Below are 57,075 nucleotides of genomic sequence, written 5' to 3'. Positions count from 1 at the left end.
CAAAGCCTGTCCGATATCGCGCGCCTGGACACCATGGTGACGGTGGTCGACGCGTTCAACTTCCTCAAGGACTATAGCTCTGCCGACAGCCTGCAAACACGGGGTGAATCGATGGGTGACGAAGACACGCGTACGGTCGTCGACCTGCTGGTCGAGCAGGTCGAGTTCTGCGATGTAATCGTTTTGAACAAGGTGGACCTTGTCAGCGAAGCGGACCGCAGACGCCTGATGACGATCTTGAAAGGGCTGAATCCACGGGCGAGGATCGAAATTGCGGAGTTCGGCAAGCTCGGTCTGGACAAGGTCCTGGATACACGCCTGTTCGATTTCGAGGAAGCGTCCAAGGCGCCCGGCTGGCTGAAGGAATTGCGAGGTGAACACACACCCGAGACGGAGGAATACGGCATCACCCATTTCGTTTATCGAGCGCGGCGGCCGTTTCACCCCGAGCGGTTCTGGCAATTGATCGCGAGTCAATGGCCGGACGTGGTGCGCTCGAAAGGTTTCTTCTGGCTGGCTAGCCGGCCGACCTATGTAGGATCCTGGTCGCAGGCGGGCGGCGTATGCCGGCACGGCGGGATCGGCTTATGGTGGGCCGCCGTGCCGAAAGCCTGGTGGCCGGAAGATGCTGAATCGCTGAGATCGATTGATGACGATTGGGACCCGCAAGTCGGCGACGCGAGGCAAGAGTTGGTGTTGATCGGCATCGATATGGATGAAGGGGCCTTACGCGCACGCCTGAACGCGTGCTTGCTCAATGACGCGGAAATGGCGCAAGGCCCGCAGGCATGGCAGCGATTCGCTGACCCGTTTCCTGCGTGGGATAACGACGCTCAGAACGCGGAATAAACCGCGCTCCAGGTCAGGGCGTTGGAGCATCAGCCGCCGCACGAGGGCAGTTCGGCCACTTGCAATACTTCCCCCGTCGCTCCGCGCTCGACGAACGCCACCACGCCTTCGTGGCCATCAGCCGATACATAGTCGCCGCTAATTAACGCGCGGCCGTCGACTATCCGGACCGGTCCAATCCATCGACGGACCACGCGGTCGTGATGCAACGTAACGCCGCTGTTTTCGCCGCCTTTCACCGCACTGACGAGCTGGTTTTCATACACGGCGGCGTAAGCTACCGCGTCGTCGGGAAGGTTCTTGCGGGCGGTAAATGCAGCGTCGAATACAACGCGGCCGGGTGCGGAAGCATGGCCGTCGATGTGGATATCGGCGAGCGGGGTTTCGCTATTTAACTGCTGAATACGCGACTCGAAGCTTGCGTCGTTCGACCAACTGCGCAACTCGCGTCCCCCTACGAAAATCTCCGGCGTGTACACCACATGCCCGCCGCCCGTGGAGGTCAGTTGTTGCTGTCGCGTGGTGAATGCGGACTGCGCAAAGCGATCTTTCCACGCCCAGCTATCCCAGTAGTCCACGTGCAGCGCAAGCGGTACGATGGTGCTGGTCTTGCGGGCATGATCGAGTTCGCTCAACCAGTTGTCGGCGGGCGGGCAACTGTTGCAACCCTCGCTCGTATAGAGTTCGACAAGCGCGGCGCGATGCTCCGGGCTTGTTGCGCTGCAAGCGTTCGCGGAGGCGGCGCTGGCAGTGGCGGCGGAGAAGGCAACGAGCAACGCGGCAAGAGACAGGATTAATGAAGCACGCATGACGGACTCCGAAGGAATCAGGAAGAATGGCCGTTGACCGGGAGGCGGTTGGGCATGAAAGCGCTGCAAGTCGGGCTGGCGAACGCCCGATCAAGAAGTCGCGGGGCCTGATAGTTATTTCGGTGATTCATAAAGACCGGTTACAGCCAGCGTGAAATTGTCCGGGTTCGCATGTCCGTGTAACCGCATCGAAGGATTAACCGAACTACTAACACTACCTTTGCCGCCAGTCGTTCCGCGCGCGATGATTCAGCCCGCGCAACGAAGCTTGAATCATCCGAAAAGCATCAGGAGAGCGCCATGACCCCGGACATCGCAGCGCCTATTGAAGCCGGGCAGTTGTTGCCGTTCCGCGAGTCGGTACTGGCGATGCTCGGTGTATCGTTTGTTGCGATGCTGGTCGCCCTTGATCAGACGATTGTGGGGACAGCGTTGCCGCGTATCGTCGCCGATCTCAAGGGGTTCGACCTGTATGCGTGGGTGGCCACGTCATACATGCTGACATCGGTTATCACGATCCCGATCTTCGGACGATTAGGCGACTTGTTTGGCCGCAAGCCGTTTTTAATGGCCGCGATAATTCTCTTCACCATCGCGTCGGTCATGTGCGGCATGGCGGCCAACATGCTGTTCCTCGTGATCGCGCGCGGCCTGCAAGGGATTGGCGGCGGCATCCTGGTGGGCACGATGTTCGCCACTGTCGCCGATCTTTTCCCAGACCCAAAGCTTCGCCTGCGATGGCTCGTGTTTGTCAGTTCGGCATTTGCATTGGCGAACATCGTTGGCCCAACGCTAGGCGGCGTGCTGACCCAGTACGGTGGATGGCGGCTCGTGTTTTTCGTCAACCTGCCGGTGGGCATCGTCTCGTTGCTGTTCGTGCGCGCCTTCCTGCCGCATCTCCGGCGGCCACGTTCGGCCGCTCCCGTGAAACTCGATTGGGTCGGCGCGCTGGTACTGGCGTCAACATTTGGCGGGTTGCAACTGTTGATCGAATGGGTCCCCAATGAAGGCATCACGCTTGTGACCTGCGTGTTGGCTCTGCTTACCTTGGGCGGCGCCGTCGTGCTGCTGTTTTGGGAAAAGCGCATGGCTTTTCCGATCGTTCCAATCGACATGCTGATGGACCGGAAGTTGGCGGCGTTGTTCGCCATGTCCGTACTCGGTGGTTTCTCGCTGTTCTCGCTGGTCTTCTACGTGCCTCTGCTTTTTCAAGGCGGTTTTGCGATGTCGCCGCATGACTCCGGCATGCTGATTACGCCATTGCTGCTGGGTACGACCGTGGGCAGCGTGGTGAACAACCGGATCGTCACGCGCATCAAGCAAGCGAACGGCGTGATGTATATCGGTTTCGCGCTGTTCGCTTGCGCCGCGCTTTGTCTTGTCGCGATCACGGGAACTGTGCCTCATCTTGTGTGGATGGCTTGCATGGGATTCAGCGGTGTCGGGCTCGGTCTGGTCGCGTCGAATCTCACGCTCTTTTCGCAACAACTTGTTGCTCGCGATCATCTTGGCGCGGCTACTGCGCTGCTTCAATCGCTGCGGATGTTCGGCGGCATGCTTGGCACCGCGATGACAGGCGCGTTGCTTGGCCGCCTCTATACGAGCGGCGTGCACCGGTCGCTGGATACGTATCAGGCGACGGAGTGGTTCAAGTCATTCGCGAGCCCCGAGTTGCTGGTCGATCGTGCGGAGCAGGCGGCGCTGATCGGTCGCCTGATCATGGCGGGTCATGCCGGCGACGCGATGATGCAGTCAGCGCGCGGCGCGTTGATCGAATCGATACACGTGGGGCTTGGAGTGGCCGCTGCCGCGGCGATCGCGGGGCTTTGTCTCGCGTGGTTCGTGCCGCCGGTGCGGGTTGATCGGCTGGATACGGGGAAGCATAGTCGTTGAAGCTGTGGCATCGGTTTTCGTTTCACCACCGCAGCACCCTTGGTCCAAGCAATGCGCCAAGTATCGTCGGCACCGCCATGCCCAGCACGTACCATACGCCCCAGAACGGCACGGTCATCTCGACGCAATAGAGCGTATAAACGAGCACCGCTTGCGCCCCGCTTAGCAGGCCGGCTGCCGCGCCCGCGATAACCGGCTGCGTCGGCGCCAACCCTTTCATCGCCCAGAACACGGCGATAAACGTAGGCGCTGACAGGATCACGATGTTCATCGCGCAGACCTGCCAGGTCTTCCCAAGTACAAGCTGAAGCCGCAGCGACGGCGGAGCCGCAACAATCACGACCAGCGCCGTCATCCAGATCAGCACGAGTGGAATGGCAAGCGTCACCCAGGCCATCGCCGTGTTCGCACCAGGACGTGACAGCCGCATCGCGACGAACAGCGACGCGCCTACGACCGCGAGCGGGAATGCAACCTTCAACCAGAAGAGGGGAGTAGTCAGCATTTGCGGCATGTCACCGCGCACGCCGTAGATGGCGACAACCATGCAGGCGGCGCCGGTCAATCCGAAAAACAGGGCCGTTGCAAAGCGTCGCGCGATGACATGCGGATGGGTCGGGACGATGCCCGTTGCAAGCATCGATACGAACTCGCTGGTTTTCATGACCACTCCGCTGATAAGAAACGACACGCGCTAACGCATGATTTCTATTCGCGTCGAGGAGTGGCCGGGTTACGCCCGCGTCATAATTTATATACTTAACGCGACTTACCAGCGCAAGAAACGCGGCCCGAGCGATGCGCCGATCAGCGTCGCAAGCGTCATGCCGAGCAGGTACCAGACGGCCCAGAACGCGACGCTCATCTCTGGGCAGTGGAAGCAATAGGCCATCGTCGCGAGCGTTCCCGCGAGCATGCCGCCTGCGCCGCCAGCGAGCCTTAGCCGGGTTGGCGCAAGCCCCCTGATTGCCCAGAACACGGCGACAAACGCCGGCACCGACAACAACAAAATATTGAATGGGCACGTACGCCACGTGTGGCCCATGACAAGCGGTATGCGTGCGTCGGGCGAGGTGAGACACAAGAGCGCCACTGCGGCGCTCCACACAACGAGCACCGGCACCGCAGGCATTGCCCAAAATTTGCCGATGGTCGTCCCGGGCCGCGAGAGCCTCAGCGCGAGGAACAATGCCGTTGCGGCAAGCGATGCCGGAAACGCGAACCTGGCCCAGAAAAGCGGCGTGCGCGAAACGACGGCGATGTCAGGCCGAACGCCAAACGTCACCGCCATCAGCACGAGCGCGCCGAGCCCGCCCAATACGACTGCACGTCCGAAGCGCCTTGCGGACACTCGTGGGTCGACTGGCGCTACGCCAGTCGATAGAAGCGAAATCAGGTCCTCGGTTTTCATACGGTGCCTCGAATCTTTGCTGCCAGCGCTTTCAGTCCACGGTGAATGCCCACTTTAACCGCCGACTCCGACATCCCCGTGAGCGCCGCGGTTTCGGTCACGGAGAGCCCTTGCAGTTTCACGTGAACGATCGGCAGCCGATGACGGTCCGGCAATTGTTCAAGCAGCTTGCCGACATCGCGTTTGGCATCAGCGGGTTCTTCATCCGAGGTCGCGAAGATCTCGAGCGCGTCGTCCAGCGGATCGTTCAATGCTTCGCGCCGCGATCTCGCGCGGAAAAAATCCATTAGCTTATAACGGGCGATCCCATGTACCCAGGCAGTCAACGGCTCGTCCGGGCGATACGTGTGGCGGCTGTTATGCACGGCGAGCAGGATTTCCTGCACGACATCCTCGATGTCATCCTGCAGGTAATAAATGCGCTTTCTCAGGAAACCGCGCAGGTGTCCCGTCAGGTCGTCGAGGAAGTTTCGATACGCTGCCGCGTCGCCATTCAACCCGCGAACGAACAGGGCTCTCAACCGTTCTTCGACATTAGGCACAGAGCCACTTTGATTTATTCGCTTCATCGCGGAATCGGGTTACAGCGGGCTTCAAATAAATTGCGACGGCCTGGCCGACGGAGGTCGACGTTCCCGTCGGCGGGAATGGAGTCGGAATAGGTTCTGAGGCGGGAGACTACCCGATTTTAATGTCGGGGTCGGTATTAACTGCGCTGCCGTCGCGCGCCGGGCGCGAAAATCTTCGGTCCAGGCGAGCTGCTGCTCAGGGCGTGGCCTCAGGATAATTCGACGGAAACATCGCGCGCCGGGTCTCCTCGTCCACCTCGCGCTTGAACGTAAATTCGCGGCCGACCGCTCGCGCGCGGGCAACGGCAGGGCGTGTGCAGATGGCGTCGAAGAAGCGGCTCAGATTAGGGAAGGCGGCAAGCGGCGCATCGGTCGCCAGCACGCGCGACGCACGCTCCAGCCAGCCCCAGGCGGACATATCGACGATTGAATACGCGTCGCCCACTATGTATTCGCGTCCTGCCAAACGCTCGTCAAGCACGCGATAGTGACGCTCGATCTCCCGCCGATACCGGTTGATCGCGTACGGAATCTTCTCGGGCGCGCCGTGCTGGAAGTGCACCGCCTGGCCGGAGAAGGGGCCAACGCCGGAGCTGATAAAGAAGAGCCATGACAGCAATTCGGGGCGGTCCGAAGGCTTGCCCGCGAAACGCTGGGTCTTCTCGGCGAGATACAAGAGGATCGCGCTGGAATCAAACACCCGTGCTTCGGTTCCGCCGGGACCGTCCGTATCGATGATGGCGGGCACCTTGCCGTTCGGATTGATGCTCCTGAAGGCCGGCAGATGCTGCTCGCCCTTGCTGGTATCGACGGGAAACACTTTGTACTCGAGGCCTGCCTCTTCGAGAAAGAGCGCAACTTTCGCGGGATTGGGTGTCGGATGGAAGTAGAAACGAATCATGTCGTCCTTGGGGGGTGGAGTGGGCCGCATTGGAAACGCAGGCGCGCGGCCATGAAATGTATTTGTAAGACTTGCCCGCGTAATGCCGTCTTTGCCGCCGGACGCGCGTTGTGATTTATATTTTAGATCGATCGATTTAGAATATCGTATCGAAAATGGAATGGCAATCTCGCCGGGTTCAAGGAAATAAACGGGGTAAAGGACTGCATGCCAAGGCCAAGGGAGTTCGACGAAGCCGCCGTGCTCGACGCCGCGGTCCTGTGTTTCTGGAACCGTGGCTACGAAGCCACCTCGGTTCGCGAGCTGGCAGACAGCATGGGCATCACGGGCGCGAGCCTCTACAACGCATTTGGCGACAAACACGCGTTGTATGGAAAGGCGCTCGCCCATTACGTGTCGAGAAGCGTGGAAGATCGTATCCGGCGATTCGAAGGGGCGCTGTCGCCGCTTCAATCGATCAAATCCTTCTTCGATGAGATCGTCCACCGCACGCTCAGTGACAAGGACCGCAAAGGCTGCATGCTGGTGAACTCGGCACTGGAAATGGCTCCGCACGATCCCGAGTTCCGGCGAGTCGTGGCTGGCGTGCTCGTCAAGCTCGAAGCTTATTTCGGCCGCTGCGTGGCCGCGGGTCAGCAAACGGGCGAGATCTCATCCGCGCAACCTGCTGAAGATTTCGCGCGTCTTTTGCTGGCAGTCTTGCTGGGCATCCGAGTCCTGGCGCGTAGCCGGCCGGAACCGGCATTGCTGGAAGGACTTTTGCGACCGGTAATCGCGTCGCTCGATGGCCGAACTGTTGCCGGATAACTGAGCGGCCGCCCTGCCATCACTCTTCTCTTCATTACCTCGCTGACCTTTTCAAGGGTCACACAATCACTGCATCTGGTCGATCGCAGTAAAAAAATTAACTCGCTGTAACCGGCCGGCCTTCCTCGACGAACTAACTTACATAAGCGCACGGCTTGACAGCTTTCGCGCTCTTAAAAGATTTCGTCGAGCGATGTAACCGGGTTGGTAACCGGAACGAATTAACTAGCAACGAACGACACGTTTTGAGCGTCTCTCGCGGATGAAAAAAGAGCGCATCGCTTTTTAGCGAAAGTCTAATCTGCCGCCAACGAAACAAAGTCATGGAGGGAAGCCCAAATGAACGCAACACCAGAAGCCGCGCGCATAAGCACTTCCATGCGGACTATTCAGCCTGTCTGGGTACGGATTACGCACTGGCTGAATGCACTGGCAGCGATCCTGATGATGCTGTCGGGATGGCGGATCTATGACGCTTCGCCCGTATTCAAGGGTTTCATGATCCCGCCGGGCATCACGTTAGGCGGATGGCTCGGCGGCGCACTGCAATGGCACTTCGCCGCCATGTGGCTGCTGTTCTTCAACGGCCTTTTCTATCTCACGATGAACATTGTGACGGGGCGCATCAAGCGCAAGTTTTTTCCGCTCTCGCCACGCGCAATCTTGCATGACTTGGGTGAAGCGCTTAAGGGCCATTTGTCGCATGCGGACCCGAGCAAGTACAACGCAGTGCAGAAGTTCGCATACCTGTTCGTGATGCTCGATATTGCAGTGCTGATCCTGTCCGGCCTTGCCATCTGGAAGTCGGTGCAGTTTCCGCTGCTGCGCGAGCTGATGGGCGGTTATGACTTTGCGCGCGTCGTGCACTTCTCGGCCATGTCGTTGCTGGCGGCCTTCATTGTCGTGCATCTCGTGATGGTGTCGCTGGTGCCGCGCTCGCTGCTCACCATGATCCGCGGCCGCTAATTCAGCCGCACGCTAACCCGCTAAAGTAACTTAAGGATTCGAGGAATCTCGATCATGAAACCCGTGAAGCCAAACCGCGTGAGCGTAGACCGCGAGTCGCTGATCATTGACGTTCGCCGCGAACTGGACATGCCTTCCCGGCGCCTCTTCGGCAAACGCATTGTGACGCTCGGCGGCCTTGCAATGCTGGCCGGCTGCAGCATCTCGGACGATAAATCCGTCGAGACTTTCCTCAGCCGCGTCTCTCGACTTAACGATACCGTGCAAGGCTGGCTCTTCGATCCGAACCGTCTCGCGCCAACTTACACGGAAGCGCAGATCACGCGGCCGTTCCCATTCAACGCGTTCTACGGGGTAGATGATGCTCCTGTGGTCGATGGCTCCGACTTTCGCCTGAAAGTAAGCGGGCTGGTGCAGAACACGAAGACGTGGACCTTGCCCGAGCTTTATGCGTTGCCGAAAGCCGAGCAGATCACGCGGCATATCTGCGTCGAAGGATGGAGTGCGATCGGACGATGGGGAGGCACGCCGTTTTCGGAGTTCCTGAAGCGGGTAGGGGCGGACACATCGGCGAAATACGTTGGTTTCAAGTGTGCGGACGACTATTACGAAAGCATCGACATGCCGACTGCCTTGCATTCGCAGACGCTGCTGACGTTCACCTTCGACGGGCAGCAATTGCCGCCGAAATATGGTTACCCGATGAAACTAAGGATGCCTACGAAATTAGGCTATAAAAATCCGAAGCACATCATGGAGATTTTCGTCACGAATAAATTCCCTGGCGGCTATTGGGTCGACCAGGGCTACAACTGGTTCGGAGGTTCCTGACGTCACGAAAAAATCGAGACATCGCGGCGTCAGGTACTTCGATTTACCCCGGCACGACCGGATACTTTTAATCAAAAAGAGGTTGATATGAAACTGTTCATCACTGCAGCACTCGCGGCAACGTTGGCCCTGAGCGGCTCCATGGCATTCGCCCAGGCAAGCGACGCAATGGCGCACGATTCGATGGCGAAGGACAGCATGTCCAAGGACTCGATGTCGAAAGACACCATGTCGAAAGACTCGATGTCCAAGGACTCGATGAAGAAGGGCGACAAGATGAAAAAGCAAGACGCAATGGGCATGAGCCACGCCGCTTCGGGCGCGATGGCGCAGTAATTTCGCGCGGTAAATCCTTACAAGCATCGGAAGTGGTTCTGCGGGTGTGGTCGAACCGCTTTCGATTGCGCTTTCACCTTCCGCTGATGCTTCCGGCGTCGGCTAAGACATTGCCCACTTCAGGGCGACCATCCTCCCAGTCAAGCGTCGCTTGGCGCGCCGCTATTCCCGTCCATACCGTCTTCCAATTCCACCCCCTGATTTTTGGCGGGGTTTAATCCAGAGTCGCGTGATACCGGCACAGGCGCGAATGCGGCATTTGTCCGCCGAGTGCGGCATGTCCGCCACATTCGCCCCCAAACCGGTCATTTTGATAAACAATAACGGCACCGCACGAACTCGTGAGCCTCGAAACCAACGCCGCTGATGCCCGATCACCGTTTGCTGAGAATCTGTCCTGAAACCCACCGCGTCGCGATCGACCTGGTCTACGCAACCGATCGCAACCTGACGGGCAAGCCGATCTACAAGACGGCACATTGCTTGCTCCTCGCTCCCGCCGAAGCCGCCCTGAGAAAAGCCGTTGAGCTGGCAGGCAACATTGGCATGACGCTGAAAATATTCGATGCGTATCGTCCGCCGCAAGCCCAGCAGGTGCTCTGGGACTTCCTTCCCGACCCGACCTACATAGCAGACCTTCAGCGTGGCTCGAACCATAGCCGCGGCACGGCGGTCGACTTGACACTGGTCGACGCGCAAGGCCAGGACCTCGATATGGGCACCGGTTTCGACGAGATGTCGATCGCCTCTGAACATTTCCATCCGGGATTGCCGGAGCATGTGCAACGCAACCGCACGTTGCTACTTGGCGTGATGCACGGTGCTGGTTTCACCCATATTCCCAGCGAGTGGTGGCACTACGAATTGCCGGGCTCGCGCGAACTCCCAGTGATCGACAACGCCGAGAGCGGTCCCTTACGCCTCATGTAGCCGGAGCAAACCGTCGCACGCAACACGCAGAACATCTCATCAACACCTCTCACGGAGCGAGTATGAAACGGGTATTGTGCAACGCGCTGGTAGCCATCGCGGCGGCGTCTACTCTGATGCTTGCCGACACGCGAATCGCTGAAGCGGCCACGCCAAAGGACATGCTGGTCATGGCCACTTTACTCGACGAATTCACCACGCTCGACCCGGGCGAGATCTACGAACTGGTGCCGCAGGAATACGTCGCAAACACTTACGACCGCCTGATCCGCGTCGATCTGAAAGATCCAGCCCGCTTCAATGGCGACGTTGCTCAATCCTGGGCCGTGAGCCAGGACGGGCTCACGTTCACCTTCAAGATTCGCCCGGGCCTCAAGTTCCACTCGGGTAATCCGCTGACCGCCGACGACGTCGCCTGGTCGATCCAGCGCACCGCATTACTCGACAAAGGCGCGGCTGCTGTGCTGGCAGGTATTGGATTGACGAAGGAAAACGCGCTGCAGAACGTGAAGAAAATCGACGACAGTACAGTGTCGATCACCACCGACCAGAAGTACGCGCCCACGTTCGTGCTGAATGTGCTGGGCTCGTGGCCGGCATCGGTACTCGACAGAAAGCTACTTGAATCGCACGCGAAGGGCAACGATTTCGGCAACGAGTGGCTGAAGACAAACGAGGCGGGATCGGGTGCCTACAAACTGGTGAAGTGGACCGCGAATGACAGCATTGTGCTGCAGCGTTTCGATGGTTATCGCGTGCCGCTTGCAATGAAACGGATCGTGCTGCGGCATGTGCCGGAAGCATCGAGCCAGCGCCTGATGATCGAAAACGGCGACATAGATATCGCGCGCGACCTGAGTTCCGATGACCTCGCGACGCTGACGAAGAAGGGCGCGATCCGTGTGACGTCCGTGCCGCAAGCCACGCTGATGTACCTTGGCCTGAACAACAAGAACCCGAATCTGGCGAAGCCGGATGTGCAGGAAGCCATGAAATGGCTGATCGACTACAACGGCATTCAGCAGAACATCGTGCGGACTACGTACAAGGTGCACGAGACCTTTCTGCCCGAGGGTTTCCTCGGGGCGTTGAACGTCAATCCGTACCATCAGGACGTAGCGAAGGCGAAAGCGCTGCTGGCAAAAGCGGGCGTGCCGAATGGCTTCTCAGTGAAGATGGATGTGCGCAACGACTCCCCATACGGTGAGATTGCACAGGCGGTGCAGGCGAATCTGGCGCAAGGCGGAATCAAGGTCGAGCTGATTTCAAGCGATAACAAGCAGACCCTCGGCAAGTATCGCGCGCGCCAGCATGATATTTATATTGGCGAGTGGTCGGCGGACTACATCGATCCGCATAGCAACGCGCAGGGCTTCGCGTGGAATCCGGACAACTCCGACAAATCGTCGTTCAAGATGCTCGCGTGGCGCAATGCGTGGGACATTCCGCAATTGACGAAGGAGACTCAGGCAGCACTGGAGGAATCGTCGACGGCAAAACGCGCTCAACGCTATGAGGCGATGCAGAAGGAATTTCTCGCGAACTCGCCGTTCGTGATCATGTTCCAGAAGGTCTCGCAAGTCGCGGCGCGACCGGGCGTGACGGGTCTGGAAGTTGGCCCGATCTTCGACCTCGTGTCGTATCGTGACGTGAAGAAACAGTAAGCGTGGCCGCGCAACTCACCGCGTTCCAGCGGCTGCAGCTAGCGCTCACGCGCCACGCCGGCGTGCGCCGGGCTTGGTTGTTAGTACGCTGGCTGCTGATGCTCGCCGTGACCTTCATCGGGCTGCTCGGGGTGACGTTTTTTATCGGCAGGAAGATTCCGATCGATCCGTTGCTCGCGATGCTGGGCGAGCGCGCGTCGGCGCAGGCGTATGCAACTGCGCGCTTGGCGCTGGGGCTCGACAAGCCCTTGATCGTCCAGTTCCTGATCTACGTACGCGATGTTCTGCACGGCGACCTGGGCATGTCGCTGCTGACGTCGAACCCGGTCATAGACGACATCAAGCGCGTCTTCCCCGCCACGCTTGAACTCGCCACGCTCTCCACGTTCATTGGCATCGTGATTGGCGTGCCGCTGGGCGTGGCGGCTGCAGTGAGACATAACCGCTGGATCGATCACGTGGCACGTTTCATCGGACTGGCAGGCAGCTCGTTGCCGGTCTTCTGGCTCGCGCTGATGGGCTTGCTGCTGTTCTATGCCAAATTGCATTGGGTATCCGGCCCGGGCCGCATAGACCCGCTATACGACGGTCTGGTCGATACCCGCACGGGCAGCCTGCTCGTCGATTCCATTTTGGCGGGCGAGTGGGACGTGTTCAAGAACGCGCTCTCTCACATTGTGTTGCCCGCGGCCATTCTCGCGTTCTATTCCATCGCTTACCTGAGCCGCATGACGCGCTCGTTCATGCTCGAACAGCTGAGTCAGGAATACATCGTGACCGCGCGAGCGATGGGCCTGAGCGAGCGCCGCGTGATCTGGCGTCATGCGTTTGGCAACATCGCCGTACCGCTTCTGACGGTGATTGCGCTTGCATACAGCTATCTGCTGGAAGGTTCCGTGTTGACCGAGATCGTATTCGCGTGGCCGGGCATTGGCTCCTATCTCACCGGTGCGTTACTCAACGCCGACATGAATGCGGTTTTGGGCAGTACGCTCGTAATCGGCGCCACGTTCATCACGCTCAACCTGCTGACCGACGCGCTGTATCGCGTGTTTGATCCGCGTGCCCGATGATTGCCAAAGGCTCATGACGTGCTTCCATCCACCGACAATTCCACTCACGCAATGAAGCCACAGAGCAAAGAGTGGCGTGCGTGGCTTCTCACCGATACCCCCGCGTCGCGCAAGCAGGCGGCATTGGGTTTGGCGTACCGTCGCTGGCGGCGTTTCGCGAGCAACCCGCTGAGCGTATTCGGGCTGGTGATCCTGATACTGATGATCGTGTTCGCCGCGATCGGCCCGTTATTGCCGCTGCATGATCCGTTGCGGCAAGTGCTTGGCGACCGGCTGTTGCCGCCCGGTTCTCCATCGCACTGGTTCGGCACCGACCAACTCGGCCGCGACATCCTCGCGCGGCTCGTGATCGGCTCGCGTCTCACCTTGAGCATCGCAATCCTGGTCGTGGTGCTGGTCGTGCCAGTGGGTTTGCTGATCGGCACAACAGCGGGTTTCTGCGGCGGTTTCGTCGATACCGTCCTGATGCGCCTGACCGATATCGCACTCGCGTTTCCGAAGATCGTACTGGCGCTCGCGTTCGCGGCGGCGCTCGGGCCGGGCGTGATCAATGCGGTGATTGCGATCTCGATCACCGCATGGCCGCCGTATGCGCGCCTTGCGCGCGCCGAGACACTGCGGCTCGTACAGGCCGATTTCATCCACGTGGCGCGCTTGCAAGGGGCGTCGTCCATGCGGATCTTGTTGCGCTACATCGTGCCGTTGTGTTCGTCGTCGGTGATCGTGCGCGCGACGCTCGACATGGCGGGCATTATCCTGACCGTCGCGGGACTTGGCTTTCTCGGGCTCGGCGCGCAGCCGCCGAGTCCGGAGTGGGGGTTCATGGTGGCGTCCGGGCGCGGCGTGTTGCTTGACGCGTGGTGGGTGGCAACCATTCCCGGCATGGCCATCCTGCTCGTGAGCCTTGCGTTCAACCTGCTCGGCGATGGTCTGCGCGATGTATTCGATCCCCGTCAAGGAGGCTGACATGCAAGCCGATACCCTCTGTGAGATCGATAACCTGCGCATTGCATTCGAAGGTCACGACGGCACGCTGACCGAAGCGGTGCGCGGCATTTCGCTGACCCTCGCGAGGGGAGAGCGGTTGGGTATCGTGGGCGAATCCGGGTCGGGGAAATCGCTGACCGGACGCGCACTGCTCGGGTTGCTGCCCGCATCGGCACACTGGTCAGCCGACGCCATGCGCCTCGATAACCACGACCTGCTCGCGATGCGCCCGAAGGAGCGGCGACGCCTTTGCGGCACGCAGATGAGCATGATCTTGCAGGACCCGAAGTATTCGCTGAACCCGGTGATGACGGTCGCGCAGCAGATGCGCGAGGCGTTCGGGCGACAGTCGCCGAAGTTGAATTCAAAGGCCATGCGCGAACGGATTGTTGCCGCGCTGGAGGCCGTGCATATTCGCGATCCGCAGCGAGTTGCCGACGCTTACCCGCACGAGTTATCGGGCGGCATGGGACAGCGCGTGATGATTGCCATGATGGTTTCATCGGGCCCGCAGTTGCTGATCGCCGACGAACCGACCAGTGCGCTCGATGTGCTCGTTTCCATGCAGGTGTTGTCGGTGCTCGACGAGATGATTGCGAAGCACAACACGGGGCTGATCTTCATCAGCCACGACTTGCCGCTGGTGATGTCGTTTTGCGACCGCGTGCTGGTGATGGTCGGCGGACGGGTGGTCGAGACATGCGCGGCGCGCGATCTTGCCCACGCGCAGCATCCGTACACGCGTGGTTTGCTGGCGGCGAGTCCGCCACTGCGCAATCCACCAGACGAATTGCCGGTACTGCAACGCGATCCCGCATGGTTCGCCGAGGTCGCGCCATGATCGAAGTAAACGGGGTACAGGTACGCTTCAAAACGAAAACCGGTTTCGCCGATGCAGTTCGCTCAGCGACGTTTCATGTCGATGAGGGCGAGGTATTCGGGCTCGTCGGAGAATCAGGTTCCGGCAAATCCACCGTGCTGCGCGCACTGACCGGGCTCGTACCTATCGCCAATGGGTCGATGCGGATTGGCCGCCATACGCTTGGCAAACATATCGATCGCGCCTTCAGGCGCGAGGTGCAGATGGTGTTCCAGGACCCGTACGGATCACTTTATCCGCGTTTCACCGTGGACCAGACGTTGCGCGAGCCGCTTACCATCAACGGCATGGACCGCCACGATGCGCGCATTCTCGACGCATTGCGCGAAGTCGGCCTCGGCCCCGCGTTCCGGTTTCGCTATGCGCATCAATTGTCGGGCGGACAGCGCCAGCGCGTGGCGATTGCCCGGGCGTTGATCGTGGAGCCGCGCGTGCTGCTGCTCGATGAACCAACGTCCGCGCTCGATGTATCCGTGCAGGCGGAGATCCTGAACCTGCTGCGGCGCTTGCATCGCGAACGTCGTCTCACGATGATCCTCGTCAGTCACAACATGGCGGTGGTCGGATTTTTATGTCAGCGAGTCGCGGTGATGCGCGATGGCGAGATCGTTGAGCAGCTTCCTATTGAAGCCGTCCGCGAGCAGAACGTGGCGCACGAATACACACGAAGCCTGTTGCTCGCGACCGAAGGTTATCGACGCAAGGCCGTGGATCCGGCTTAAGTCCAGTTTTGTAATGTGCTCTGTCCGGCGCGAACCGTTCCCACGGCGGGCCGCCTGATAGAATAGCGACCTGGTAGTAGGCATCCCCGTAGCGCATTGCGCCGGGATCGCTCACGCGGCTTCCCACGCAGCCGGCGGCCCATTGAGTGTGAATGACGCCGCGAAGCGCAACCCTCAAAACGTGACAGTCCGGCTTGATCTCGCTGCTCGATAACGTTCTCGTCAAACGTTCGACATGCCGGTCGCCGGCACCTAAAACGCCGATGAAACTGCTAGATGCCCTGGTTGAACAGCGAATTTCGGCCGCCGCAGCGCGCGGCGAGTTCGACAACCTGCCCGGTACGGGCGAGCCTCTCGAGTTTGACGACGACGCCCTGGTCCCCGAAGAAGTCCGCGTTGCAAACCGCATTATGAAAAATGCCGGTTTTGTGCCGCCTGCCGTCGAACATTTGCGCGCACTTCGCGATCTGCAAAGCGAAGCCTGCAGCAGCGAAGATCCGGCGACACGCCGCAAACTCCAGGCGAAAATGCTGGCGCTCGACATGGCGCTGGAATCCTTGCGTGGCAGCAGTACTGTTGTGCCGCTTGAGTATCGGCGGCGTATTGCCGAGCGGTTGTCCGAGCGTCTCTCGGACAACGACAGGAGCGCCAGGTCCGAGGCGACGGAAAAATGACTCTGCTCCCCCCAACCGATCTTGCCTTGGCAGCTGCCGCTGAACGCGACCGTCGTTTCATGGCGCTCGCGCAAGCCGCCGCGGAGCAAGCGCGCGTGTTGGGCGAAGTGCCGGTCGGCGCGGTCCTGGTGCGTGGAGAAGAGCTCATTGCAACCGGCTTCAATCATCCGATCGGCGCCCATGATCCGTCCGCGCACGCCGAAATGGCCGCGTTGCGCGCGGGGTCCCTGGCGCTCGAAAACTACCGGTTGCCGGGTTGCGAACTCTACGTCACGCTCGAACCCTGCATCATGTGCGCCGGTGCGATCATGCACGCGAGGGTTGCACGCGTGGTGTTCGGCGCGCACGATCCGAAGACGGGCGCGTGCGGCAGCGTTGTCGATGCCTTCGCCATCGGCAATCTGAACCACCACACAAGCGTTACCGGCGGCGTGCTCGGCGATGAATGCGCTAACGCGCTGCGCAGTTTTTTTGCCGAACGCCGGCGCGCCGTGCGTGAAGCGCGCGATGCTCGCAACGCCGCGCTACCTGATTCCACCGATCCACTTTCCATTCGCTCATGATCCACCCGGCACGCACCATCGATCTCGTTGCACCTTCGGGTTACCCCGACTCTGAAGTCGCTGGGCGCGCGATAGAGCGCCTGCGCGCACAGGGGCATCGGCTGGAGAATGTGTCGGCGGCACACCGTCGTTACGAACGATTTGGCGGCACCGACGGCGAACGTGCCGCAGACCTGAACCGGCTCGCGGATCCAGCGCGGTCGTTGCCTGACATCGTGTTGGCGGTACGCGGGGGTTACGGCGCTACACGCATTCTTCATGGCCTGGATTACGAAGGTTTGCAGCGCCGCTTGCAAGACCGGCCTATCGCAATCGTCGGCCATAGCGACTTCACCGCGATCCAGATGGCGCTGTACGCGCTGGCTGGCGTGAAGACCTTCGGCGGCCCAATGCTCGCGGCTGATTTCGGCGCGGAAGAGCCAAGCGCGTTCATGCTGGAACATTTCTGGAACGCGATCACGCATGCGTCGTTCAAGGTGACGAGCCACGTGCCCCAGGTCCATTCCGTCGATGTCACCGGCATGTTGTGGGGCGGTAATCTGGCGATGATTGCGTCGCTGATCGGCACCCGGTACATGCCGCCGGTGGAGGGGGGAATTCTGTTCATCGAAGACGTGAACGAGCATCCTTATCGCGTTGAACGCATGATTTATCAATTGCATCAGGCGGGGATTCTCGCGCGCCAGCAGGCGCTGGTGCTGGGCGAATTCACGGGCGGGAAGCTCTCTGAGTACGACAACGGTTATACCTTCGAGACGATGCTCGAACACGTCAGGTCAGTGATCCGGATTCCGGTGGTGACGGGATTGCAGTTCGGGCATGTCCCCGACTTGCTGACGTTGCCGTTCGGCGCGACCGCGCACCTTGTGGCAAGGTCGCACGGTTTTGAAATGAAACTTTCCGATTATCCGTACCTTGCGTAGCGGGTTTCATGCGAAGGTTTCACGTGATTCGAACGAACGCCCGCAAGGGCGTTTTTTTCGTTCGGCGCACCGCTTCTGAGCGGGTACGCACGAATATCGTGCATTAGATTGTCAACAAAATGGCTCATCAATTTATTTATAAATGCTTAGAGAGTTCTTTTTAACCCCTATAGAACGGGAGTCTCATGATTTGACAGAGAAGGTGAGCCCATCGCGATGAAAAATCTTTTCCGAAATTGTTGACAGTTTTTATGTCCGTCATAAGATGTATCACATAGAGCGAAGACGATCATGTCCGAAACGAAACTGAAAGATTTGTCGAAGGTGAGCGTCATCGGTACTGCGGCTTCGGTCGCGGCCGCGACGGCGGAATCGATTGCGGCGAATATTCGCGACGCTATTCTCGAACACCGTCTTGCTCCGGGCGCGAAGCTGACAGAAGCACAGTTGTGCGAAGTATTCGATGTAAAGCGCGGGACCGTGCGTCTGGCGCTGGCGCAGCTTGGCGCAGAGCGCCTGGTGGATCTTGAACCGAATCGTGGCGCGTTCGTCGCAAGCCCTTCGGTGCAGGAAGTGCACGAAGTGTTCGAGATGCGGAGGATCATCGAAATGGCGGTGGTCGAGCGGATCTGCACCGGACACGGCACGCGCCGGCTCAAGTCGATCAGCGCGACGATCGGACGTGAACGCAAGGCTTATGAGAATCACGATTTCTCATCCTGGATACGGCTGTCCGGCGAGTTTCACAAGGAGCTTGCGCAGCTTACCGGCAACACCGTGCTGTGCGATTGCTTGTCGGGACTGGTGGCGCGCTCCACGCTGATATCGGCGTTGTATGAGTCGCTTGGCAAGAGCTCGTGCAGCTTTGAAGATCACGAACAGATCCTTCGCGCACTCGATGCCGGCGACGGACCGAGGGCCGCGGAACTCATGGCGCGGCACTTGCAGGAAGTCGAACTGAAGATGCTGGACCGGCCCGCACGCGGCGCGGTCGATCTGCGTGAAGTCTTTTCGAAGCCGAAGGGCAGTGAGCGCGATAAAAGCGCCTGATTATCGGGCTTGATTTATCAGTTTGATCTGCAGCAACACCGCGCGACCATTCTCCGGGCGCGACGTAATACCCGTATCGCCAACATTATAGACATCTGAAAATCGAACGAATTTGAAGACTCCGCATTCAATGAATGCGCGGACTTTCACCAAGCCTTTTCCGTGGACGCACGCGCGTTAGTGCGCGTGCTGAGTGGATGAATTGCGTCCGGTCGCGGGATTACCCGTGGCTGCCGGACGGCTTAGCCCATACCGACAAGAAAGCGCTGCGCGTTGACCACGCGACGGTGCGTATTGCTATACGCAAGCTATACGAAGTCGACTATTCGCGGCTTGATTGCCGAGCTCATTCAAGGAGAAGTCATGGTTCAGTTCAGTGCGACCCCGGGTAGTGCTGCAATACCGTCATACGGTGACGATTCAGGTAGCAATCCTGATCATCCTGCCGGATATAGTGACCGGCTCTATAACGATGACCTCGCGCCGCTCAAACATCAGACCTGGAGCGCGTACAACATCTTTGCGTTCTGGATGTCCGACGTGCATAGCGTGGGCGGTTACGTATTCGCCGGGAGCTTGTTTGCGTTGGGACTGACGAGCTGGCAGGTGCTGGTTTCATTGCTCATCGGGATCGGTATTGTGAACCTGCTGTGCAACCTTATCGCCAAGCCGAGCCAGCAGGCGGGCGTTCCGTATCCCGTTGCGTGCCGCGTGACCTTTGGCGTGTTGGGGGCGAATCTTCCGGCTGTCATCCGTGGCTTGATCGCGGTAGCTTGGTATGGAATCCAGACCTTCTTGGCATCGAGCGCGCTGGTGATCGTGGTGCTCAAATTCATGCCTCAATGGATGCCTTACGCCGATGTCCATAAATACGGTTTCGCCGGGTTGTCGGCAGTGGGCTGGGCCGGGTTCATGTTGTTGTGGGTGTTGCAGGCCGTAGTGTTCTGGCGCGGGATGGAGATGATCAAGAAGTTCATCGACTTCGCGGGTCCGGCGGTCTACGTGGTGATGTTCATCTTGGCGGGTTACATGGTGTGGCGTGCGGGCTGGCGCAACATTGGCCTGAACCTGGGCGGCGTGAAATATCACGGTCTGGAAGTCGTGCCGGTCATGATCACGGCCATCTCCCTGGTGGTCTCGTATTTCTCGGGTCCCATGTTGAACTTCGGTGACTTTTCGCGTTACTGCAAGAGTTTCAAGAGCGTAAAGCGGGGCAACTTCTGGGGCTTGCCGGTCAACTTCCTGGCGTTTTCGCTGGTCACCGTTGTGACGACCGCCGCTACGTTGCCCGTCTTTGGCCAGTTGATCACGGATCCTGTAGAAACCGTGGGGCGTATCGATCAACCGACGGCCGTGATCCTCGGTGCGTTGACGTTCACGATCGCGACCATTGGTATCAACATCGTGGCGAATTTCGTGTCGCCGGCGTTCGATTTTTCCAACGTCGCACCGCGGCTGATCAGCTGGCGGATGGGTGGGATGATGGCCGCGGTGGCATCGATCTTCATCACGCCGTGGAACCTCTTCAACAACCCTGCGGTAATCCACTACACGCTCGACGTACTCGGCAGTTTTATCGGACCGTTGTACGGCGTTCTCATCGTGGATTTCTACTTGCTGAAGCGTGGCAAGTTCAAGGTGGAGGAGTTGTATACGACGTCGGAAACCGGGCGCTACTGGTATAGCAATGGTGTGAACTGGCGCGCGGTGGCGGCGTTGCTGCCCGCAGCGGCAATCGCGGTGGCCTGCGTGATGATCCCGTCGCTGGAAGGTGCCGGAAACTTCTCGTGGTTCATAGGAGCAGGGTTGGGCGCGCTGTTCTACAGGATCATCGCGGACAGGAACTCGGTATCGAATTTCGCTTAAGAAGTAATGTACGGAGACAGGCAGGCCATCGCGTCAGGCGTTCCAGGGATGCGATAGTGCCTGCGAGCAACAATGCAAGTAAGGAATGCACGAATATTATGTATTCCGAATGAAAACGATGCTTGCAGAAACTGAAAGAGGAATCAAATGCGCATCAAGCTGATTAACCCGAATACAACGGAACGCATGACACTGGCGATGGACCGTTGTGCCCGGGAAATAGCGTCAAAAGGGACGGAGATAATTTCCGTCAGCGCTTCGATGGGACCGCCCTCCATCGAGGGTTACTACGACGAAGCGCTTGCATCGCTAGCCTTGTTGCAGGAGATTGAGAAGGGCGAGAAAGAGGGCATGGACGGTTATGTCATAGCCTGCTTTGGTGACCCCGCGTTATATGCCGCCAGGGAATTGTCCAGAGGTCCGGTCATCGGCATAGCGGAAGCAGCGATGCATGCAGCAAGCGTCATCGCGCCGAGTTTTAGCGTAGTGACAACCTTGAAACGCACTTGCACGATGTCCTGGCACTTGGCGGAGCGATACGGCATGAAGCGTTTCTGCAAGAACGTCCGTGCAACTGACGTAGCGGTCCTGGACCTTGATATCCCCGGTTCAACAGCGCGCTCGATCATCATCGAAGAGTGCCGAAAGGCCTTGGCGGAAGACGATGCCGAGTCGATTGTCCTGGGCTGCGCAGGCATGGCCGAGTTTTGCCACGAGATTGAAGATGCGATTGGCGCGCCGGTCATCGAAGGCGTGACAACCGCGGTGAAATGGGCGGAAGCATTGATTGCGCTTAAGCTGCGAACATCGAAACGCGGCGACTATGCCCGGCCCTTGGCGAAGCAGTATGACGGCGCGCTAGCGCCTTTTAGTCCAGGGAAACCCCAATAAAACGCCTGGACCATACACCTCGCCTGACCTGCAATATCTGCGTATGAATATGGGCGCGACGATGTGTTTTCGCTAAACTGACCCATCGTCGCGCGGGTCTTTCCTTTCTTTAACCGTGTGCGGCCCCATCGACTTCCACGCACTCATCCAGCTATGTCGAATGAATCGAAATATCCACGCGACCTGATCGGCTACGGCCGGTACCCGGTGCAACCGAATTGGCCCGGCAATGCACGCATTGCCGTGCAATTCGTGCTGAATTATGAGGAAGGCGGGGAAAACTGCGTACTTCATGGCGATCCGGCATCGGAACAGTTCCTGTCGGAGATCGTGGGCGCGGCGGCGTATCCGTCCCGTCACATGAGTATGGAATCCATCTACGAATACGGCTCGCGCGCCGGCGTCTGGCGCATCCTTCGCGAGTTCGAAAAACGGGACTTGCCGCTGACGGTATTTGGCGTCGGCATGGCGATCGAACGTCACCCGGACCTGGGCCGCGCATTCGTCGAATTAGGGCACGAGATTGCGTGTCATGGGTATCGATGGATCCATTATCAGGACATGTCGCCCGAAAAAGAAGCGGAGCATATGCGGCTTGGCATGGAGGCCATTGAACGCGTCACGGGCGTGCGGCCGCTCGGCTGGTACACAGGGCGCGACAGTCCGAACACGCACCGGCTGGTCGCGGAGCATGGCGGCTTTCTGTACGACTCGGATTATTACGGCGACGACCTGCCGTTCTGGATGGACGTGGAGGTCAGCGGTGGTGCGAAGGCGCCGCAACTCATCGTGCCTTACACGCTCGACACCAACGACATGCGTTTTGCGACGCCGCAAGGTTTCAATACGGCGGAGCAGTTTTTCGTCTATCTGCGCGACGCCTTCGACGTGCTCTACGAAGAAGGCAGCGAAGCGCCGAAAATGTTGTCCATCGGCATGCATTGCCGGTTGCTGGGCCGCCCGGGACGCTTCCGTGCGTTGCAGCGTTTCCTGGATCACATTGAACAATTCGATCGTGTGTGGGTCACGCGGCGAGTTGATATTGCGCGGCATTGGCGCGAGCATCATCCGTATGAAGGCACGGTGGGGGCGAGCAAGTCATGAGTGTCGCGCGGATCACTTTGGCCCAACTCAATGCGCTGCCTGCTGGCGCTTTTATTAGCACGCTTTGCGGTATTTTTGAACACTCTCCGTGGGTGCCGGAAGCAGCGCTTTCGAAGCGGCCATTCACGAGCATCGACCAGCTTCACGACGTCATGACGACGATCGTCGACCAGGCGGGCGAAACGCGTCAACTTGCCTTAATTAACGCTCACCCTGAGCTTGCGGGCAAGGCGGCGGTGCGGGGGGAGCTCACGGACGAATCCACGCGTGAGCAAAGCGGCGCCGGTCTCAATCTGTGCACGCAGGAAGAATTCGACAGATTGCAGACGCTTAACGCCGCGTATCGCGAGAAGTTCGGATTTCCTTTTATCTTGGCTGTACGCGGGTTTGACCGCCACGGCATTATCGCGAATTTCGAGGCCCGTTTGCATCACGGTCGCGACATCGAGTTACGCGAAAGTCTTCAACAGATTTACCGGATAGCGCGCTTCAGGCTCGACGATTTGCTTGGTTAATCGATGTTCCTCAATCCACGTTGATCAAGCTTGAATATCCTGATTCCTGAACGCAGCGCATCACCTTCAAAATCCTATAAGGAAACATCATGGCCGCTCCTACACTCGATCCCAACGCGCCCGAATTCACTCGCCGTTACGTGAACCTCGCGGACCCGCGGTTGGGCGCGCAGGCGCTCGATGCCAGCGACGAATTTTTCGCACCGAAAGAGCGGATGCTTAATCCAGAGCCGGCTGTGTTTATCGTGGGCAAATACGACGATAACGGCAAGTGGATGGACGGTTGGGAAACACGACGCAAGCGGGTGAGCGGGTCCGACTGGTGTGTGGTCAAGCTGGCGCGTCCGGGTGTGATCAAAGGTTTCGATATCGATACGAGCCACTTCACGGGCAATTTTCCGCCGGCGGCGTCTATCGAGGGCGCGCACGTGGTGAATGGCGCGCCCACTCTAGCGACGCAATGGACGGAAGTCGTGCCGTCCATGACGTTGCAGGGGAACACGCATCACTACGTTGACGTTACTAGCGAACAGCCCTTCACGCATTTGCGCGTGAACATTTACCCGGATGGCGGCATTGCACGCTTGCGTGTGTATGGACAGCCGCAGCTTGACTGGAGCAGCGCTAGCCGCACTGAGCTATTCGATCTCGCCGCCATGGAAAATGGCGCGTATGTTGTTGGCGCGAACAACCAGCATTTCGGGCCGGCGTCGACTTTGCTGATGCCGGGACGCGGCGCAAATATGGGTGATGGCTGGGAGACGCGTCGCCGTCGTGAGCCGGGGAACGACTGGTGCATCGTGGCGCTTGCGCAGCCGGGCGTGATCAAGAAGATCGAAGTGGATACGGCGCATTTCAAGGGCAATTACCCGGACCGGTGCTCATTGCAGGCTGCGTATGTGAAGGGTGGCACGGACAGTTCGCTTGTCACGCAGGCGATGTTCTGGCCGGTGTTGCTGGGCGAGCAGAAGTTGCAGATGGACAAGCAGCATGTGTTCGAGTCGGAGTTGGCCGCGTTGGGTCCCGTCACGCATGTTCGATTCAACATTTATCCGGACGGCGGTGTATCGCGGTTGCGGTTGTTTGGCACGCTTGTTTGATGCGCTCGCATGACATGGGTTTTACGATGAAAAAACTGGCGATTGAACCGTTGACCCGGGCGGCCTTTGAGCCGTTCGGCGATGTCATTGAGCTTGAGGGTGCGAAGCAGGTTCCGATCAACCTTGGGACGACGATTCGTTTCCACGATCTTGCCCGAATTGATGTGGAAGATGAGGGCGGCAGGGCACTTGTGAATTTGTTTCGCGGGCAACCGCGGGTGTTGCCGTTTGAGGTTTCGATGCTCGAACGGCATCCGTTGGGGAGTCAGGCGTTTTTGCCGCTTAACGACCGGCCGTATCTGGTTGTTGTGGCGCCGGCGGGGGAGCTTGATGAAGGGGCAATTCGTGGGTTTGTTACTAGCGGATGGCAAGGGGTGAATTATGCCAAGGGCGTCTGGCATCATCCGTTGATCGCACTTGGCGAAGTGAGCGACTTTATTGTTGTGGATCGTGGGGGGGATGGTTGTAATCTTAACGAGCTTCAGCTTCGTGAGTCGGTTTGGTTGATGGGTTGAGTTTTTGCTCGCGCTTGCGGATTGGTTCTGGGTGTTGGTTGGGTGCTGGATTTTTAAGGTTAGTGGTTGGGGTCAGTGCCGGGTCGCACCGGTTCTGCGTTAGCGGTCGGGGTCAATGCCAGGTTGCTGCTTTCCAGGTCTTCGCGGGTTCAGTATTAGCTGATTTCTTTTGCGCTATTAGCCACTGCGCGTGGCGGCGCGTCATTTCTTGGTCCTTAGCGACAAAGAAAACGAAGCAAAGAAAGCGCTTTCACCTCTCTAAAAATTAAGTGTCCACAGCGTGCAGTTCCAATTCATTGGTACCCCAAAAGCACGGTGCTCGCCAGAGCCACGGATGTGTGAACCCCTCTTTCTCCGAACACGGATACCCCACGCTTCGCCACCAGTGATTGAACCTGCCCAAGGGGCACCCTGCGCTATCAGCCTAGAACCTACCACTGAATTTGGACGTACGTCGAATCACGTCGCCAACCCACCAAGAAACGACTTCACCAAAATGTGTCAGGCCGCGACCAACGAAAATGACCGTCGGTCGCATAGCCAATTCACCAGAAATTGAAACGGTGAATACGCATCCGGCTGTGATCCGCGAATATGCCGCGCGGACCAGCCAATTAGCCCCCGAATACCGAAACAGTAAATGTGCGTGAAGTCGCACACGTCCTCGGCAAATCATGCTTACCCGAGAGCGCGGGCGGTGACGCGACTTCGTATGGGAGCGTGAGCGGAAAAGCGCGTGAGGCCGTGCCGGTTCGTGGGGCAAGGGTGCTTGCCCGAGAGCGTACGGGGCGAAGCGTGTTAATGTCAGGATTCGCGAGAAAGAGGGTTTCACACATCCGTGGCTCTGGCGAGCACCGTGCTTTTGGGGCACCCATGAAATTAAACTGCACGCTGTGGACACTTAGGGTAGAGCGGTGAAAGCGTTTTCTTTGCTTCGTTTCTTTGTCGCTTTGGACAAAGAAATGACGCGCCGCCACGCGCAGTGGCTAATAGTGATAAAGAGAACACCTAACTGAAGCAGACCAAAACCCTAAAAAGCAGCAACCCGGCATAGACCCAAAACCGCTAACCCAGAACCCTGGCATAAACCCACTTGCCAACCATTCGCACCGCCCAAAACCCAACCGCGCCAGCAGACCTCCTCGTCCACTGGCGCGAGAGAAAACCTACTTCAAAGCTCCACCCTGAAACCACGCAGCAATCTTCGACCGTTCGCCATCGGTCATCTGCGTGACATTCCCGAGCGGCATCGCCTTCAACACCACGGCCTGCTGATAAACCCGCTGTGCATTTAACGAAATCGACTCCGGCGTATCCAGCAAAACACCCGCCGGCGCAGCTCCCATCATCGTGGGATGAGCTGCATGACACGTCGCGCACCGCTGCGTCAGGATCGGCTCAATATCGGCCACACGAATCGCAGGCGCCCCGGCCACCGGCGCGACCGTCGGCACCCCCTTCGGCATGGTCCACGCAAAAGCACCAAACATCAGCAACACGCCAATCACCGGCAAATACCACAACACCTGCCCACGATGACGCATCACAAAGAATTGTCGAATCAGCGCACCCGCCAACATGATGATCAGCAACACAGCCCAGTTATAAGGATGCGTATAAGTCATCGCGTAGTGATTCGACAACATCACGAACACCACCGGCAACGTGAAATACGTGTTGTGCACTGAACGCTGCTTGCCACGCTTGCCATAAATGGCATTGGGCACCTCGCCCTTGAGCATGGCAGCGACCATCTTGCGTTGACCAGGAATGATCACGAAAAATACGTTCGCCGACATGATCGTCGCCAACGTCGCGCCCGTAATCAAATACGCAGCACGCCCGGCAAACACATGGCATGCAAGCCACGCCGCGATGATCACGTAAGCGCCCACGCAAATCCCGAGCAAACCGTCGCGATTGCCCAGGAATCGGCACAGCGAGTCATACACAATCCAGCCCGCCAGCAGGAAACCCAGCGCCGATGAAACCGCAACGACAGGTCCCATATCGAGCACGTTCTTATCGATAAGATAAGTGCTCGGCGAGAACAGGTACAACACCATGAACAGGCCAAAGCCGGACATCCACGTGGTGTACGAAGGCCACTTCGACCAGTGCAGATCGTCAGGCATGTTCGGCGGCGCAACCGTGTACTTCTGCATGTTATAAAAGCCGCCGCCATGCACGTGCCACAACTCGCCAAACACCCCGCGTTTGGTCGCCGCGGGATCCTTCGGCGGCTTCAGGCTGTTGTCGAGCGCCACGAAATAAAACGACTCGCCAATCCACGCAATTGCCACCACCACGTGCAGCCAGCGCAAAGCAAGATTCAGCCAGTCAACAATAAAGCCTTGCATGAAACATCTCCACTACAAATTTTGTTATCGATTCATCTGACCGACGCGAGAGGAACACGCGTCAGCCAACACACTGAGCATCGGATAAAGGATAAAACCTCAGCTACCGCGATACGTGCTGTATGCCCAAGGCGATACAAGCAGCGGCACGTGATAGTGCGATGTCGCGTCGGCAATACCAAAGCGCAACACCACCCGGTCCACGAAGCGCGGCGCAGGAAGGTCCACGCCGCACGCCGCGAAATAATCGCCGGCGTGAAACACGAGTTCGTATTCGCCGGCGACAAACGCGTCGTCTTGCAGCAACGGCGCATCGCAACGGCCATCGGAGTTGGTGTGCGTGGTGAGCAGCGCGCGCCGGGCGTCGCCGGTCAGCACGAAAAGTTCGACCTTGATACCGTCGCCGGGGCGGCCGTGCGCAGTATCGAGTACGTGGGTTGTGAGCTTGCCCATTCGCGTTGTCCTTATAGTGTGCGAGGAGCGGCTGCGCATCGAACCGTCTGAGTTCTCGTCTATGTTTCGACAATCAGCGGCGGATCGAGGCTCCACAAGCGTGGCTACATACCCGTCGGCGTGAGAGGATGCGCGCCGTGTACAGCATTGTAAAAAGTTGCGGTGATCATAACGTGCGCGATATGCAAGATAATCGCCAGCACATATCGCCTGCCCGCTTATTGCGCTTTCGTAAAGAAAACGTCAGGGTTTCAGCCCGGGTCTCAGTCCTTTTTCACCGCTTCCCGGCGATGCTACGCGAGCCAAAATTCGCGATCATATCGAGTCTGTGAAGACAACTATGGCAGTGTCAGCATTGTCAGAGGCTTTTTGGCTACGGACAGTAGCGTCTTGCACAGCGGCCACGGCGGCCTTACACAGCGCGGGTCGCTGGGCATCCCGAAGACGGCGATCGACGCTGGGTAACCGGGTAACAGGCGCGGATTCAAGCGGTGCTTCTATGCTTTTGCGCCCTCGGTAAAACAGAAATAGCGGAGATCGGCATGCAACAAACACCCCGGACATTGCTGGTGAAGAACGCGCGTGTGCTCGTCACCATGGATGAGACGCGACGCGAGATTCTCAACGGCGGTTTGTTTATAGAAGGCAACCGGATCACACAGGTAGGCGCAACCAGCGACTTGCCGCAAGAAGCGGACGAGGTGCTGGACCTGTCAGGCCACTTGGTGATTCCCGGCCTGGTCAACACACATCACCACATGTACCAGAGCCTCACGCGGGCTGTTCCGGCCGCGCAGAACGCGGAGTTGTTCGGCTGGCTGACCAGCCTGTACAAAATCTGGGCGAACCTGACGCCCGAGATGATCGAGGTGTCGACGCTAACGGCCATGGCCGAATTGCTGCTCTCGGGCTGCACGACGTCGAGCGACCATCTCTACATTTATCCGAACGGCGCGCGCCTGGACGACAGCATTGCGTCGGCGCAGCAGATCGGCATGCGTTTTCATGCGGCGCGCGGCAGCATGAGTGTCGGGCAGAAAGACGGCGGATTGCCGCCCGATTCAGTGGTCGAGAAAGAAGACGCCATCCTGAAGGACACGCAGCGCCTGATCGAAACGTATAACGACGAAGGTCGTTACGCGATGCTGCGTGTCGTCGTGGCGCCGTGCTCGCCGTTCTCGGTCAGCCGTGAACTGATGCGCGATTCAGCGCTGCTGGCGCGGGAATACGGGGTATCGATGCATACGCATCTCGCCGAGAACGTGAACGATGTCACGTACAGCCGCGAGAAGTTCGGCATGTCGCCGGCTGAGTATGCGGAGGATTTAGGCTGGGTCGGACCGGATGTCTGGCACGCGCATTGTGTGCAGCTGGACCGCGCGGGTATCGAGTTATTTGGGCGCACGGGGACAGGCGTCGCGCATTGCCCGTGTTCGAACATGCGGCTGGCGTCGGGCATTGCGCCCATCCGGGCGATGCGCGACGCGGGCGTGACGGTTGGCATTGGTGTAGACGGATCGGCATCGAACGACGGCGCGCAGATGGTGGCGGAAGTTCGGCAAGCGTTGTTGTTGCAGCGCGTGGGTTTCGGTCCCGACGCCATGAGCGCACGCGAAGCGCTCGAAATCGCGACGCTGGGAGGCGCGAAGGTGCTGGGCCGGGACGATATCGGCGCGTTGGCGCCCGGCATGGCGGCAGATTTCGTTTCCTTCGATCTGAGCCAGCACGGTTTTGCCGGCGCGCTGCACGATCCCGTCGCGGCGCTGGTGTTCTGCGCGCCATCGCAGGTATCGACGAGTGTTATCGACGGGAAGGTCGTCGTGCGCCACGGTCAGTTGACGACGGTCGATCTTGGACCGATCGTCGAACGGCACAACCGGCTGGCGGGTCAGTTGATCGCGATGGCCAACTAATTAACCAAGGCTAGGGCGTTTCGATCAGCGAGCGGGTGGCGTCGGCGACGAGGTGGCGGAGCCACCTCACTTCATCGGAGTAATGGCAGCGCTCGTGCCACAACTGGTAGTACTGCATCGGCGGGAAATCGAGCGGGGCCGGCACCACGGTCAGCGGCAAGAATTTGGCGTAGTGATCGGCGAACAAACGGGTCGTGGTGAACACGAGATCCGACTTGATCAGCACGTACGGCGCGAGATTGAAGTAGGGCAGCGTAACGACGACATGTCGCTTGAGGCGTTCGCGCGCCAGATGCACATCGATCGCGCCGCGCTGGCCCACGGAATAGGGCGTAGGCGCGAGGTGCGGCGCGTTGAGATATTGATCGAGCGTAAGCGCGCCGCGGCGGGCAAACGGGTGATTCGAACTGACGAGACAAACAATCTTGTCGACAAAAAGATTCGAGAGATGCAGTTGTTCAGGCGGCTCGGGCCAGTTGCCCACCACGATATCGAGCTTGCCTTCTTCCAGCGCGAGTTCGTAATCGAAAGCGGGGCCGAGCGAATGGAATTCGAGCGTGGCATTGGGCGCGGCTATCCGAAAGCGCTCCACCACGGTCGGCACGAACAGCACGTTCAGATAATCCGGGCAGCCAATGCGATAACACCGCACGGACGTCGAGGGCTCGAAGTTGTGCTGCTGAACCTTGATGCGTTCGATTTCGCGCAGCGCGTTTTGCGTGGGTTCGAGCAGGCGCAGGCCGTATTCGGTCGGCACCATGCCTGCTTTCCCGCGCACGAGCAGCGGATCGCCGGTGATGTCGCGCAGGCGCCTGAGCGCTGCGCTGATTGCAGGTTGTGACTGATTGAGCTTGACGGCCGCGCGCGTGACGCTGCGCTCCATCAAGAGGGTATGAAGGACGCGTAACAGGTAAGTGTCGATCGCTTCGCGTTGCTGACTCATCTTCTCTCCAATATACGGTCAGGCTGATCGACCAAGGTGCAGAACATATTGTTTTTAATATGACACATTGTTTCCGTCAAGCTGGGCATACCCGCAAGCACATTCGTTGCACGCTGTGCAACACCGTGCTGTTGCTAATTGCGCGCACTATTTTGAGCAATCGACGGCTCGCACTGTTTTGGGTATCTTTTACTCGCAGATTGCATGTTTCCGTTGCTGCCATGCCGGTCATCCCGGTTTTGCGCAATTTCCGCACTTTCTGAGTCCATATGGGCGACGCCATTTCCTCATCCATTCAGCCGGGCGGTGCGCGACCATCGCGCCTCGCGCTTCACGGCATCAGCAAGCAATATCCCGCCGTCAAGGCCAATGACGACGTGACGCTTATCGTCGAACCGGGTGAAATCCACGCGGTGCTCGGCGAGAACGGCGCGGGCAAGTCGACGCTGATGAAGATCATCTACGGCGCGGTGCGTCCGGACGAAGGCGAGATCCAGTGGAACGGCGAGACGGTCGAGATTGGCAGTCCGGCAGCGGCGCGAAAGCTGGGTATCGGCATGGTGTTCCAGCACTTTTCGCTCTTCGATACGCTGACGGTAGGCGAGAACATCGCGCTCGCTCTCGACGATAAATTCGACCTGAAGACGCTCGGCAAGCGGATCCGCGAGGTCTCGGCGGATTACGGTCTCGATGTCGATCCGCAACGCCACGTACACAGTCTCGCGGTGGGCGAACGCCAGCGCGTGGAGATCGTGCGATGCCTGCTGCAGAACCCGCGCCTGCTGATCATGGACGAACCTACGTCCGTGCTTACGCCGCAAGCGGTCAAGAAGCTCTTTACGGTGCTGCGACGGCTGGCGTCGGAGGGATGCAGCATTCTCTATATCAGCCACAAGCTCGACGAAATCCAGGCGCTGTGTCAAACCGCAACCGTCATGCGCGGCGGCAAGGTGACAGGGCGCGTCGATCCGCGCAAGGAGACACACGCATCGCTCGCACAACTGATGGTCGGTCATTCGCTGCCCGACTACACCCGTCGCGAACATACGCCGGGCGACGTGAAGCTCGCGGTGAAGAACTTATCCGTTGTCAGCCCGGATCCGTTCGGTACGTCGCTGCAGGACGTGTCGTTCTCCGTGCATGCGGGAGAAATCTTCGGCATTGCGGGGGTATCGGGGAATGGGCAGGCCGAATTACTGGCCGCGCTCTCAGGCGAGATCCGCGATAAACACGTGGCCCCCGATGCCATCACGATCATCGGCCAGTCCGCCGCGCGCTATAGCGCGGGCGGACGGCGCGCGCTCGGCTTCGCCTTCGTGCCCGAGGAACGGCTCGGGCGCGGCGCGGTGCCGGCCATGTCGCTGGCGGAAAACGCGCTATTGACCGGACATCGCGAACATATGGTGCATGGCGGCTGGATCAGCACGAAAGCCATGCGCGCGTTCGCCGACCGCTGCATCAGCGCCTTCGATGTCCGCTGCGGCGGCAACGGCGCGCTCGCGCAAAGCTTGTCGGGCGGCAACTTGCAGAAGTTCATCGTGGGACGGGAGATCTTGCAGGAGCCGAAGGTGCTCGTGGTCGCGCAACCGACCTGGGGCGTCGATGTCGGCGCGGCGGGTTTCATCCGGCAACAGCTACTGGATCTCGCTGCGCGGGGCGTGGCGATCCTCGTGATATCGGAGGAACTGGAAGAACTCTTCGATATCTGCGACCGCATTGCCGTTCTCGCTCGCGGCAAGCTTTCGCCGGTCCGTGAGACTGGTTTGACCAACGCAGAAGAAATCGGCCTCTTCATGGCCGGTCTCTTCGATGGCAATCGTGCCGACCCCGTCGCCCTCGACACCACGGCCCCGACACAATGAATTTTCCTTATCGACTCGAAGCGCGGCCTGCGCCGTCTCGCACCATGCAGCTTGCCGTGCCGCTGATCGCCGCGGTGCTGACGTTGATTATCGGCTTCCTGATTTTTACGCTCGTGGGCCAGGACCCGGTGCGCGCGATGCACGGCTTTTTCATCGAGCCATTGTCGAACGTGAATGGCTGGTCCGAACTTGTTCTGAAGGCGTCGCCGCTGTGCCTGATCGCATTGGGGCTGGCGGTGGGATATCGGGCGAACGTTTGGAATATCGGTGCTGAAGGGCAGATGTTATTAGGCGGGATCGTGGCGGGTGGCATAGCGATTCATGTCGGCGATGCCACCGGCTGGTGGATCCTCCCGCTGATGATGATTGGCGGCGTGATAGGCGGCATGGCGTGGGCGGCAATTCCTGCGTTGCTCAAGAGCCGCTTCAACACCAACGAGATCCTGACGAGCCTGATGCTCACGTACGTCGCGACGCAGTTGCTGATCTACCTGGTCAGCGGTCCGTGGCGCGACCCCGAAGGCATGAACTTCCCGATCTCGGCGATGTTCGGCGATTCAGCGCAATTCCCGCGTCTTTACGCCGATTGGGGCTGGGCCTGGTTGAAGGGCACGCGCATCAACGCGTCCGTGTTCCTGACGGTCATCGCAATTCCACTTGTATGGCTCTTCATGCGCAAGAGCTTCGCGGGGTATCGGATGAACGTGGGTGGCCTGGCGCCATTAGCCGCCCGCTACGCCGGCTTCTCCGATAAAAAGGCCATCTGGACCTCACTGCTCCTGAGCGGCGGTCTGGCCGGGCTGGCAGGCATGGGCGAAGTCGCTGGGCCTATCGGGCAATTGCAGGCGAGCTGGTCGCCGGGGTACGGCTTCACGGCGATCATCGTGGTGTTTGTCGGACGCTTGCATCCGGTTGGCATCGTGCTCGCCAGTCTTTTGATGGCGTTGCTGTATCTCGGCGGCGAAGCGGTGCAGACGTCGCTGCAATTGCCGCAGGCGCTCGCCGGTGTATTCCAGGGATTGCTGCTGTTTTGCCTGTTGGGGGCAGACCTGTTCGTCAACTATCGCGTGCGGCGCCGGGTCTCCGCGCACGCGCATTCGTAGATAAAAACATGGACATCAATCAGGCCAGTTCGCTTGCTTCAAGCGCCGTTGTAGCCGCCATTCCGCTGATGTTCGCCGGCGCCGGGGAGCTTGTCGCCGAGAAATCGGGGGTGTTGAACCTGGGCGTGGAAGGCATGATGCTGATGGGCGCCGTCACCGGCTACGCCGTGACCGCGATCACCGGCAATCCGTGGCTGGGCATCGTGGGCGCGATTGTCGCGGGCGTGCTCATGTCGCTTGTGTTCGCGTTCCTCACCATCACCATGCTCGCGAATCAGGTTGCCACGGGGTTATCGCTGACCATATTTGGCATTGGGTTTTCGGCGTATATCGGCAAGCCTTATACGTCGGCGGCGGTGCGCGCGACCATCGATGTGCTGCCCATTCCCGGCCTTACATCCATTCCCGTGATCGGAGCCGCGTTTTTCACGCTGACGCCGCTCGGTTATCTCGCGTTCATCATGTTTGGCGTGATCAGCTGGTTTTTATATCGAACGCGCGCGGGACTGGTGTTGCGCTCGGTTGGCGAGTCGCCATCGGTGGCTCACTCCGTGGGTTTTCCGGTGATCGGCGTGCGTTATGGCGCGACGCTTTTCGGCGGCGGCATGGCGGGGATTGCGGGCGGTTATTACTCGATTGTTTATCTGCATTTGTGGCAGGAACAGTTGACGTCGGGGCGCGGCTGGATCGCTCTGGCGCTGGTCGTGTTCGCGACGTGGCGCCCGGGGCGGCTGCTGATCGGCGCGTTGCTGTTCGGCGCGGTGATGGCGCTGCAGTTCTACGCGCAGGCCATTGGCGTGCCCATCCCGACGCAGTTCCTCGCGATGCTGCCGTACGTCGCGACGATCGTCGTACTGGTGCTCATCTCGCGCAATCCGAACACGATCAAGCTGAATGCGCCAGCGTCGCTCGGCAAGCCGTTTTTTGCGGCTAGCTGACAACGAACCACGGCTCGATTTTGCGATTTTGGCCAATGAAACTGCGGCACCATTTTTACAAACATTATCGAACCATCGACAGGAGAAGCACGATGAAGAAAAGCTGGCTGAACACCTTGGGCGCGGCCGGAGCCGTGGGCACGATGCTCGCGCTATCCGCCGCGATGGTCGCCGGTCCCGCCCGGGCCGCTGATGCGCCGGGCGTTGCGTTCGTGTATCTCGGCAATCCCGGCGATGCGGGCTGGACCTTTGCCCACGATGCCGGCACGAAGGTGATGGAGGCCAAGTACGGCAGCAAGATCAAGATCACGCGGGTGGAAAACGTGCCGGAGTCGGCGGACTCGGAGCGCGTGTTCCGCGATCTGGCTGCCAAGGGCAACAAGGTCATCGTGGGCACCAGTTTTGGTTACCAGGACTTCCAGTTGAAGGTGGCGCGCGACTATCCGGACATTACGTTCCTGACCGCGACGGGTTACAAGAAGGCGAAAAACTTCGGCGTCTACGATAACCGCATGTACCAGGGCGCCTATCTCGCTGGCGTCGCTGCCGGTTACGTCACGAAGACGAACACGCTGGGCTTTGTGGCATCGGTGCCGATTCCCGAAGTGATCCGCAACATCAACGCTTACACGTTGGGCGCGCGTTCGGTGAATCCGAAGATCCACACAAAAGTGATCTGGATTAATAGCTGGTTCGATCCGGGCAAGGAAAAGCAGGCGGCGGAAACGCTGATCGGGCAGGGCGCGGATGTGTTGCTGCAGAACACCGATTCGAATGCGACGCTGGCGACGGCTGCCGAGAAGAAGGTGTACGCATTTGGATGGGATTCGAACATGAAGAAGTTCGGACCGAGCGCGCACCTGGGTTCGGTGGTGCAGCATTGGGAGGTGTATTACGACTCGATGGGCCAGCAGCTTCTGGATGGTAAGGTCAAGACCGATCCGGTCTGGCTGGGTATGCCGCAAAAGGCGGTGAATCTTGAGGACGTGAATACGGCGGTGGTGCCGGCCAAGGCGATTCAGGCAGTGGACGCCAAGCGTGAAGAGCTGCAGAGCGGCAAGTGGGACGTGTTCATGGGTCCGATCAAGGACCAGTCGGGTGCGGTCAAGATTGCGGCTGGCCAGAACCTGACGGATCCGGAATTGCAACGTATCAACTGGTATGTGGAAGGCGTTGACGGGTCGTTGCCGAAGTAAATTGGCGCGGGGCAGTTTGCGAAGTCGCTGGCAGGACATGCGATTTCGCAAAACTTACCTGCGGTTTGTCATCGTTTCCGTCATAGGAAAAAGAAAAGGCCGCGCTTCGATGAAGTGCGGCCTTTGTTGTCTGCGTCGCGATTAATCTTAATCGTCGATTCGCAGTCCAACTTTAAGCGTGACCTGCCAGTGCGCGATCTTGCCGTCCTCGACTTGCCCGCGGGTGCCGATGACTTCAAACCAGTGCAGGTTGCGGAGGGTTTTTGAGGCTTTTTCGAGCGCGACACGAATGGCATCGTCGCTTGATTGGGTCGATGACCCGGTGAGTTCGATTTGCTTGTAGACGTGATTGGTCATTGTGGCTCCTTTGATTTTCTGCCTGGCGGCATTGCACAGTTATGTGGCGTTCGTAGGACTTAGCAAATCATGCGCCTAGGGTGGGGTGTTCGTGGGGCGTGGTGGGTTGCCTTGTTCTGGCGTCAGTGGTCTTAGTTTATGCCGGGTTGCTGCTTTCAGTGTTCGGGGTTTACTTGGGTTAGCCATTCTCTTTATCACTATTAGCCACTGTGCGTGGCGGCACGTCATTTCTTTGTCCAAAGCGACAAAGAAACGAAGCAAAGAAAGCGCTTTTAACAGCTCTACCCTAAGTGTCCACAGCGTGCAGTTTTGATTCATGGGTGCCCCAAAAGCACGGTGCTCGCAAGAGCGAAGGATGTTTGAACCCCTCCTTCTCGCGAATCCTGACAGTAAAACGCTTCGCCCCGTACGCTCTCGGGCAAGCATCCTTGCCGCAGAACCTATACGGCCTCACGCGTACGCATGGGCGCGCGCTCCTATACGAGTATGCGTCGCCGCCCGCGCTCTCGGGTAAGCATGATTTACCAAGACGTGCGCGACTTCACGCACATTTAGTATTTAGGTATTCGTGGGCTAACTGCCTGGTCCGCGCGGCATATTCGTGGATCACAGCCTGATGCGTATTCACGGTTTCAGTTTCTAGTGAATTGGCTACGCAATCCAGAGTAATTTTCGTCGGTCACGGCCTGACACAGTTTGGTGAGTTCGTTTCTTGGTGGGTTGGCGACGTGGTTCGACGTGCGTACAAATTCGGTGGGTGGTTTACGCGGATAGCGCGGGGTGCTCCTCGGGCAGGTTCAGTCACTGGTGGCGAAGCGTGGGGTATCTGTGTTCGGAGAAAGAGGGGTTCACACATCCGTGGCTCTGGCGAGCACCGTGCTTTTGGGGCACCCATGAAATGGAACTGCACGCTGTGGACACTTAGGGTAGAGCGGTGAAAGCGTTTTCTTTGCTTCGTTTCTTTGTCGCTTTGGACAAAGAAATGACGCGCCGCCACGCGCAGTGGCTAATAGTGATAAAGAGAAAATCCGAGTCAGGCAGACCAAAAACCTGGAAAGCCCCAACCCGGCAATAACTCAGACCGCTAACGCAAGAACCTGGCATAACCCAGAACAGCAACCCCAAGACCCACCAAAACCCCGTCCACCGGTGCGAACAAACTACCTACCGTAGTGGCCTTGAAGCCGCATCCCCCGCATCCTGCCGCCGCGCGCCGCGCCTGCTCCTCGCACTCGCCGATGCTCCAAACTCGCTCAAAATCTGCGTCCGGACCCGGCTGGCAAACACCAGAAACCCGAACCCGTTGGCTTCATACCAATACCCGCCATTCTCAAGCCCATCGAGCGGCTGCTCCAGCGCGTTCGTAATACATTCGATACACCGCCGATGCAACTCCTCCACCGCTGGATACGGCGGTTGCGCGCCACGAACGCTGCAAAGAAGAACATCGAGACCGGGCAGGACATGCGCATACAACACCGGCTCATCCTGTGCGCGGGCGCGTGCAATCTTGGTATCGAGTTGGCCGAACGGCTTGAAATGCCTAAGCACGGCGAGGAAAGACTCGTCACCGTCGACCTTTGCGCGTCTACGCTTTTTCGGGAAGGACATAAAAATTCGCCTGAAAAAGAATTGCAAAAAACGCAGCGTCCTCATGCGGCCACTCCCGTCTGGCGGGCCGCTCGTTTGTCTGGACACATCGATCTTTTATAGCACATCGAAGTGGTGGCTTCACGGCGATTCAGTTTAGGACACCGCCAAGCCGGTCATGCTCAACCGGCCCTCTCGGTGGCGCACAAATCATGCCGATAATCCTGCTGCGGCTCGCATGTTTCTGTCTCAATAATAGACCTACGAAACCCCGCTGCGATGAAAATTCGCCAGAAAATTCAAACGCGTGTCATGAATGCCACCAACTCCCCGATTGCATCCAAAAAACGAAAAAGCCCGCGACGACGCCGTCACGGGCTTTCCTGGAACACCGGCTGTCTTGAAGACTCAAGGCAGACGCTTGCCTCACACACACCTAGGTCAAACCCGCGGTGACGTCTTCAGCGAATCACGGATCTCACGAAGCAACAGCACGTCTTCCGGCGTCGCAGCAGGCGGCGGCGCGGGTTCTTCGGCCCGGCGCAGCTTGTTAATGAACTTGACCATCAGGAAAATGATGAACGCCAGGATGAGGAAGTTGATCAGCACGGTAATGAACGAGCCATAACCGAACACGGCGACACCCGCCGTCTGCAAGTCTTTGTACGAATCGGGATTGCCCTTGAAAGTGGGCGGAATGTTGCCGAGCTTGATGAACATGTTGGAAAAATCAAGTCCGCCCGTGACCAGCCCCACGACTGGCATGATCAGATCCTTGACGATCGAATTGACGATGGTCGAAAACGCGCCGCCGATAATCACACCGACCGCCAGATCCATCACGTTGCCCTTGAGGGCGAAGCTCTTGAACTCCTGAATCATGCTCATGCGTTGCTTTCTCCATTAAAGATCATAAGAATCGGCAGCAAAGGATGTGCCATTCGACGACGTCTGCGTTTCCTCTCGCAGGTTGCATTTCAGCCGCCGTCCCGGCATTGCGTAACTGTTCAGGCTTTTACCGTTTTTTAAACGAATGACGACAATGATAGCGAATCGGTCGCATTTGCGTCCCGGGTTTTTCGACTCATCGGCGGATTGGACAGGGTTTGGCGGATGGATGCTGCTCGCTCGTCTCCTCGTTTCCCCATCGCACTGCTACGCTTTCTCTGGTGGCGCCGCTATCACCCGGCCCTGCGCAATTGCCGCGACGAACGAGGCGTGGTCGACGACCGTCTGCGCGCCGTACCCTTCCGCCCATCGTGCATAAGCTGCATCCAGACGGTCTGAGTTACCGCAATAACCGGCAATCAGGGCGGCGTCGCCGGTGCGCGCATGAGCGCGTGCGAGCAGCAAGCCGAGACACCACGCGTAGAAGTCGAAGGTCGCGCCATGCAGCCAGTCGACTGGAATCGAGCCACGCATATTCTTCATCTGCCGCACGTAGAAATCGCGGCCTGAAATAGTCGTCCAGCCGAGCAACGGGTCAGAGGAGCTTTGCAGCAAGCGCTGGCCGTGTACCACGCGCCGACCCTGGTGGCTGAACGGCTCAGAGAGCGCGGGCACGAAGGGCGCGGCGGCCGGCACGATGCCTTCCTTGACCTGCATGAAGAGCGGATCGGCATGAGCCCGCCCGAGCAGCAACAGCAAATACGCGCGTGTCCCGACACTGCCTACACCCACCACGCGATGCGCGACATCGACGACGTCGTAGCGCTCGAGCATCGTGCGCCACTCGCCTGCGATGGTCTGCAAATACCCGCGCAGCCCTTCGGTCACGTGGTTTTTCTCTGCGGCATCGAGACGGGTCAGGATTGGCGGCTCGTCGCGAAAACGCCAGCTTTTGCCGTCCGGCTCTGCGACGCGGGCCAGCATGGTCGCGTGACTACGCTTGGTCGCGCGCTCGACAGCCTTCGCAATGGTCGCCTTCTCGGGCGAATCGAGCGTAACCGGCGCTTCGATATGCAACACGCTCGCGTACGAGCGCATCTGCCACAACTCGTACGCGGGAACTTGTGCCAGCGTGGACATCGTGGTGCGGTAGGCAGCGCAGGCGGTGCGTACAGCGCGATCGCGGCCGGCTGCGTCGACGCTGTTTTCGCGCGCCGCCACATTGATGCTGGCGGTGAGCCGCTTCAAATCCCATTCCCACGGGGCGACCAGCGTTTCATCGAAGTCGTTCAGATCGAAAACAACGTCTTGCCGGGGCGTGCGGAACAGGCCGAAATTGTTCAGATGGGCATCGCCATCAATCATCACCTGATGCCCGATGGACGGCGTGTGCGCGAGATCCCACGCCATCACGGTTGCGGCGCCGCGCAGGAACGCAAACGGCGACGCAGCCATGCGCGACATGCGCAGAGGGATCAGCCGCTCCTGCCGGCCCGCGTTGTTGGCGAGCACGCGTGCCACGGGGTCCGGGCGGCCACGTTCCGGCTGCCAGTTTGCGTGCGCGTCGAAGGGGATCGAGTCGCGCAGCGAGCGGCCAAGAGCACGGCTTTCCTCAGCGTTGCCAGTGGCCGTGCCGGATAAGCTGACGGGTGGACTTGCGGTTTTCGTAGGCTGAGTGGGCAAGACGGGTTTCCTCGGATTGATCGATATCGTAGGGTGCGCGCAATTCTAATGACGGGGTGATGACTGCGGCGCTTCGCCCGACACGATGGCCAGAAACAAAAAGACCCACGAGCACAATGCGCGCCCATAGCGTTTCCGTACAGACCCGGGCGCCCAAAACGAAGGCTGGCGGTTTCTTTTTCCGCTTCGAAACGAGCAAAGCCATTCCGCGCGCAATATCAAACCTGCAGACCCACTACCAATAGCTGTCCGAAAATGACCCTCTGCAATAGGCACGAAACCTGCTGTTCTTTCCTGCCTCTGGGCTCGGGATGACGCTGCAAGCCGCACGCGGTAATCCATCCCCATCCCGGCGAAAACAGGCTAACCACACACGGTGCGGCGGGTTGAACCGCTACCAGCAGCACCGATTGAAGCACCGATCACATATCGACTGAAGCATCCAACACCTGGACACACGCATACATGGCACACGATATCCGCATTGCCGAAGGCTCGCCGTTTCCCCTGGGCGCAACCTGGGACGGCGAGGGCGTCAACTTCGCCTTGTTCACCGCGCACGCCACGAAAGTCGAACTGTGCCTCTTCGACGAAACCGGCGAGAAAGAACTCGAACGCATCGAATTGCCTGAATATACCGATGAAGTTTTCCACGTCTATCTATTCGGTTTGAAACCGGGCGCGGTCTATGGGTATCGGGTGCATGGTCCTTATGAGCCCGAGAACGGGCATCGTTTCAATCCGAACAAGCTGTTGCTCGACCCGTACGCGAAGGCGCACGTGGGCGAGTTGACGTGGGACCCGGCGGTGTTCGGCTACACGTTGAATGCAGACGGCGATGACCTCACGTTCGATGAACGCGACAGCGCGCCGTTCGTGCAAAAGTGCCAGGTGGTCGACCAGAGCTTTTCGTGGGTCCACCCGACGCGCGTTCGCGTGCCTTGGGAACAGACCATCTTCTACGAAACCCATGTGCGCGGTTACACGAAACGTCACCCCGCCGTACCCGAGAATTTGCGCGGCACATTCGAGGGATTGGGCACGAAGGAAGTGATCGAACACATCAAGAGCCTGGGGGTAACATCAGTTGAACTGCTGCCCATCCAGGCGTTCGTGAACGACAGTCATCTCACCGACAAAGGCCTCACCAACTACTGGGGCTACAACACGATTGGCTTTTTCGCCGCCGATCCGCGCTTCTTCGCGCAAGGCCCGGGGGCTGTTGCGGAACTCAAGCAGATGATCGACCGCTTCCACGAAGCGGGTCTCGAGATCATTCTCGACGTGGTGTACAACCACACCGCCGAAGGCAACGAACGGGGCCCGACGCTGTCGTTCAAGGGTATCGACAATGCTTCGTACTATCGGCTGCCTGAAGACAAGCGTTATTACATCAACGATACCGGCACGGGCAACACGCTCAACCTGTCGCATCCGCGCGTGCTGCAGATGGTCACCGACAGCTTGCGCTACTGGGTCACCGAGATGAATGTGGACGGTTTCCGTTTCGATCTCGCGACCATCCTCGGCCGCGAGACCTACGGTTTCGACGAAGGCGGCGGATTTCTCGACAGTTGCCGCCAGGACCCGATTCTCTCCAGCGTGAAGCTGATCGCCGAGCCTTGGGATTGCGGCCCGGGCGGTTATCAAGTGGGTGGTTTCCCGCCGGGCTGGGCGGAATGGAACGACAAATACCGCGATACGGTGCGTGAGTTCTGGAAGGGCGAAGAGGGCGTGGCGGCAGAGTTGGCCACGCGCATCACAGGCTCCGGCGATAAATTCAATCATCGCGGCCGCCGTCCTTGGGCGAGCGTGAACTTCATCACCGCGCACGACGGTTTCACGCTGAATGACCTCGTCTCGTATAACGAGAAGCACAACGAGGCAAACGGCGAGGACAACAACGACGGCAGCTCGGACAATCGCTCATGGAATTGCGGCGCGGAAGGCCCGACAGACGACCCTGAAATCCGCGCGCTGCGTGAACGCCAGAAACGCAACATGCTGGCAACGCTGCTGTTCTCGCAAGGCACGCCGATGATCCTTGCCGGCGACGAATTCGGCCGCACGCAACAGGGCAACAACAATGCGTATTGCCAGGACGACGACATCAGCTGGGTCAACTGGGACATCGACGACGACGGCCGCGCATTGAACGACTTCGTGCGCAAGCTGACGACCTTGCGGCACACGTTGCCGGTGCTGCGTCGTGGACGTTTCCTGACGGGCGAATTCCATGAAGACCTGCAACTTTCCGATGTCAAATGGCTGAGCCCATCGGGCGAGGAACTGACGCCGGAACAGTGGGACGATCCGTCGATGCGCTGCTTCGCGCTTGTTATCGATGGACGCGCTCAGGCAACGGGCATTCGCCGTCCTGCATCGGATGCCACGCTGCTGCTCGTGATCAACGCGCACCATGACGTGGTGGACCTGACGCTACCCGAGATTCCAGGCAGCGACCAGTGGAGTTGCCTGATCGATACCAATGCGCCGATCCGCGAAGAACTCGAAGACTTCGATTCGGGCGCGATCTATCAGGTGACCGGACGGTCGCTGCTCTTGTTCGCGTTGCATGCGCGCGGCGCGACGAAGCGGATTTTCAAGCGCCTGGAAGAAGCGCTCACCGATGAAGTCGATCCGGAGGCGGGTAACGCAACGTAAGACGGCGTTATCGACGACCGCGGGTTCGTAACGGCTATCATGCGGGTCATGAACCTTGACCCGCTGTTTTGCTTACCTTGCCGCCCGTGGTTTCCGTCCGCATCGCCGTCTTCCGTGCAGTGCACCCAGTCGATATGATCCTCGACGCAATCATGCGTGTCGCGAACTGGGATCAACTGGAGCGCATCTGGGAATTTATCGTGGGATTCTTCAAATTCCTCTGGGCGTTGCTGCGCTTTCTCGGGGGCGGATGAAGTCTCGCCTCGTGTCAAATTCACGCGCCAAATAAAAAAGCTCCGGATGAATCCATCAGATTCGTCCGGAGCTTTTTAACATTCAGCCGACGCTTGAAACTCGACGCTCAGTTCAGGAGTTGTCCCAGTTGCCGGAATCATTGCTGCCCAGGTCGACGCCGCCACCGTTGTCGCTCCAGTCGTTCGAGCCGTTGCCGAAGTCGAGGCCGCCGCCGTTGTTGCCGTCGTTACCGCGGCGACGGCGCAATTCGTCGTCATCGACCGGCACTTCGCGTTCGATCACGCGCTCGCGATTGCCGCCGGACATTGCCTCACCCAGCAGCACGCCCGTCAGCAATCCACCCATGCCGCCACCAAAACCACCGCCTTGCTGCACGATGACCGGCGGCTGCTGTTGCGGATAAGGCGAATAGGGCGGCTGACCTTGTTGCGGGTTGCGGCCGAATCGCTCAGCTTCCTGCGCATAAACCGACTGTCCATCTGCGCTTGCTGGTGCAGCGGTTGCGCGCGGATCGGGCCGGCCTTCTGAACGCGCCCGCACGCTGTCGATCTGGTTCGACAGATCCTCGATCGCGTACGGCGGCACGGGGTTTTTCGAATTCGACAACGCTTCGACCATCTGGCGCAATTGCGTTTCGATACCTTCGACTTCCTGAAGCATCGCTTCATGCCCCGGTTGCGTCGATAAACGCACGTCGAGCTTCAGCGAGCGGACGTCGTTGAGCAATTCGGTCGCGCGCTTGAGTTGCGTGCGGCGCTCGGCATCGGCCTGGCCGTCATCGTTCGAACGCGCGCGTTTCAGACCCCAGCGCAACACGAGTGCAATTCCGACGAACAGGACCGCAAGCAACACCCACATGCCCATTGAAGGCCCATGTTTTTCGGGAGCTGCGACGGCGCCTTGATTGAACGGATTGCGCGTGACCGCGGTGGAGGTCGAGTTAGACGAGTTGGACGTAGTAGCCGACGAATTCACCCGGTTCGCGTCCGAACGGATACGCGCTTCCATCGCGTTAAAGCGCGACGGATCGGTGAATTTAATGGCTGGGTCGAGCGTGCGCGCTTGTTGAACCTGGGCGAGCGCGTCGGAAGAGCGACCTTCGCGATCCAGCACTTGCGCGTACAAATAATGCGCCTTGGCGTTGTTCGGATGCGCCTGCAGCACTTCTTGCAACTGAGCGTCGGCCTGACTCCAGTTGCCTTGCGTCATCGACTGCTCGATCTGACCGGCGGTCGGCACGGCGGCGAAGGCCGTTGCCGAAACCAGCATCAGCGATGCAATTACGGCCATCACATATTTTTTCATTAGCGGACCGGGGCGTTTCGCACCCGTCTCCATTCCATGCGACATTTCGATGCAATTCCCCAATGCTGCCCGCAGCGAACCGCGCTACCGCGCCGTTCGCTGCGCCTTTGACCGCGCACAGACTTGAGGTTGCCCTCATTAGTGCTTCACGCGGTCAGGCGTTCGCCCCAAAAAGGGCGCAAGCCTTGGTCCTGCTTTATTCTCAAGATGGCAAAAAGCCTTAGTGCCAGCCCGAGGGCCGGCACTTTACTGCGCCGGCGTGTTTATTTGCTTCTTGAGCGCTTCCAGGCGATCTTCGACAGACGGGCCGCGCGTGAGCGCAGCGAGTTTGTCTTCGAGCGCCTTGCCGCTCTTCTGATCGGCCGAGTTCAACCGGGCATCCGAGCGTGCGTTCGATAGCTGCACCTTGTCTTCCAGCTTTTGAAAGTCTTCCGACAGGTTCTTGCCGCCAATACCGCCCAGCGCCGTTGCCGCGACATCCTTGGCCGTTGCAATCTGCTGCTTCGCTTGAAGAATGTTCGAGCGCGAATTGAGCTCGTTGCGCCGCTGGCGCATGTCGTTGATCTGCTGCTTCAGGTGATCAACCGACGGCACCAGCGTCACCAGTTCAGCAGCCAGCGCGTCGCGTTCTGTTTCGGCGTTCGCCTGTGCACCCAGAGCTTCGCGTGCAAGCGCTTCGTCGCCGCTTTGCAGCGCGCGCTTGGCGCCGTCTTCGTACTTCTTCGCCTTCTCGGCGGCAACGTCACGCTTGCTTTGTTGCGTGGCGACCTGCGCCTCGATTTCGATCAGCGAATTTTCGGCCTTCGCGATACTGTCGTCGAGTTCGCGCACAATCTGGCGAGCGTCCCGCGACGGGTCCTGCACGGTGTCGGCGGCGTCGTTCAACAGGCCCTTGACGGTGCGCGAGATGGAATCCAAAAGCGACATGAGTTTCCTCCTGGAAATGAAGTCGGCTGCCAGACAGCAACGTTCGATGAAACTTCCATGAACGTTTGCTGCTGTTTGATTAAGCGCGGCGCCCGAGGCGTCACGCGTCGGATAAATCGGGCCGGGCGCACGGATTGCAAGCTCGCCAATGCACATTTGTTGCGAAGCTGGAATCCGCGCAGTGCCGGCAGGTTCGGCCGACTGGCCCTGATCGTAGGCCAATGTGACAACCCGGGCGCGGCATCTGATTTTTGCCGGGCTATTAAACCACGCGACGGCTTAAACCGGGCTTAATCGCATTCTCTTAACGGTACACCATGCGCTTGATTTAGCGAGTACCGACGCGGAAATTGAAGCTTTTCAACGAAATAAGAACGGATTCTTCATGTCAAAAATGATCGTCGTTGCATTCGCCGTCACAGCGGTGGTTTTCCTGGTTCTCGATGCGATCTGGCTTGGCGTGATTTCGCGAAGTTTGTATCAACGGGAGATTGGCGGATTGTTATTGGCAAAGCCCAACTTCGTCGCGGCGGCGGTTTTTTACGTCATTTACATCGCGGGGATGGTGTATTTTTGTGTCGTGCCGGGCATAGTCGAGCAGAGCGCCCTGCGAGGATTGATGAACGGGGCAATATTCGGCATCGTCGCGTATGCCACGTACGACCTCACCAACCTCGCCACGCTGAAAGGCTGGAGCACGACCCTCGTTTTCGTCGACGTGGCATGGGGCGCCGTGGCGAGCGCAGCCGCATCGGCCGTTGCGGTCGCAATCACAACGCGCGTGGTCCCGCTCGACTGAGCCGGCTGGCTTGCCGGGCAACTTTCAGGAACGTTCGGGAAACGATGCGTCTTCGTCCGATTCATCCGGCGTACCGAAGTCTTCCCCGGAATCGCAGGTCTGCGGAAGGACGTCGTCCGTGTCCGGTTCAAGCGCGGGCAATGGCTTCGGCCCTTCGGCGGCCAACGTGCGTTTGCTGGCTACCCTGGCAACCTGTGCCGCTTCCCGCGCCTCGCGGGCGGCTGCCCGTTCGGCGACCTGCCGCAGCGCGACATTCAACGGGTCGGGGGTTTTCGGCGCACGCAATCGGTCTACGAGACTGGCGGCTTTCACCTGTTCGCTGGTCGCATTGAAGCTCAATACGGCGCGCCGCATGAGTTCGCTGACGCTGACGCCAAGGACGTCCGCAGTGCTGGTGATCGCAAGTTTCTGCGCGGGAGTAACAAAAACAACGATGCGTTCGCTGGGTTTGGTAGTCATGAGCGCCTCGCTAAGCAGGGCTGGCAAGTCAGAACGGCTAAAAATCCAACACGGGCAACGCCATTTGATGCGTTTTCGGCGTACGCGGCGGTACGGCAAACCACGCAACCAACGTGTCCATCATATCGTTTTGCCAACCTCTCGTCGCGCGGGCGCACATCGCCGAGCCACGCTTCGGACGCGGCCCGCATCATCCACTTGCAATATTGAGATGGCGGTGCTAATGCCGCCTCCGCGATAGCTTGAAGAGCATTGGTTTTGACGGGCAAACTTGCCACGACGGCCCGTTACACGGGATTTACTTACAAAAAAATCGTGCCACTGCCGGTGCTGGGCGCTCGAATTCTTTAAAATGCGCTGTTATTCTCCGCGGGGCCGTGAGTGTTGCAGTTTTTCTTACAATCCGATAACGGCCAAACGCGGCGGGCAAACGCGGGAACGCGCAGCCAGTCCGGGGGCAACGGCACGCGACGCAGCAGTCTGGACAGATTTTCATGGAGGCGCCTGCTCGGTTTGAGTTGAGTTGAGTGCTTCCAGGTATCGATCAGGCTGCAGCGCTACACATCGGCTACACGGCGAAGCTGGCCACGGCTTTTCCTCACCCCAATATTTATCGTTACGCGGTTTCATGGCGTTGCGCACCGGGCGCCTTAAGGGCGCACCGTTCAATCCAAGTCATGCCAATCATCAAACGACCGAATTCCTCGAACGCTCCACGCGATGACCGGGATCAAGATGGTCCCAATCGTTACCGTCAACCCACCACCAAGTCTTCAGCCGGACCCTCGATCGCGGTGCGCATCGTATTGTGGTTCGTCGGGCTTATTGCCGTCGCGGCGATAGTCGGCGCGCTGATCATTGGCTATGCGCTGGTCGTGATGGGGCCGAACCTGCCGTCGCTTGAAGCGCTGACCGACTATCAGCCGAAAGTGCCGCTGCGCGTCTATACCGCGGATCACGTGCTGATCGGCGAGTTCGGCGAGGAGCGGCGGCGGATCGCGCGCTTCGACGAGATTCCCGACCAGATGAAAAAGGCCGTCCTCGCGATCGAGGATTATCGTTTCTATGAGCACGGCGGCGTGGATTTCATCGGCATTGCGCGAGCGGGCTTGAGCGATATCACGCATGGCGGCGCGTCCCAGGGCGCCAGCACGATCACCATGCAGGTCGCGCGTAACTTCTTCCTCTCGAGCGAGAAGACCTACACGCGCAAGGTCTACGAAATGCTGCTCGCGTACAAGATCGAGCGCGCGCTGACAAAGGACCAGATTCTCGAGCTGTACATGAACCAGATTTATCTGGGCGAGCGGGCGTACGGGTTTGCATCGGCGGCGCGGGTGTATTTCGGCAAGGACCTCAAGGACCTGACGCTCGCCGAATGCGCGATGCTCGCAGGTTTGCCGAAGGCGCCGTCGGCGTATAACCCGGTCGTCAATCCGAAGCGCGCGAAGGTGCGTCAGCAATACATCCTGAAGCGCATGCTCGACTTGAAGTACATCACGCAAGCGCAATTCGACCAGGCCAGCGCCGAGGAAATTCACGCGCGCGTGTCCGGGACGGAGTACAGCGTGCATGCGGAATACGTCGCGGAAATGGTGCGCCAGATGATGTACGCGCAGTATCGCGACGATACCTACACGCGTGGCTTTTCGGTGACCACGACCATCGATTCCGCCGATCAGGAAGCGGCGTATAACGCCGTGCGCAAGGGCGTGATGGATTACGAGCGGCGCCATGGGTATCGCGGGCCGGAAGGGTTCGTCAATCTGCCGACGAACCAGGACGACCGCGACGAAGCCATCGATGACGCGCTCGCCGATCACCCCGATAACGGGGACCTGATCGCGGGCGTGGCGACGTCGGTGAATGCGAAGCAGGTGGTCGTGACGTTCGTCAACGCTGACCCGGCGACCATCACCGGCGACGGCTTGCGTTTCGCGGCTGCCGGCTTGCGCAGCAATGCGTCGGCGGCGGTGCGGATCAAGCCGGGTTCCATCGTGCGCGTGGTGCAGGACGCGAAGGGCAACTGGAGCATCACGCAGTTGCCGCAGGTCGAGGGCGCGCTGGTCTCGCTCGTGCCCCAGGACGGGGCGATTCGCGCGCTGGTCGGCGGCTTCGACTACAACAAGAACAAGTTCAATCACGTCACGCAGGCGTGGCGCCAGCCGGGCTCGAGCTTCAAGCCGTTTATCTATTCGGCATCGCTGGAAAAGGGTCTTGGACCGGCAACCATCATCAATGACGCGCCGTTGTATTTCCCGCCAACCTCGCCAGGTGGTGACGCATGGGAGCCGAAGGACGACGACCAGCCTGATGGTCCCATGTCCATGCGCACGGCGTTGATGAAGTCGAAGAACCTGGTGTCGATCCGCATCCTTTCTTACATCGGCACGAAGTACGCGCAGGATTACGTCACGCAGAAGTTCGGTTTCGATGTCGACAAAACTCCGCCGTATCTGCCGCTCGCACTTGGCGCCGGTCTTGTCACGCCGCTGCAACTGGCCGGTGGATATTCGGTGTTCGCCAACGGCGGTTCGCGGATCAATCCGTACCTGATTGGCGAAGTAGCTGATGCACGCGGCACGGTAATTTCGCGCGCCAATCCGCTGATTGCCGGCAGCAACGCGCCGCAAACGCTCGAACCGCGCAACGCATACGTCATGAACAGCTTGCTGCATTCGGTTGCGACCGGCGGCACGGGCGCTGGCACCAACGTGCTCAAGCGCAACGATCTGCAGGGCAAGACGGGTACGACCAACGACGCGAAGGACGGCTGGTTCGCGGGTTACCAGCATCAACTCGTGGCGATCGCGTGGATGGGTTACGACCAGCCGAAGTCGCTCGGCGGCCGCGAGTTCGGTGCACAGTTGGCGTTGCCAATCTGGGTGGAGTTCATGCAACGGGCGCTTGCCAATGTTCCGCAACAGCAAATGGCGATGCCTGAAGGCCTGACGACCGTCGACGGCGAGTTGTTCTTCGCCGATAAAACCCCGGGCAATGGTTTTGTTGCGAGCATCGGTGTGGATTCAGCGAATCCGGTCGAAGCGGCAAGCGATGCAGTGGGCGGTGTCGGCCCTGCCGGACTGACGCCTCCGAGCGTACCGCCGCCCAGCGTGAATCCGACCGAGCGGAAAGAGATCATGGATCTCTTCAAGGGGCATTGACAGAGGGTTGTTTCAGCATAAAAAAGCGCGCTGCAATTTGATTGCAGCGCGCTTTTTTTGTCGCGGCGCGAGTGACAGGTTGCGCCGTTATTTACCCAGCGTAGACGCCGGCTTGACCACGCAGGTTGTATCGATGCTCGACTGATCCGCAAACGTCAGCTTCAACGGAACCGATGATCCGACCTTCACCGGCTTGGGCGCGTCTTCCAGCATCAGGTGATAACCGCTGGGCGCAAACGCGAGCGTGCCGTGCGCGGGCACCTCGGCGGATTCCACTATCGACATGGTTGATGTGCTGCCGTTACTCGTCGATTTATGCAGCATCGCCATGCCGTACGCAGGCGTTTCAGCGCCGGTGAGGGTCGCGGGTTTATCGCCGTTATTCGATACCACGAAGTAGCCCGACGATGGCAATTTAGCCGGCATCGAACGGATCCAGCAATCGTGGACATCGAGCGTGGCGGCTTGCGCGCCGGACGCCGCGAAGGCGCATAGAGAAAGCAAGCCGGCGTGCATCAGTGTGTTGGTTTTCATAGTCAGCTCACTTTACGTTGAACAGGTAATGGCCTTGCGTGCGATGGCCGTCGTCGGCCACGGCCGTCCATTCCACTTGATACGTGCCCGGCTTCAGATCACCGAGCGCGACGCTCATATGTTTCTTGTTTTTTGTATCGAAGGCCGATTTCGCGCTGTTGACCTGCTTGCCCGCTGTATCGACCACGGTCAGCGTGCTGAATGCCGGCTCAAGACCTTCCGTGAAATCGATGGCTACTTCATGCGGCGCTTCGACCGTCGCGTCCGGTGCAGGCGTTTGCTGCGTGGGATGCGCATGGGCAAAAGCGAGCTGTGCGGTGGCGAGAAGCAAGGCGGCCAAGCCACCCCGCTTGATCATGATTGCGAGAGACGTGTTCATGCTGATCCTGTTTGATCTCGTTCGATCCGAGCGACGCGAATGATGAGTACCGGCCATTCAGCCGGCGGCAGTGCGAGGAGGAATCAGATGAAGACCGGCGGTGCACGAGGCTGTGCTGCAAAGACCTTCGCATATGGCGGGAAGGGTTGGGCAGCGGTGTTATCGGGTAGAGATCCCGGCGTGATACGCGCTTGATAAACACTTGCGCAAGGCGCGACCCCAGGTGAATGCGCCGCGAGGTTGCAGTAGCCGCATGCTTGCCAATGACCGGCGGCCGAGTGCGGCGAACGAATGGATTTGCCAGTATTGGACAGTGGCGTCCGCGGCGTTTGGGCTCCTGCCGAGCAAAACGCACTCAGGATTGTCACGGATTGCGTGCGGGAGGCCAGCGCTTGCGATACGGCCGGAGCGAGCGCGGTCATCAGGATCGCAAGCAATCCGATGAGGCTTCCGAACTTGCGTACAAGGCGACGGCGCATGAGGCTGACGATGGCTTCCAAAAGCGGGTTTAGCCTTTGATTATGCCACGCGTGGATGCGCGAGTTTGTGCGGGGCAGGGCGACCGTTCAGCGCAGCATAGGACCATGAGCACTTGGTATTCGCGCTATGCAACCCCGTAGAGAGACCCCCAACAACTCCAATGGCCCCAGCATCCAACCAATGCCGCTGAAATGAAAAAAGCCCGGAGAACCGGGCTTTTGACTTTTAATCCTTGGTTGCGGGGATAGGATTTGAACCTATGACCTTCGGGTTATGAGCCCGACGAGCTGCCAGACTGCTCCACCCCGCGAAAAAGATTATAGGGCAACGGTGTTTGCAGTGCAACATGTTTCACTGCTTTGATAACTTGGTCTGAAACAGCAGTGGCTGATGAGGAACGTCGAGTGCTGTTCGTGCTCAAGTGCTTCAAGACGCGACCGGTTAAGCGCAAGCCACTGCTTCACATGTGAAGGCGCATATGAAAACACGGCCGCAAACCTCACTGAAGAGGTCTGCGGCCATGTGTTTGCTAACTATGCATCCAAGCGGTTGAAACGTTGCTTAGAAGCCAAACGCGAAACCTGCGCCTCCGGTGCTTTCTTCGCCGGTCGTCGAACCGCCGACCGTGATGACCATGTTGGTGCCAAAGCGCTTTTGGAAGCCGATCGCAATAGCGGCCTTGTTGCGATACACACCCGTGCCCGGTGCGAAGCGGTTGTCCTTGTCGGCCACCGCTGCCGCGCTGCCTGCCATCATCGCCATCGCGCTGCTCATTGCACCGACGCTGTTGATGTGGTTGTTGGCAAGCGACAGGCCGCTGTCCATGTCGGAGCGAAGGGCGTCGGTGTAACCCTTCGCCGACTTCACGCCCGTGTTCACCGATTGCTGCATCTGGTTCACGTTGACGGCGTCCGTACCGTCTGTGCCCGCGGCGACGTTCGTGACCTGACGCTGACCGCCGGCCGCTGTGGTTCCCACCGATACCGCGTTGGCGCGATCGGCCACCGAGCCTGCACCGAGAGCGACCGAGTTGTTTGCAGTAGCCGATGCATTCGCACCGACGGCAACCGCATTGTTCGCTGTAGCCGATGTATTCGAGCCGACCGCGATCGAATTGGTGCCGCTAGCCACTGACGTCGCGCCAGACGCTACTGAGTTCGCGCCTGATGCCATGGCATTCGCGCCCGATGCCACCGAGTGCGTGCCGCTCGACGTAGCGATTTCCGTGTCGCGATTGCCATCGGCGGTGAACAGCGGGTTGTATGCGCCATTCGCGAGGTTGGTGACCTGGCCCATCATGTCGTTCAACTGCCCCAGGTTGACCGCGTCCATGTTGCCGGTGCCTGCAGCGACGTTATGCAGCGCCGTGCCCGTGGCGTTGCCGTTGCCGAGCGTTGCATTGGCATAGTCCGGCGTGCCGTCGGCGTTGGTGTCGTACTTGATCGCGCTGGCGCCAAGTGACGTCACGCTATTCGATACAGCGTTGAGTTGCCCGACGTTGACCGCGTCGGTGGACGCCGTACCGGCCGCCACGTTGGTGACCTGGCGCTCGCTACCTGCTGCGCCGACCGACACCGTATTGTCCCGATCAGCAACGGAGTTCGACCCGAGCGCAACGGAGTTCTTACCCGACGACACAGCCGCGCCGCCGATCGCCACCGAATCCGCGCCAGTTGCCGATGAATCGGCAAGCGTGGAGTTGGAGTGGAAATACTTGATGCCGCCGCCGTTGTTGACGTTATTCGTAAAGTCCTGAAGCGCTGCCACGTTCTGATTGGTTGCATACAGTTGCGACCCGTTCACGGCGTCGGTGCTGTCATCCGTCAATTTGCCGCTGGCGACATTCGTCAGCAACGTGGGCTTCGTGGCACCCGCACCGCCCAGCGTGATCTGCCCGTAGTTCGGCGTGCCGTCCGTGTTCGTGTCGTACTTGACCGCAAGGCTGCCAAGCGTGTCGACGTTATTCGATACGGCGGTCAGCTGGCCGACATTGACCGCGTCGGTGGACGCCGTGCCTGCCTCGACGTTGGTGATCTGGCGTTCCTTGCCGGCTGCACCGACGGACACCGAGTTGACACGATCAGCAACCGAGTTCGATCCAAGCGCAACTGAGTTGTTCGCCGATGCTACCGCTGCGCCGCCGATTGCCACCGAATCCGTGCCCGTCGCCGATGAATCGGCAAGCGTTGAATTCGTGTGGAAGTACTTGATGCCGCCGCCATTGTTGATGTTGCCTTCGAACGTTTCGAGCGATCCGACGCGCTGATTGGTCGAGTACAACTGCGAGCCGTTGATGGCATCAGTACTGGTCGAGGACAGGTCGCCAATTTGCAGGTTGGAAATCGTGACAAGCTTCGACGTACCGGCGCCTCCCAGCGTGATATGCGCCTGGTCGGCGGCATCGTAGGCGACCTTGTTGCTCAGCTCGGTATCGACCTTGGTGATCGCATCGCCAACGGTGCCAAACGATGCGCCGGCAACGGTGTATGCGGGCGCCTGAATCGTGCCGTCGGCGTTGACCTTCGCTCCGCCGCCGAGCAAGGTCGTTACGTTCTGAAGCTGGGTCACGTTGACGCCGTCATAGGCTTGCGTGCCGGCAGCTACGTTCACGATCTGGCGTTTGGTCGTGGCGTTGCCGACCGAGACGGTGCCTTGGCGGTCGGCAACGGAGAGCGTACCGAGGGCAACGGTGTCCAAAGCGGATGCGGTTGCGCCCGGGCCGAGAGCAGTCGCTTTCGTGCTCGCGCGTGAGTCAGAGCCAATGGCGAGGGCTGCGTTCGAACCACCGGTGCTGTCCGCGACGGCGTTTCCACCAATCGCAATGCTGCCGATGCCGATGGCCGACGCGCCGTTGCTATTGGTGGCAGCGTCGTTTGCTGACAGGTACTTGCTGCCGGCACCCGCTGCCTCCAAGGCGTCATTGACGTTATTGAATGATTTGCCTGCGACCGTGAAGGTCGGGCCAGAGATCGAACCATCCTCGTTAAGGGCAGCACCGCCGCCAAGTGCGCTGACGAGAGGCGTGATCTGCCCCACGTTGACTGCGTCAGTCGCTTGCGTGCCGCGTGCGACTTGCACGAGCTGTCGTTGCGTCGTAGAGCTACCGATAGAAACTGTATTGGTGCGATCAGCAACGGCGCCACTACCCAATGCTACTGACGAAGCGGCCACTGCCGACGCTGATGCGCCGATCGACACAGCCTGTTGACCGTTCGACACCGCGGCATATCCGAGCGCAACTGCGTTAGTTACAGCAAGGCTGGTCGCGTCTCCAATAGCGGAGTTTTGACCGATGGCAATGCTTCCAGGACCTACCGACCGAGCGTTGTAGCCAACGGCAATGGTTCCAGAAATAACGCCGGGAGGGGGCGTACTGCCGATTACGCCGTCAGTGTAGGAGTTCATCCCGATTGCGATCGTGCCCGTGTCTTGTGATTGCGCATTAGGTCCGACCGCGACTCCTGTCGCGCTTTCCACAGTTCCGCCGTCCGTCGCTCCCGCGACGGCACTCCCTGCTGCACCAAGGGTTACGACAGATGCAACAACCGCTTTTGTTAATCGCCCGTTGCGCTTACCGCGCGCCGCAGCAGTTTCCGACACCGCGACCCATGCGCCGATGGATTCATTCCAGACTGACTTATAAACCTTGTTCATTTTGCATTCCTGCGTAGAGTTGACTCGGATCCACGACGCGAGCACGCAGCGGGACAGGTGTCATCCGCGTGTCGAGTCCGCGCCGATATCGAATCCGAAGGGACTCGTCGATGGCTGCGTGGACAAGGCTCGAACTTTACTTAGTGAGGCAAAATGCCTTAATGAGAAAGCTCCTAATTAGTCGGTCAGTGCAATATAAACAACGTATTGGCTGCCCGAATCGATTGGATTTATCGAGTGAGTTGAGTCGGAATAAGAATTGTTAGGGCGAAGGCTTATGAGTAGATCGATCGTCCCAAAAACAGGCGAGTCGCCACAGAGCACTTAAATGACGCGCGCGCGCAAACCCTGCTTCCCCGGTCATGTCACAATTTGTGCAATCGCCTTGTGTGCGGACCAATTTATGGGCGCGCCGCTTTTCACTTGTCACTCGTCAGGAAATCATCGCTTATGAACATTGCCAAAGACCTTCAGACCATCGTCCACCAGGAACAGACGCTCGTCTTTCCGCAATTTGATTCGGACCGTGCATGGCAGCTCGGCTCGCAACTGCGTGAGATGGCCGTGGCGCGCGGTGCGGCGGTCGCCATGGAAGTGCGGACTTTGGGCCAGCCGTTGTTCTTCGCCGCGCTCGATGGCACCACGCCCGACAACGTCCGCTGGGTGCAACGCAAGGCGCGAACGGTCGAGCACTTTCGTGTGAGTTCTTATGCCATCGGCCTGGGGCTGCAGCAGGCAGGCGCCACCCTTGCCGACAAATACAGTCTCCCCGCCGCCGAGTTCGCCTCGCACGGCGGCGCGTTCCCGCTGACGGTCAAGGGCGCGGGCGTGATTGGCGTGGTGACGGTGTCGGGCCTGCCGCAACGCCGGGACCACGAGTTCGTAGTCGAAGCGCTGTGCGCGGTCCTCGGCCACGACGCAAGCGCGCTTGCGTTTGCATCGGACAAGGCATAACCCATGCGCTCATCCGCTTATATGCTGCTCGCAGTCGCTATCGTTGCTGAAGTCGTGGCGACATCGGCTTTGCGGGCATCGGAAGGATTCTCGCGGCTGCTGCCGTCCGTCATTGTGGTGATCGGCTATGGCATCTCGTTCTATCTGCTCTCGCTGACGCTGAAGTCGCTGCCGGTAGGCATTGTCTATGCCGTGTGGTCCGGTGCCGGCATCGTGCTGATCACGATCGCGGCGGCATTATTATTCAAGCAGATCCCCGACCTGCCCGCCGTACTTGGGATGGGCCTGATCGTAGCGGGCGTAGTCGTGCTGAACGTGTTTTCGAAGGTCAGCCCGCATTAACACCGGCCGCGCCACGCGCAGCCGGTGGCATGTCAGTTACACCGTACGACCATCGAGCGGTTTTTAACATTCGCCGATACCACGTTCGTGATGCTGCCGCCCGACGGTCCGCCTTCCTCATTGTCCTTCGATACGATCGTGTAGCCCGTCGCGCCGCATTTATCCCCGGCCATGACATAGCAGCTCGCCCATGTCGTGCTCGCATCGGCACCGCTGCAGTTGATGGCATAACCGCTCTGGCCGTCGGGAAGATGAATCAGCGATGCATCGGTTGACGATGCACATCCGCCAAGGCTTAAGACACCCGCGACTGCCACGGTGAGACCGGCGGCTTGTAAAACCCGCGCCATGCGAAGCGGGGAGGGAAGCGGCAAGCGCTGGGCAAATTTATTCATTGTGTTCCTCGGGTGGCAGACACCGGATAACGTCGTAGAAGATCGAGCAGAGCGCACGGACCTCGCTCTCGAACCCGCCTCTCCAACCTACGTCTCCAACGTGTTTCCAAATATGTTTGTGCACGTATTTTCCCACATGCCGGTGAGCGCGCGAAAAAGTCGGCTTTTTGATCCAGATCAACCCACCGCAATAAATGCTCCGCAGCCCGGCCTCTGGCGCGCGGCTTGCACTACATTTTCAAGCGAACCGCTTTGGGACCGGCCGCGCCGCCCAAGCCCGGGAAGAAATGCAACAGGTTGCAACCGCTGAGAACTAATTGCCGGCGTTCAACCCTTACAGAGGCGTGGGCAACACACGAACACTTATAAAACATTTGAGAGGAAGACATGGCAGAACGCGTTAGCGGCCCGTATCGCGGGTATTACATCAGTGCGTCGGCGCGTCTTACCCAAGCTCCGGATCAGGCTGATGGAGCGTCGAACGCACCCATCTACGTGGGTACCGTGAGTGTTGCGGAGGGCAGTCCGGACAACGTCCGCCGCTTTGAGGCATTGGTCGATGTCGGCGCTCAACAGCGCTTTTCGACCGAGGACGACGCGCTCGTCAATGTGGAGCAGGCGGCGCGCGCCTATATCGACAGATTGTTGC

Annotated in this window: 52 protein-coding genes, 1 tRNA gene and 1 pseudogene (2 of these 54 running past the window's edge); 33 read left to right on the top strand and 21 right to left on the bottom strand. The window is 59.3% G+C overall.

Going from position 1 to position 57,075, the window contains the following annotated elements; genetic code table 11:
* Positions 1–849: the 3' portion of a zinc metallochaperone GTPase ZigA gene (zigA, locus tag ACSQ83_RS12110; RefSeq protein WP_436228278.1), read on the top strand. 360 nt of this gene lie to the left of the window's left edge; only the last 849 of its 1,209 coding nucleotides appear in the window; its start codon lies beyond the left edge, outside the window; the stop codon is at positions 847–849.
* A 29-nt stretch (positions 850–878) separates the two neighbouring features.
* Here zigA and ACSQ83_RS12105 read toward each other — a convergent pair whose 3' ends face one another.
* A complete protein-coding gene (locus ACSQ83_RS12105) occupies positions 879–1,658 on the bottom strand; it encodes a DUF1223 domain-containing protein (RefSeq protein ID WP_436228277.1) in 780 nt (259 codons plus the stop codon).
* 300 nt (positions 1,659–1,958) lie between these two features.
* On the opposite strand from ACSQ83_RS12105, the gene ACSQ83_RS12100 reads away from it, so the two are divergent.
* A complete protein-coding gene (locus ACSQ83_RS12100; protein ID WP_436228276.1) occupies positions 1,959–3,551 on the top strand; it encodes an MFS transporter in 1,593 nt (530 codons plus the stop codon).
* A 22-nt stretch (positions 3,552–3,573) separates the two neighbouring features.
* Here the strand turns inward: ACSQ83_RS12100 and ACSQ83_RS12095 are convergent, their stop codons facing one another.
* The 4 genes from ACSQ83_RS12095 to ACSQ83_RS12080 form a co-directional block, all read right to left on the bottom strand.
* Complete coding sequence (locus tag ACSQ83_RS12095) at positions 3,574–4,215, bottom strand: DUF1109 domain-containing protein (protein WP_436228275.1); 642 nt, start codon at positions 4,213–4,215, stop codon at positions 3,574–3,576.
* A gap of 105 nt (positions 4,216–4,320) precedes the next feature.
* Positions 4,321–4,962 carry a DUF1109 domain-containing protein gene (locus ACSQ83_RS12090; protein ID WP_436228274.1) on the bottom strand — a complete coding sequence of 214 codons (642 nt, stop codon included), beginning with the start codon at positions 4,960–4,962 and terminating at the stop codon, positions 4,321–4,323.
* Entirely contained in the window at positions 4,959–5,531 is a 573-nt protein-coding gene (locus ACSQ83_RS12085) for a sigma-70 family RNA polymerase sigma factor (RefSeq protein ID WP_414948401.1), read from the bottom strand. Before ACSQ83_RS12085 ends, ACSQ83_RS12090 begins: the two co-directional genes overlap by 4 nt.
* A 196-nt stretch (positions 5,532–5,727) precedes the next feature.
* Positions 5,728–6,432, bottom strand: coding sequence for a glutathione S-transferase family protein (locus ACSQ83_RS12080; RefSeq protein WP_414948402.1), 705 nt, complete (start codon positions 6,430–6,432; stop codon positions 5,728–5,730).
* 207 nt (positions 6,433–6,639) lie between these two features.
* Here ACSQ83_RS12080 and ACSQ83_RS12075 point away from each other — a divergent pair, with 207 nt between their 5' ends.
* The 20 genes from ACSQ83_RS12075 (at position 6,640) to ACSQ83_RS11980 (ending at position 24,829) form a co-directional block, all read left to right on the top strand.
* The gene (locus ACSQ83_RS12075) at positions 6,640–7,239 is read left to right on the top strand and encodes a TetR/AcrR family transcriptional regulator (protein ID WP_436228273.1); all 600 of its coding nucleotides are present in this window, start codon (positions 6,640–6,642) and stop codon (positions 7,237–7,239) included.
* A gap of 339 nt (positions 7,240–7,578) precedes the next feature.
* The gene (locus tag ACSQ83_RS12070) at positions 7,579–8,205 is read left to right on the top strand and encodes a cytochrome b/b6 domain-containing protein (protein WP_436228272.1); all 627 of its coding nucleotides are present in this window, start codon (positions 7,579–7,581) and stop codon (positions 8,203–8,205) included.
* Between the two features lie 54 nt (positions 8,206–8,259).
* Positions 8,260–9,036 (top strand): molybdopterin-dependent oxidoreductase, encoded by a 777-nt coding sequence (locus ACSQ83_RS12065; protein WP_414948405.1) that lies wholly within the window; start codon positions 8,260–8,262, stop codon positions 9,034–9,036.
* 87 nt (positions 9,037–9,123) lie between these two features.
* The gene (locus tag ACSQ83_RS12060) at positions 9,124–9,372 is read left to right on the top strand and encodes a pentapeptide MXKDX repeat protein (RefSeq protein ID WP_414948406.1); all 249 of its coding nucleotides are present in this window, start codon (positions 9,124–9,126) and stop codon (positions 9,370–9,372) included.
* A 366-nt stretch (positions 9,373–9,738) separates the two neighbouring features.
* Positions 9,739–10,302 carry a D-alanyl-D-alanine dipeptidase gene (ddpX, locus tag ACSQ83_RS12055; RefSeq protein ID WP_436228271.1) on the top strand — a complete coding sequence of 188 codons (564 nt, stop codon included), beginning with the start codon at positions 9,739–9,741 and terminating at the stop codon, positions 10,300–10,302.
* 62 nt (positions 10,303–10,364) lie between these two features.
* Entirely contained in the window at positions 10,365–11,966 is a 1,602-nt protein-coding gene (locus ACSQ83_RS12050) for an ABC transporter substrate-binding protein (RefSeq protein ID WP_436228270.1), read from the top strand.
* 32 nt (positions 11,967–11,998) lie between these two features.
* Positions 11,999–13,039 (top strand): ABC transporter permease, encoded by a 1,041-nt coding sequence (locus tag ACSQ83_RS12045; RefSeq protein ID WP_436228336.1) that lies wholly within the window; start codon positions 11,999–12,001, stop codon positions 13,037–13,039.
* A 51-nt stretch (positions 13,040–13,090) separates the two neighbouring features.
* A complete protein-coding gene (locus ACSQ83_RS12040; RefSeq protein ID WP_436228335.1) occupies positions 13,091–14,005 on the top strand; it encodes an ABC transporter permease in 915 nt (304 codons plus the stop codon).
* A 1-nt stretch (position 14,006) separates the two neighbouring features.
* The gene (locus tag ACSQ83_RS12035; protein WP_436228269.1) at positions 14,007–14,867 is read left to right on the top strand and encodes an ABC transporter ATP-binding protein; all 861 of its coding nucleotides are present in this window, start codon (positions 14,007–14,009) and stop codon (positions 14,865–14,867) included.
* The gene (locus ACSQ83_RS12030; protein ID WP_436228268.1) at positions 14,864–15,628 is read left to right on the top strand and encodes an ABC transporter ATP-binding protein; all 765 of its coding nucleotides are present in this window, start codon (positions 14,864–14,866) and stop codon (positions 15,626–15,628) included. The genes ACSQ83_RS12035 and ACSQ83_RS12030 overlap by 4 nt, the downstream gene beginning before the upstream one ends.
* 263 nt (positions 15,629–15,891) lie before the next feature.
* Positions 15,892–16,302 carry a DnaJ family domain-containing protein gene (locus ACSQ83_RS12025; protein WP_436228267.1) on the top strand — a complete coding sequence of 137 codons (411 nt, stop codon included), beginning with the start codon at positions 15,892–15,894 and terminating at the stop codon, positions 16,300–16,302.
* Entirely contained in the window at positions 16,299–16,865 is a 567-nt protein-coding gene (gene tadA / locus ACSQ83_RS12020; RefSeq protein ID WP_436228266.1) for a tRNA adenosine(34) deaminase TadA, read from the top strand. Before ACSQ83_RS12025 ends, tadA begins: the two co-directional genes overlap by 4 nt.
* A complete protein-coding gene (ldcA, locus tag ACSQ83_RS12015; protein WP_436228265.1) occupies positions 16,862–17,788 on the top strand; it encodes a muramoyltetrapeptide carboxypeptidase in 927 nt (308 codons plus the stop codon). Before tadA ends, ldcA begins: the two co-directional genes overlap by 4 nt.
* Positions 17,789–18,079: 291 nt before the next feature.
* Entirely contained in the window at positions 18,080–18,838 is a 759-nt protein-coding gene (locus ACSQ83_RS12010) for a GntR family transcriptional regulator (protein ID WP_414967014.1), read from the top strand.
* Positions 18,839–19,201: 363 nt separating this feature from the next.
* On the top strand, positions 19,202–20,704 hold the full coding sequence (locus ACSQ83_RS12005; protein ID WP_414967015.1) for an NCS1 family nucleobase:cation symporter-1: 1,503 nt from the start codon (positions 19,202–19,204) through the stop codon (positions 20,702–20,704).
* Positions 20,705–20,851: 147 nt separating this feature from the next.
* The gene (locus ACSQ83_RS12000) at positions 20,852–21,595 is read left to right on the top strand and encodes an aspartate/glutamate racemase family protein (RefSeq protein WP_436228264.1); all 744 of its coding nucleotides are present in this window, start codon (positions 20,852–20,854) and stop codon (positions 21,593–21,595) included.
* 153 nt (positions 21,596–21,748) lie between these two features.
* Entirely contained in the window at positions 21,749–22,699 is a 951-nt protein-coding gene (puuE, locus tag ACSQ83_RS11995; protein ID WP_414948417.1) for an allantoinase PuuE, read from the top strand.
* Complete coding sequence (gene uraD / locus ACSQ83_RS11990) at positions 22,696–23,214, top strand: 2-oxo-4-hydroxy-4-carboxy-5-ureidoimidazoline decarboxylase (protein WP_436228263.1); 519 nt, start codon at positions 22,696–22,698, stop codon at positions 23,212–23,214. Before puuE ends, uraD begins: the two co-directional genes overlap by 4 nt.
* Before the next feature lie 89 nt (positions 23,215–23,303).
* Positions 23,304–24,314 (top strand): allantoicase, encoded by a 1,011-nt coding sequence (gene alc / locus ACSQ83_RS11985; RefSeq protein ID WP_414948419.1) that lies wholly within the window; start codon positions 23,304–23,306, stop codon positions 24,312–24,314.
* Positions 24,315–24,340: 26 nt separating this feature from the next.
* A complete protein-coding gene (locus ACSQ83_RS11980; RefSeq protein WP_436228262.1) occupies positions 24,341–24,829 on the top strand; it encodes an ureidoglycolate lyase in 489 nt (162 codons plus the stop codon).
* 1,166 nt (positions 24,830–25,995) lie between these two features.
* Here ACSQ83_RS11980 and ACSQ83_RS11975 read toward each other — a convergent pair.
* Together ACSQ83_RS11975 and uraH are read right to left on the bottom strand one after the other, a co-directional pair.
* Entirely contained in the window at positions 25,996–27,189 is a 1,194-nt protein-coding gene (locus ACSQ83_RS11975; protein WP_414948421.1) for a urate hydroxylase PuuD, read from the bottom strand.
* A 99-nt stretch (positions 27,190–27,288) separates the two neighbouring features.
* Positions 27,289–27,642, bottom strand: a complete 354-nt coding sequence (uraH, locus tag ACSQ83_RS11970) for a hydroxyisourate hydrolase (RefSeq protein WP_414948422.1) — start codon at positions 27,640–27,642, stop codon at positions 27,289–27,291.
* A 542-nt stretch (positions 27,643–28,184) separates the two neighbouring features.
* Between uraH and ACSQ83_RS11965 the strand changes: the two genes are divergently transcribed.
* On the top strand, positions 28,185–29,555 hold the full coding sequence (locus tag ACSQ83_RS11965; protein ID WP_436228261.1) for an 8-oxoguanine deaminase: 1,371 nt from the start codon (positions 28,185–28,187) through the stop codon (positions 29,553–29,555).
* 10 nt (positions 29,556–29,565) lie between these two features.
* Here the strand turns inward: ACSQ83_RS11965 and ACSQ83_RS11960 are convergent, their stop codons facing one another.
* Entirely contained in the window at positions 29,566–30,498 is a 933-nt protein-coding gene (locus tag ACSQ83_RS11960) for a LysR substrate-binding domain-containing protein (protein ID WP_414948424.1), read from the bottom strand.
* Between the two features lie 269 nt (positions 30,499–30,767).
* Between ACSQ83_RS11960 and ACSQ83_RS11955 the strand changes: the two genes are divergently transcribed.
* The 4 genes from ACSQ83_RS11955 to ACSQ83_RS11940 all read left to right on the top strand — a co-directional run bounded on the left by ACSQ83_RS11955 (position 30,768) and on the right by ACSQ83_RS11940 (position 35,597).
* Positions 30,768–32,360: an ABC transporter ATP-binding protein gene (locus ACSQ83_RS11955; protein WP_414948425.1), complete on the top strand. Its 1,593-nt coding sequence runs from the start codon at positions 30,768–30,770 to the stop codon at positions 32,358–32,360.
* On the top strand, positions 32,357–33,463 hold the full coding sequence (locus ACSQ83_RS11950) for an ABC transporter permease (protein WP_414948426.1): 1,107 nt from the start codon (positions 32,357–32,359) through the stop codon (positions 33,461–33,463). The genes ACSQ83_RS11955 and ACSQ83_RS11950 overlap by 4 nt, the downstream gene beginning before the upstream one ends.
* Before the next feature lie 8 nt (positions 33,464–33,471).
* Entirely contained in the window at positions 33,472–34,401 is a 930-nt protein-coding gene (locus ACSQ83_RS11945; RefSeq protein ID WP_436228260.1) for an ABC transporter permease, read from the top strand.
* Between the two features lie 92 nt (positions 34,402–34,493).
* Complete coding sequence (locus ACSQ83_RS11940) at positions 34,494–35,597, top strand: BMP family ABC transporter substrate-binding protein (RefSeq protein ID WP_436228259.1); 1,104 nt, start codon at positions 34,494–34,496, stop codon at positions 35,595–35,597.
* A 147-nt stretch (positions 35,598–35,744) separates the two neighbouring features.
* Here ACSQ83_RS11940 and ACSQ83_RS11935 read toward each other — a convergent pair whose 3' ends face one another.
* The 4 genes from ACSQ83_RS11935 to ACSQ83_RS11920 all read right to left on the bottom strand — a co-directional run bounded on the left by ACSQ83_RS11935 (position 35,745) and on the right by ACSQ83_RS11920 (position 40,115).
* Entirely contained in the window at positions 35,745–35,954 is a 210-nt protein-coding gene (locus ACSQ83_RS11935; protein WP_089164580.1) for a dodecin, read from the bottom strand.
* 1,164 nt (positions 35,955–37,118) lie between these two features.
* Positions 37,119–37,610, bottom strand: coding sequence for a hypothetical protein (locus ACSQ83_RS11930; RefSeq protein WP_299712521.1), 492 nt, complete (start codon positions 37,608–37,610; stop codon positions 37,119–37,121).
* A gap of 375 nt (positions 37,611–37,985) precedes the next feature.
* On the bottom strand, positions 37,986–38,432 hold the full coding sequence (gene mscL, locus ACSQ83_RS11925; protein WP_436228258.1) for a large conductance mechanosensitive channel protein MscL: 447 nt from the start codon (positions 38,430–38,432) through the stop codon (positions 37,986–37,988).
* 267 nt (positions 38,433–38,699) lie between these two features.
* Entirely contained in the window at positions 38,700–40,115 is a 1,416-nt protein-coding gene (locus ACSQ83_RS11920; RefSeq protein WP_436228257.1) for a DUF2252 domain-containing protein, read from the bottom strand.
* Between the two features lie 465 nt (positions 40,116–40,580).
* Here ACSQ83_RS11920 and glgX point away from each other — a divergent pair, with 465 nt between their 5' ends.
* On the top strand, positions 40,581–42,779 hold the full coding sequence (glgX, locus tag ACSQ83_RS11915) for a glycogen debranching protein GlgX (RefSeq protein WP_414948431.1): 2,199 nt from the start codon (positions 40,581–40,583) through the stop codon (positions 42,777–42,779).
* Between the two features lie 366 nt (positions 42,780–43,145).
* Here glgX and ACSQ83_RS11910 read toward each other — a convergent pair whose 3' ends face one another.
* A complete protein-coding gene (locus ACSQ83_RS11910; protein WP_436228334.1) occupies positions 43,146–44,339 on the bottom strand; it encodes a tetratricopeptide repeat protein in 1,194 nt (397 codons plus the stop codon).
* Between the two features lie 246 nt (positions 44,340–44,585).
* Positions 44,586–45,266, bottom strand: coding sequence for a PspA/IM30 family protein (locus ACSQ83_RS11905; protein ID WP_414948432.1), 681 nt, complete (start codon positions 45,264–45,266; stop codon positions 44,586–44,588).
* 385 nt (positions 45,267–45,651) lie between these two features.
* On the opposite strand from ACSQ83_RS11905, the gene ACSQ83_RS11900 reads away from it, so the two are divergent.
* Positions 45,652–46,065, top strand: coding sequence for a DUF2177 family protein (locus ACSQ83_RS11900; protein ID WP_436228256.1), 414 nt, complete (start codon positions 45,652–45,654; stop codon positions 46,063–46,065).
* A 186-nt stretch (positions 46,066–46,251) separates the two neighbouring features.
* Here the strand turns inward: ACSQ83_RS11900 and ACSQ83_RS11895 are convergent.
* Positions 46,252–46,524: pseudogene (locus ACSQ83_RS11895) on the bottom strand (plasmid mobilization protein); the annotation flags it as partial.
* 677 nt (positions 46,525–47,201) lie between these two features.
* Here ACSQ83_RS11895 and ACSQ83_RS11890 point away from each other — a divergent pair.
* A complete protein-coding gene (locus ACSQ83_RS11890; protein ID WP_414948434.1) occupies positions 47,202–49,688 on the top strand; it encodes a penicillin-binding protein 1A in 2,487 nt (828 codons plus the stop codon).
* Positions 49,689–49,775: 87 nt separating this feature from the next.
* On the opposite strand, the gene ACSQ83_RS11885 is transcribed toward ACSQ83_RS11890, so the two are convergent.
* From ACSQ83_RS11885 to ACSQ83_RS11865, 5 genes are all read right to left on the bottom strand, one after another.
* The gene (locus ACSQ83_RS11885) at positions 49,776–50,222 is read right to left on the bottom strand and encodes a copper chaperone PCu(A)C (RefSeq protein ID WP_436228255.1); all 447 of its coding nucleotides are present in this window, start codon (positions 50,220–50,222) and stop codon (positions 49,776–49,778) included.
* Positions 50,223–50,229: 7 nt separating this feature from the next.
* The gene (gene copC, locus ACSQ83_RS11880; protein WP_436228254.1) at positions 50,230–50,601 is read right to left on the bottom strand and encodes a copper homeostasis periplasmic binding protein CopC; all 372 of its coding nucleotides are present in this window, start codon (positions 50,599–50,601) and stop codon (positions 50,230–50,232) included.
* An 83-nt stretch (positions 50,602–50,684) separates the two neighbouring features.
* On the bottom strand, positions 50,685–51,023 hold the full coding sequence (locus tag ACSQ83_RS11875; RefSeq protein ID WP_436228333.1) for a DUF2946 domain-containing protein: 339 nt from the start codon (positions 51,021–51,023) through the stop codon (positions 50,685–50,687).
* A gap of 291 nt (positions 51,024–51,314) precedes the next feature.
* Positions 51,315–51,391 (bottom strand) — tRNA-Met (locus ACSQ83_RS11870).
* Between the two features lie 251 nt (positions 51,392–51,642).
* Positions 51,643–54,735 (bottom strand): ESPR-type extended signal peptide-containing protein, encoded by a 3,093-nt coding sequence (locus tag ACSQ83_RS11865; protein WP_436228253.1) that lies wholly within the window; start codon positions 54,733–54,735, stop codon positions 51,643–51,645.
* 450 nt (positions 54,736–55,185) lie between these two features.
* Between ACSQ83_RS11865 and ACSQ83_RS11860 the strand changes: the two genes are divergently transcribed.
* Both ACSQ83_RS11860 and ACSQ83_RS11855 read left to right on the top strand, forming a co-directional pair.
* Positions 55,186–55,689, top strand: coding sequence for a heme-degrading domain-containing protein (locus tag ACSQ83_RS11860; protein ID WP_436228252.1), 504 nt, complete (start codon positions 55,186–55,188; stop codon positions 55,687–55,689).
* 3 nt (positions 55,690–55,692) lie between these two features.
* A complete protein-coding gene (locus ACSQ83_RS11855; protein ID WP_436228251.1) occupies positions 55,693–56,031 on the top strand; it encodes a DMT family transporter in 339 nt (112 codons plus the stop codon).
* Between the two features lie 32 nt (positions 56,032–56,063).
* Here ACSQ83_RS11855 and ACSQ83_RS11850 read toward each other — a convergent pair whose 3' ends face one another.
* Positions 56,064–56,381 carry a hypothetical protein gene (locus ACSQ83_RS11850; protein ID WP_414948683.1) on the bottom strand — a complete coding sequence of 106 codons (318 nt, stop codon included), beginning with the start codon at positions 56,379–56,381 and terminating at the stop codon, positions 56,064–56,066.
* 432 nt (positions 56,382–56,813) lie between these two features.
* Here ACSQ83_RS11850 and ACSQ83_RS11845 point away from each other — a divergent pair, with 432 nt between their 5' ends.
* On the top strand, positions 56,814–57,075 hold the 5' portion of the coding sequence (locus ACSQ83_RS11845; RefSeq protein ID WP_436228250.1) for a hypothetical protein. The gene runs 11 nt beyond the window's last position; 262 of the gene's 273 nt are visible here — the first part of the coding sequence; the start codon lies at positions 56,814–56,816; its stop codon lies beyond the right edge, outside the window.

Source organism: Caballeronia sp. LjRoot29 (assembly GCF_964252755.1).
Classification (GTDB): domain Bacteria; phylum Pseudomonadota; class Gammaproteobacteria; order Burkholderiales; family Burkholderiaceae; genus Caballeronia.
Note: the sequence above shows the minus strand (reverse complement) of the source record. Positions and strands in the feature narration are given on the sequence as shown.

Bases quoted from the DNA above. Each gene is read 5' to 3' on its own strand.
- ACSQ83_RS12050 (WP_436228270.1), top strand. From the start codon at position 10,365: ATGAAACGGGTATTGTGCAACGCGCTGGTAGCCATCGCGGCGGCGTCT.
- ACSQ83_RS12040 (WP_436228335.1), top strand. From the start codon at position 13,091: ATGAAGCCACAGAGCAAAGAGTGGCGTGCGTGGCTTCTCACCGATACC.
- ACSQ83_RS11960 (WP_414948424.1), bottom strand. From the start codon at position 30,498: ATGAGTCAGCAACGCGAAGCGATCGACACTTACCTGTTACGCGTCCTT.
- alc (WP_414948419.1), top strand. From the start codon at position 23,304: ATGGCCGCTCCTACACTCGATCCCAACGCGCCCGAATTCACTCGCCGT.
- ACSQ83_RS11965 (WP_436228261.1), top strand. From the start codon at position 28,185: ATGCAACAAACACCCCGGACATTGCTGGTGAAGAACGCGCGTGTGCTC.
- ACSQ83_RS11980 (WP_436228262.1), top strand. From the start codon at position 24,341: ATGAAAAAACTGGCGATTGAACCGTTGACCCGGGCGGCCTTTGAGCCG.
- ddpX (WP_436228271.1), top strand. From the start codon at position 9,739: ATGCCCGATCACCGTTTGCTGAGAATCTGTCCTGAAACCCACCGCGTC.
- tadA (WP_436228266.1), top strand. From the start codon at position 16,299: ATGACTCTGCTCCCCCCAACCGATCTTGCCTTGGCAGCTGCCGCTGAA.
- ACSQ83_RS11885 (WP_436228255.1), bottom strand. From the start codon at position 50,222: ATGAAAACCAACACACTGATGCACGCCGGCTTGCTTTCTCTATGCGCC.
- ACSQ83_RS11940 (WP_436228259.1), top strand. From the start codon at position 34,494: ATGAAGAAAAGCTGGCTGAACACCTTGGGCGCGGCCGGAGCCGTGGGC.
- puuE (WP_414948417.1), top strand. From the start codon at position 21,749: ATGTCGAATGAATCGAAATATCCACGCGACCTGATCGGCTACGGCCGG.
- ACSQ83_RS12090 (WP_436228274.1), bottom strand. From the start codon at position 4,962: ATGAAAACCGAGGACCTGATTTCGCTTCTATCGACTGGCGTAGCGCCA.
- ACSQ83_RS11910 (WP_436228334.1), bottom strand. From the start codon at position 44,339: ATGAAAAAATATGTGATGGCCGTAATTGCATCGCTGATGCTGGTTTCG.
- ACSQ83_RS11975 (WP_414948421.1), bottom strand. From the start codon at position 27,189: ATGCAAGGCTTTATTGTTGACTGGCTGAATCTTGCTTTGCGCTGGCTG.
- ACSQ83_RS12085 (WP_414948401.1), bottom strand. From the start codon at position 5,531: ATGAAGCGAATAAATCAAAGTGGCTCTGTGCCTAATGTCGAAGAACGG.
- ldcA (WP_436228265.1), top strand. From the start codon at position 16,862: ATGATCCACCCGGCACGCACCATCGATCTCGTTGCACCTTCGGGTTAC.
- ACSQ83_RS11890 (WP_414948434.1), top strand. From the start codon at position 47,202: ATGCCAATCATCAAACGACCGAATTCCTCGAACGCTCCACGCGATGAC.
- ACSQ83_RS12030 (WP_436228268.1), top strand. From the start codon at position 14,864: ATGATCGAAGTAAACGGGGTACAGGTACGCTTCAAAACGAAAACCGGT.
- ACSQ83_RS11905 (WP_414948432.1), bottom strand. From the start codon at position 45,266: ATGTCGCTTTTGGATTCCATCTCGCGCACCGTCAAGGGCCTGTTGAAC.
- ACSQ83_RS12095 (WP_436228275.1), bottom strand. From the start codon at position 4,215: ATGAAAACCAGCGAGTTCGTATCGATGCTTGCAACGGGCATCGTCCCG.
- ACSQ83_RS11850 (WP_414948683.1), bottom strand. From the start codon at position 56,381: ATGGCGCGGGTTTTACAAGCCGCCGGTCTCACCGTGGCAGTCGCGGGT.
- glgX (WP_414948431.1), top strand. From the start codon at position 40,581: ATGGCACACGATATCCGCATTGCCGAAGGCTCGCCGTTTCCCCTGGGC.
- ACSQ83_RS11930 (WP_299712521.1), bottom strand. From the start codon at position 37,610: ATGAGGACGCTGCGTTTTTTGCAATTCTTTTTCAGGCGAATTTTTATG.
- ACSQ83_RS11955 (WP_414948425.1), top strand. From the start codon at position 30,768: ATGGGCGACGCCATTTCCTCATCCATTCAGCCGGGCGGTGCGCGACCA.
- ACSQ83_RS12100 (WP_436228276.1), top strand. From the start codon at position 1,959: ATGACCCCGGACATCGCAGCGCCTATTGAAGCCGGGCAGTTGTTGCCG.
- ACSQ83_RS12075 (WP_436228273.1), top strand. From the start codon at position 6,640: ATGCCAAGGCCAAGGGAGTTCGACGAAGCCGCCGTGCTCGACGCCGCG.
- ACSQ83_RS12070 (WP_436228272.1), top strand. From the start codon at position 7,579: ATGAACGCAACACCAGAAGCCGCGCGCATAAGCACTTCCATGCGGACT.
- ACSQ83_RS12000 (WP_436228264.1), top strand. From the start codon at position 20,852: ATGCGCATCAAGCTGATTAACCCGAATACAACGGAACGCATGACACTG.
- ACSQ83_RS12005 (WP_414967015.1), top strand. From the start codon at position 19,202: ATGGTTCAGTTCAGTGCGACCCCGGGTAGTGCTGCAATACCGTCATAC.
- ACSQ83_RS12060 (WP_414948406.1), top strand. From the start codon at position 9,124: ATGAAACTGTTCATCACTGCAGCACTCGCGGCAACGTTGGCCCTGAGC.
- ACSQ83_RS12065 (WP_414948405.1), top strand. From the start codon at position 8,260: ATGAAACCCGTGAAGCCAAACCGCGTGAGCGTAGACCGCGAGTCGCTG.
- ACSQ83_RS11875 (WP_436228333.1), bottom strand. From the start codon at position 51,023: ATGACCGCGCTCGCTCCGGCCGTATCGCAAGCGCTGGCCTCCCGCACG.
- ACSQ83_RS11945 (WP_436228260.1), top strand. From the start codon at position 33,472: ATGGACATCAATCAGGCCAGTTCGCTTGCTTCAAGCGCCGTTGTAGCC.
- ACSQ83_RS12025 (WP_436228267.1), top strand. From the start codon at position 15,892: ATGAAACTGCTAGATGCCCTGGTTGAACAGCGAATTTCGGCCGCCGCA.
- ACSQ83_RS11935 (WP_089164580.1), bottom strand. From the start codon at position 35,954: ATGACCAATCACGTCTACAAGCAAATCGAACTCACCGGGTCATCGACC.
- ACSQ83_RS12035 (WP_436228269.1), top strand. From the start codon at position 14,007: ATGCAAGCCGATACCCTCTGTGAGATCGATAACCTGCGCATTGCATTC.
- ACSQ83_RS11950 (WP_414948426.1), top strand. From the start codon at position 32,357: ATGAATTTTCCTTATCGACTCGAAGCGCGGCCTGCGCCGTCTCGCACC.
- mscL (WP_436228258.1), bottom strand. From the start codon at position 38,432: ATGAGCATGATTCAGGAGTTCAAGAGCTTCGCCCTCAAGGGCAACGTG.
- uraD (WP_436228263.1), top strand. From the start codon at position 22,696: ATGAGTGTCGCGCGGATCACTTTGGCCCAACTCAATGCGCTGCCTGCT.
- uraH (WP_414948422.1), bottom strand. From the start codon at position 27,642: ATGGGCAAGCTCACAACCCACGTACTCGATACTGCGCACGGCCGCCCC.
- ACSQ83_RS12105 (WP_436228277.1), bottom strand. From the start codon at position 1,658: ATGCGTGCTTCATTAATCCTGTCTCTTGCCGCGTTGCTCGTTGCCTTC.
- copC (WP_436228254.1), bottom strand. From the start codon at position 50,601: ATGAACACGTCTCTCGCAATCATGATCAAGCGGGGTGGCTTGGCCGCC.
- ACSQ83_RS11860 (WP_436228252.1), top strand. From the start codon at position 55,186: ATGAACATTGCCAAAGACCTTCAGACCATCGTCCACCAGGAACAGACG.
- ACSQ83_RS11855 (WP_436228251.1), top strand. From the start codon at position 55,693: ATGCGCTCATCCGCTTATATGCTGCTCGCAGTCGCTATCGTTGCTGAA.
- ACSQ83_RS12010 (WP_414967014.1), top strand. From the start codon at position 18,080: ATGTCCGAAACGAAACTGAAAGATTTGTCGAAGGTGAGCGTCATCGGT.
- ACSQ83_RS11900 (WP_436228256.1), top strand. From the start codon at position 45,652: ATGTCAAAAATGATCGTCGTTGCATTCGCCGTCACAGCGGTGGTTTTC.
- ACSQ83_RS12080 (WP_414948402.1), bottom strand. From the start codon at position 6,432: ATGATTCGTTTCTACTTCCATCCGACACCCAATCCCGCGAAAGTTGCG.
- ACSQ83_RS11865 (WP_436228253.1), bottom strand. From the start codon at position 54,735: ATGAACAAGGTTTATAAGTCAGTCTGGAATGAATCCATCGGCGCATGG.